The organism is Pseudoduganella sp. jia 12, assembly GCF_055502675.1.
In genome coordinates this window covers 171,264-228,219 of record NZ_JBUXKP010000002.1, presented here as the reverse complement: position 1 = coordinate 228,219, position 56,956 = coordinate 171,264, and the positions used below count along the sequence as shown (strand labels likewise).

General features: G+C 65.4%; 52 protein-coding genes and 1 tRNA gene (2 of these 53 only partly in view). 32 read left to right on the top strand and 21 right to left on the bottom strand.

The genetic code is table 11. From position 1 onward, the window contains the following. The 7 genes from ACY65G_RS04190 to ACY65G_RS04160 all read left to right on the top strand — a co-directional run. Positions 1-731, top strand: the 3' portion of a protein-coding gene (locus ACY65G_RS04190) for a type II secretion system F family protein (RefSeq protein WP_464996098.1). Its footprint begins 124 nt before the window's first position; only the last 731 of its 855 coding nucleotides appear in the window; its start codon lies off the left edge, out of view; its stop codon occupies positions 729-731. Positions 732-734: 3 nt separating this feature from the next. Continuing rightward, entirely contained in the window at positions 735-1,625 is an 891-nt protein-coding gene (locus ACY65G_RS04185; RefSeq protein WP_464996097.1) for a type II secretion system F family protein, read from the top strand. A 2-nt stretch (positions 1,626-1,627) separates the two neighbouring features. Further along, complete coding sequence (locus ACY65G_RS04180; protein ID WP_464996096.1) at positions 1,628-1,975, top strand: DUF192 domain-containing protein; 348 nt, start codon at positions 1,628-1,630, stop codon at positions 1,973-1,975. A 1-nt stretch (position 1,976) separates the two neighbouring features. Continuing rightward, complete coding sequence (locus tag ACY65G_RS04175) at positions 1,977-2,816, top strand: TadE/TadG family type IV pilus assembly protein (protein ID WP_464996095.1); 840 nt, start codon at positions 1,977-1,979, stop codon at positions 2,814-2,816. Positions 2,817-3,174: 358 nt separating this feature from the next. Next, positions 3,175-4,815, top strand: coding sequence for a polymorphic toxin-type HINT domain-containing protein (locus ACY65G_RS04170; RefSeq protein WP_464996094.1), 1,641 nt, complete (start codon positions 3,175-3,177; stop codon positions 4,813-4,815). Positions 4,816-4,825: 10 nt separating this feature from the next. Further along, entirely contained in the window at positions 4,826-6,001 is a 1,176-nt protein-coding gene (locus ACY65G_RS04165; protein WP_464996093.1) for a hypothetical protein, read from the top strand. Between the two features lie 214 nt (positions 6,002-6,215). Then, positions 6,216-6,815: a hypothetical protein gene (locus ACY65G_RS04160; protein ID WP_464996092.1), complete on the top strand. Its 600-nt coding sequence runs from the start codon at positions 6,216-6,218 to the stop codon at positions 6,813-6,815. Positions 6,816-7,171: 356 nt separating this feature from the next. Here the strand turns inward: ACY65G_RS04160 and ACY65G_RS04155 are convergent, their stop codons facing one another. The 5 genes from ACY65G_RS04155 to ACY65G_RS04135 form a co-directional block, all read right to left on the bottom strand. Continuing rightward, entirely contained in the window at positions 7,172-7,390 is a 219-nt protein-coding gene (locus ACY65G_RS04155; protein ID WP_464996091.1) for a hypothetical protein, read from the bottom strand. 320 nt (positions 7,391-7,710) lie between these two features. After that, positions 7,711-7,785 (bottom strand) — tRNA-Val (locus ACY65G_RS04150). Between the two features lie 52 nt (positions 7,786-7,837). Next, positions 7,838-8,536, bottom strand: a complete 699-nt coding sequence (dnaQ, locus tag ACY65G_RS04145; protein ID WP_464996090.1) for a DNA polymerase III subunit epsilon — start codon at positions 8,534-8,536, stop codon at positions 7,838-7,840. Between the two features lie 67 nt (positions 8,537-8,603). Continuing rightward, the gene (gene rnhA / locus ACY65G_RS04140; protein ID WP_130189650.1) at positions 8,604-9,044 is read right to left on the bottom strand and encodes a ribonuclease HI; all 441 of its coding nucleotides are present in this window, start codon (positions 9,042-9,044) and stop codon (positions 8,604-8,606) included. Further along, positions 9,037-9,807 (bottom strand): class I SAM-dependent methyltransferase, encoded by a 771-nt coding sequence (locus ACY65G_RS04135; RefSeq protein ID WP_464996089.1) that lies wholly within the window; start codon positions 9,805-9,807, stop codon positions 9,037-9,039. The genes rnhA and ACY65G_RS04135 overlap by 8 nt, the downstream gene beginning before the upstream one ends. A gap of 126 nt (positions 9,808-9,933) precedes the next feature. Between ACY65G_RS04135 and gloB the strand changes: the two genes are divergently transcribed. Both gloB and ACY65G_RS04125 read left to right on the top strand, forming a co-directional pair. Then, positions 9,934-10,761, top strand: coding sequence for a hydroxyacylglutathione hydrolase (gene gloB, locus ACY65G_RS04130; protein ID WP_464996088.1), 828 nt, complete (start codon positions 9,934-9,936; stop codon positions 10,759-10,761). Positions 10,762-10,788: 27 nt separating this feature from the next. Then, complete coding sequence (locus tag ACY65G_RS04125; RefSeq protein ID WP_464996087.1) at positions 10,789-11,436, top strand: DsbA family protein; 648 nt, start codon at positions 10,789-10,791, stop codon at positions 11,434-11,436. Positions 11,437-11,628: 192 nt separating this feature from the next. On the opposite strand, the gene aceB is transcribed toward ACY65G_RS04125, so the two are convergent. Then, positions 11,629-13,218, bottom strand: coding sequence for a malate synthase A (aceB, locus tag ACY65G_RS04120; protein WP_464996086.1), 1,590 nt, complete (start codon positions 13,216-13,218; stop codon positions 11,629-11,631). Between the two features lie 115 nt (positions 13,219-13,333). Between aceB and ACY65G_RS04115 the strand changes: the two genes are divergently transcribed. Further along, on the top strand, positions 13,334-14,242 hold the full coding sequence (locus tag ACY65G_RS04115) for a LysR family transcriptional regulator (protein ID WP_464996085.1): 909 nt from the start codon (positions 13,334-13,336) through the stop codon (positions 14,240-14,242). Positions 14,243-14,466: 224 nt separating this feature from the next. Here ACY65G_RS04115 and ACY65G_RS04110 read toward each other — a convergent pair whose 3' ends face one another. The 3 genes from ACY65G_RS04110 to upp form a co-directional block, all read right to left on the bottom strand. Further along, positions 14,467-14,670: a cold-shock protein gene (locus ACY65G_RS04110; protein WP_130189655.1), complete on the bottom strand. Its 204-nt coding sequence runs from the start codon at positions 14,668-14,670 to the stop codon at positions 14,467-14,469. A 451-nt stretch (positions 14,671-15,121) separates the two neighbouring features. Continuing rightward, positions 15,122-15,475, bottom strand: a complete 354-nt coding sequence (locus ACY65G_RS04105) for an Hpt domain-containing protein (protein WP_464996084.1) — start codon at positions 15,473-15,475, stop codon at positions 15,122-15,124. A 2-nt stretch (positions 15,476-15,477) separates the two neighbouring features. After that, a complete protein-coding gene (upp, locus tag ACY65G_RS04100) occupies positions 15,478-16,128 on the bottom strand; it encodes a uracil phosphoribosyltransferase (RefSeq protein WP_464996083.1) in 651 nt (216 codons plus the stop codon). Positions 16,129-16,518: 390 nt separating this feature from the next. Here upp and ACY65G_RS04095 point away from each other — a divergent pair, with 390 nt between their 5' ends. Next, positions 16,519-18,234, top strand: a complete 1,716-nt coding sequence (locus ACY65G_RS04095) for a putative bifunctional diguanylate cyclase/phosphodiesterase (RefSeq protein WP_464996082.1) — start codon at positions 16,519-16,521, stop codon at positions 18,232-18,234. Then, the gene (locus tag ACY65G_RS04090; RefSeq protein WP_464996081.1) at positions 18,231-19,754 is read left to right on the top strand and encodes an HDOD domain-containing protein; all 1,524 of its coding nucleotides are present in this window, start codon (positions 18,231-18,233) and stop codon (positions 19,752-19,754) included. The genes ACY65G_RS04095 and ACY65G_RS04090 overlap by 4 nt, the downstream gene beginning before the upstream one ends. 42 nt (positions 19,755-19,796) lie before the next feature. Here the strand turns inward: ACY65G_RS04090 and aroC are convergent, their stop codons facing one another. After that, positions 19,797-20,900 carry a chorismate synthase gene (gene aroC / locus ACY65G_RS04085; RefSeq protein ID WP_464996080.1) on the bottom strand — a complete coding sequence of 368 codons (1,104 nt, stop codon included), beginning with the start codon at positions 20,898-20,900 and terminating at the stop codon, positions 19,797-19,799. A gap of 205 nt (positions 20,901-21,105) precedes the next feature. Between aroC and ACY65G_RS04080 the strand changes: the two genes are divergently transcribed. Next, a complete protein-coding gene (locus ACY65G_RS04080; protein WP_464996079.1) occupies positions 21,106-23,340 on the top strand; it encodes a putative bifunctional diguanylate cyclase/phosphodiesterase in 2,235 nt (744 codons plus the stop codon). A 122-nt stretch (positions 23,341-23,462) separates the two neighbouring features. Here ACY65G_RS04080 and ACY65G_RS04075 read toward each other — a convergent pair whose 3' ends face one another. Both ACY65G_RS04075 and ACY65G_RS04070 read right to left on the bottom strand, forming a co-directional pair. Continuing rightward, a complete protein-coding gene (locus ACY65G_RS04075; RefSeq protein ID WP_464996078.1) occupies positions 23,463-23,918 on the bottom strand; it encodes a CBS domain-containing protein in 456 nt (151 codons plus the stop codon). A 124-nt stretch (positions 23,919-24,042) separates the two neighbouring features. Continuing rightward, complete coding sequence (locus ACY65G_RS04070; protein WP_464996467.1) at positions 24,043-25,368, bottom strand: YihY family inner membrane protein; 1,326 nt, start codon at positions 25,366-25,368, stop codon at positions 24,043-24,045. Between the two features lie 126 nt (positions 25,369-25,494). On the opposite strand from ACY65G_RS04070, the gene wrbA reads away from it, so the two are divergent. The 10 genes from wrbA to ACY65G_RS04020 all read left to right on the top strand — a co-directional run bounded on the left by wrbA (position 25,495) and on the right by ACY65G_RS04020 (position 37,529). Next, positions 25,495-26,103, top strand: a complete 609-nt coding sequence (gene wrbA, locus ACY65G_RS04065; RefSeq protein WP_464996077.1) for an NAD(P)H:quinone oxidoreductase — start codon at positions 25,495-25,497, stop codon at positions 26,101-26,103. Then, the gene (locus ACY65G_RS04060; RefSeq protein WP_464996076.1) at positions 26,103-26,510 is read left to right on the top strand and encodes a DUF2069 domain-containing protein; all 408 of its coding nucleotides are present in this window, start codon (positions 26,103-26,105) and stop codon (positions 26,508-26,510) included. The genes wrbA and ACY65G_RS04060 overlap by 1 nt, the downstream gene beginning before the upstream one ends. Positions 26,511-26,586: 76 nt before the next feature. Next, complete coding sequence (locus ACY65G_RS04055) at positions 26,587-28,005, top strand: FAD-binding oxidoreductase (RefSeq protein ID WP_464996075.1); 1,419 nt, start codon at positions 26,587-26,589, stop codon at positions 28,003-28,005. After that, positions 28,002-28,433, top strand: coding sequence for a DUF4124 domain-containing protein (locus ACY65G_RS04050; RefSeq protein WP_464996074.1), 432 nt, complete (start codon positions 28,002-28,004; stop codon positions 28,431-28,433). Before ACY65G_RS04055 ends, ACY65G_RS04050 begins: the two co-directional genes overlap by 4 nt. Beyond that, complete coding sequence (locus ACY65G_RS04045; RefSeq protein ID WP_464996073.1) at positions 28,430-31,009, top strand: FtsX-like permease family protein; 2,580 nt, start codon at positions 28,430-28,432, stop codon at positions 31,007-31,009. Before ACY65G_RS04050 ends, ACY65G_RS04045 begins: the two co-directional genes overlap by 4 nt. Beyond that, positions 31,009-32,097 (top strand): lipocalin-like domain-containing protein, encoded by a 1,089-nt coding sequence (locus ACY65G_RS04040; RefSeq protein ID WP_464996072.1) that lies wholly within the window; start codon positions 31,009-31,011, stop codon positions 32,095-32,097. The genes ACY65G_RS04045 and ACY65G_RS04040 overlap by 1 nt, the downstream gene beginning before the upstream one ends. Positions 32,098-32,115: 18 nt before the next feature. Next, positions 32,116-33,963, top strand: coding sequence for an ABC transporter transmembrane domain-containing protein (locus tag ACY65G_RS04035; RefSeq protein ID WP_464996071.1), 1,848 nt, complete (start codon positions 32,116-32,118; stop codon positions 33,961-33,963). Beyond that, a complete protein-coding gene (locus tag ACY65G_RS04030) occupies positions 33,956-35,119 on the top strand; it encodes a threonine aldolase family protein (RefSeq protein ID WP_464996070.1) in 1,164 nt (387 codons plus the stop codon). Before ACY65G_RS04035 ends, ACY65G_RS04030 begins: the two co-directional genes overlap by 8 nt. After that, positions 35,116-36,525, top strand: a complete 1,410-nt coding sequence (locus tag ACY65G_RS04025) for a DEAD/DEAH box helicase (protein WP_464996069.1) — start codon at positions 35,116-35,118, stop codon at positions 36,523-36,525. The genes ACY65G_RS04030 and ACY65G_RS04025 overlap by 4 nt, the downstream gene beginning before the upstream one ends. Before the next feature lie 32 nt (positions 36,526-36,557). Further along, on the top strand, positions 36,558-37,529 hold the full coding sequence (locus ACY65G_RS04020) for a thymidylate synthase (RefSeq protein WP_464996068.1): 972 nt from the start codon (positions 36,558-36,560) through the stop codon (positions 37,527-37,529). 194 nt (positions 37,530-37,723) lie between these two features. Here the strand turns inward: ACY65G_RS04020 and ACY65G_RS04015 are convergent, their stop codons facing one another. Further along, complete coding sequence (locus ACY65G_RS04015) at positions 37,724-38,644, bottom strand: LysR family transcriptional regulator (protein ID WP_464996067.1); 921 nt, start codon at positions 38,642-38,644, stop codon at positions 37,724-37,726. 183 nt (positions 38,645-38,827) lie between these two features. Between ACY65G_RS04015 and mdcA the strand changes: the two genes are divergently transcribed. From mdcA to mdcH, 9 genes are all read left to right on the top strand, one after another. After that, complete coding sequence (mdcA, locus tag ACY65G_RS04010; RefSeq protein WP_464996066.1) at positions 38,828-40,489, top strand: malonate decarboxylase subunit alpha; 1,662 nt, start codon at positions 38,828-38,830, stop codon at positions 40,487-40,489. Next, on the top strand, positions 40,489-41,376 hold the full coding sequence (locus ACY65G_RS04005; protein WP_464996065.1) for a triphosphoribosyl-dephospho-CoA synthase: 888 nt from the start codon (positions 40,489-40,491) through the stop codon (positions 41,374-41,376). Before mdcA ends, ACY65G_RS04005 begins: the two co-directional genes overlap by 1 nt. Before the next feature lie 17 nt (positions 41,377-41,393). Further along, positions 41,394-41,693, top strand: a complete 300-nt coding sequence (locus ACY65G_RS04000; RefSeq protein ID WP_464996064.1) for a malonate decarboxylase subunit delta — start codon at positions 41,394-41,396, stop codon at positions 41,691-41,693. A gap of 56 nt (positions 41,694-41,749) precedes the next feature. Continuing rightward, complete coding sequence (locus ACY65G_RS03995; protein ID WP_464996466.1) at positions 41,750-42,601, top strand: biotin-independent malonate decarboxylase subunit beta; 852 nt, start codon at positions 41,750-41,752, stop codon at positions 42,599-42,601. Then, complete coding sequence (gene mdcE / locus ACY65G_RS03990; protein ID WP_464996063.1) at positions 42,598-43,431, top strand: biotin-independent malonate decarboxylase subunit gamma; 834 nt, start codon at positions 42,598-42,600, stop codon at positions 43,429-43,431. Before ACY65G_RS03995 ends, mdcE begins: the two co-directional genes overlap by 4 nt. A gap of 102 nt (positions 43,432-43,533) precedes the next feature. Then, the gene (madL, locus tag ACY65G_RS03985) at positions 43,534-43,950 is read left to right on the top strand and encodes a malonate transporter subunit MadL (RefSeq protein WP_464996062.1); all 417 of its coding nucleotides are present in this window, start codon (positions 43,534-43,536) and stop codon (positions 43,948-43,950) included. A gap of 14 nt (positions 43,951-43,964) precedes the next feature. Further along, positions 43,965-44,738, top strand: a complete 774-nt coding sequence (gene madM, locus ACY65G_RS03980; RefSeq protein WP_464996061.1) for a malonate transporter subunit MadM — start codon at positions 43,965-43,967, stop codon at positions 44,736-44,738. Positions 44,739-44,745: 7 nt separating this feature from the next. Next, entirely contained in the window at positions 44,746-45,444 is a 699-nt protein-coding gene (locus ACY65G_RS03975; RefSeq protein WP_464996060.1) for a malonate decarboxylase holo-ACP synthase, read from the top strand. Continuing rightward, complete coding sequence (gene mdcH, locus ACY65G_RS03970) at positions 45,441-46,370, top strand: malonate decarboxylase subunit epsilon (RefSeq protein ID WP_464996059.1); 930 nt, start codon at positions 45,441-45,443, stop codon at positions 46,368-46,370. Before ACY65G_RS03975 ends, mdcH begins: the two co-directional genes overlap by 4 nt. Before the next feature lie 110 nt (positions 46,371-46,480). On the opposite strand, the gene ACY65G_RS03965 is transcribed toward mdcH, so the two are convergent. From ACY65G_RS03965 to ACY65G_RS03930, 8 genes are all read right to left on the bottom strand, one after another. Further along, positions 46,481-47,059, bottom strand: coding sequence for a PEP-CTERM sorting domain-containing protein (locus tag ACY65G_RS03965; protein ID WP_464996058.1), 579 nt, complete (start codon positions 47,057-47,059; stop codon positions 46,481-46,483). Between the two features lie 228 nt (positions 47,060-47,287). Next, on the bottom strand, positions 47,288-50,083 hold the full coding sequence (locus tag ACY65G_RS03960; protein WP_464996057.1) for a carbohydrate-binding protein: 2,796 nt from the start codon (positions 50,081-50,083) through the stop codon (positions 47,288-47,290). Between the two features lie 298 nt (positions 50,084-50,381). Continuing rightward, complete coding sequence (locus tag ACY65G_RS03955) at positions 50,382-51,014, bottom strand: DJ-1/PfpI family protein (RefSeq protein ID WP_464996056.1); 633 nt, start codon at positions 51,012-51,014, stop codon at positions 50,382-50,384. Between the two features lie 51 nt (positions 51,015-51,065). Further along, positions 51,066-52,286 (bottom strand): ABC transporter substrate-binding protein, encoded by a 1,221-nt coding sequence (locus tag ACY65G_RS03950; RefSeq protein ID WP_464996055.1) that lies wholly within the window; start codon positions 52,284-52,286, stop codon positions 51,066-51,068. Positions 52,287-52,309: 23 nt separating this feature from the next. Then, positions 52,310-54,163 carry a feruloyl-CoA synthase gene (locus ACY65G_RS03945; protein WP_464996054.1) on the bottom strand — a complete coding sequence of 618 codons (1,854 nt, stop codon included), beginning with the start codon at positions 54,161-54,163 and terminating at the stop codon, positions 52,310-52,312. A 9-nt stretch (positions 54,164-54,172) separates the two neighbouring features. Further along, positions 54,173-55,618, bottom strand: a complete 1,446-nt coding sequence (locus tag ACY65G_RS03940) for an aldehyde dehydrogenase (protein ID WP_464996053.1) — start codon at positions 55,616-55,618, stop codon at positions 54,173-54,175. A 90-nt stretch (positions 55,619-55,708) separates the two neighbouring features. Then, positions 55,709-56,542, bottom strand: coding sequence for a p-hydroxycinnamoyl CoA hydratase/lyase (locus ACY65G_RS03935; RefSeq protein WP_464996052.1), 834 nt, complete (start codon positions 56,540-56,542; stop codon positions 55,709-55,711). A 95-nt stretch (positions 56,543-56,637) separates the two neighbouring features. Then, positions 56,638-56,956, bottom strand: the final stretch of a protein-coding gene (locus ACY65G_RS03930; protein WP_464996051.1) for a tannase/feruloyl esterase family alpha/beta hydrolase. It continues 1,448 nt past the right edge of the window; the window shows 319 of its 1,767 coding nt (coding positions 1,449-1,767); its start codon lies beyond the right edge, outside the window; the stop codon is at positions 56,638-56,640.

The following is a 56,956-nucleotide window of genomic DNA, read 5'->3' as shown; positions in this document are numbered from 1 at the left end:
CGAAGGCCAACCTGGAGGGCATGTTCATCTTCACGGACGAGAACAGAATTTTGGCGATCAACGTTGCGATCGTCATCATTCTCCCGATCGTTGCCTGGGTCGTTTCCGGCAGTGTCGCAATCGTCGGAGCATGCGTGATCCTTGCTTTTCTGGCGCCTCGTATCGTATTGAAGTGGATCGCCAAGCGGCGTCTTCGTCAGTTCGAAAACCAGTTACCAGACGCACTGATGATGATGTCCGGCGCTTTGCGTGCCGGTGCTAGTTTGGCGATGGCGCTGGACAGCGTTGCGACGGAAGGCCGCCCGCCTATCTCGCAGGAATTCGAGCTGGTCCAGCGCGAAATGCGATTGGGCGTCGACTTGAGTGTGGCGCTCGAAGGCATGGAGCGTCGGGTGCCGTTACAGGACCTGGCCCTCGTGTCTTCCGGATTATTGCTTGCACGCGAGGTCGGCGCGAACCTGGCTGAGACGCTTGAGTCGCTCGCAAAGACTGTCCGCGCGAGGTTGCAGATGGAAGGCAAGATTCGCAGTTTGACGGCTCAGGGCAAGATGCAAGGCCTTGTCATGACCTGCCTCCCCGTGCTGCTCATTTTCGTCCTGAAGGCAATGGAGCCCGAAGCGATGGCTCCCCTATTCCACGAATGGTACGGCTGGGTCACGCTGGGCGCGATCATGATCACCATTTCAATCGGATACCACTTCATTCGTCGAATTACCAACATCGATGTCTAAGCCATGGATCTGCTAATCCTTGCCGTTTTGGTCGGAGCGTCATTCGTTCTGTTTGCAGCTGCGGTGATCTACAACGCGGTGCGACTGAAGAACGATGTGCCTGACGAGGATCGGGAGTTTCTCGATCCACTGCCCCGCGTATTGCGGTTGATCTGGCCGATTGTGCGGCTCACCGACTACTACCTGTGCCGCCATATCCCGAAGCCGATGTTGGCGTGGCCCGCTGAGTCGCTACGCCTGTCCGGCTTGCTTTACCTGATGACGGCGACACAATTCATCGCGCTCTGCCTGGTGAGCCTGACCTTTTGCGCGGGATTCACTGCTTTTCTACTTTCATCGGCAAAGATCTTCAGCTGGGTTTGGCTTCTGCCTACAGCCGCCCTCGGATATGTTCTTCCAAGGATGTGGCTTACCGAAGAGCTCAAGAAGCGCCGTAAAGCGATCATCCGCGCCCTGCCGACATACCTGGACTTCCTTACGATGGCAGTGGAAGCCGGCTTGAACATGGCTGGGGCGATCTCCCAGGCAGTCGCAAAGGGTCCCGCAGGCCCGCTTAAAAACGAGTTCGCCTTTGTTCTCCGGGATCTTCGTGCCGGACTGACGCGCGCTGACGCGCTGCGCAGGATGGAGGAGCGCGTACGGATTCAGCAAGTATCAAGTTTCGTCAGTGCCGTGGTACAGGCGGAGCGTATGGGGGCGCCTCTCGGGCCGACCTTCCGTGCCCAGGCCGAACAGCGCCGATCCGAGCGTTTCCAGCTCGCTGAAAAGCTGGCCATGGAAGCACCGGTCAAACTCGTCTTCCCGTTAGTGCTGTTCATTTTCCCGACAACTTTTGTCGTGTTGATGTTCCCTATCGCCATCAAATTTATGCAGTCGGGAATCACCCTCGGATAATTATGGTGAACATACGTTTTCATTCGGCGTCGGGCCATGACCACTCGATCGACGTGACCGTCGCCGACAACCCATTGACCAGAATGCGTGGCCTGCTGGCTCGCCCTCCCCTGCAATCCGGCCAAGGTATGCTGATTCACCCGTGTAACATGGTGCACACGGTCGGCATGCGGTACCCGATCGACGTGGTATTCGTCGGGCGCGATGGCATCGTTTTGAAAGTCGCGCCGTCGGTCCCGCCTCTTCGCATGCGAATGCACCTGAAGGCACGGAGCGTCCTGGAGCTGGTGGCCGGCGAGGCTGCCCGGTGTGGCATTGTGCCAGGCTCGATCTTGCCACTGGAGAGGTAAGATGACACGCACCTTCCAGCGTGGCCAGTCGTCCGTGGAATTCATCGTTGTCTTTCCCGCGTTGGTACTTCTCGTGTTCGGAATAATCCAGACCGCGTTCCTGTATCAGGGCAGGTCTACCTTGAATTACGCGACGTTGCTGGCAGCGCGGGCAGGTGCACTACATAACGGCGACGTCGGCGAAATGCGCAAGGCGCTGGCGAGGGGTCTTGCGCCGCTATTTGCCTCCGATCCGAGCCTCGACGGCTACGCCGTTGCGCTGGCGAAAGCGAATGCCGAGGTCGCTGGACCGGCCAACATGGTCGCCGTCGAGATATTGAATCCGACTTCTGCAAGCTTTCAGGATTTCGCACGAAACCGCCTTGATGGTGAAGGCGGCCGGGAGCTCCCCAATGACACCCTCGCCTACCGCAATCCAGCGCCAGGCACAAACTCGCATCATTCCGTGCAGGACGCGAACCTCCTGCACGTACGGGTGACGTATTGCTTCCGGTTGATCGTGCCAATCATAGATCGGATTCTGGAGAATACGTTCAACACCCCTGCAGGCACCGAATTCGGTACTTTCCGGATGAGTAATCCCTTTGGCCTCGGAGATCCACCTGAGTCCCTCGTCTGTGACAACCCGGCAATGGGCGGACGTCGAATCTACGTTCAAAGTGAGGCGATCATCCGGATGCAGACTCCGTTCCACGAGGCTAACCTCGCCGGCTCAAATCCGCCTGGTACACCGGGAGAGTACACGCCACCCGACACGGATACGCCGGCCGAGCCGACGCCACCTCCTGATCCCGATCCCGAACCTGATCCCGACGTCCCGGAACCGCCAACATGCTATTGAGTTTCCACCCTGCCCGCTGGGAAACACGGTTTTTGGCGACCAGCGACGACTCACTGCACTATGTGCTGCTCTTCGCACGAACAGCCCGATCGCCCCCGCGCGCCTTTGTGGATCACCATCCAAAGGTTCGGCGGGGTCATGCACGAATCGAAGGTTCATGGTCCGTCGCCCGCGCAAGGCTGCAGATCGCCGCTGTGCGATTCGCCGCGTCTTCGACCAAGAGGGCGTTACAGACACTGATCAAAGAATGGGCGGGAGATGCCAGGGACCAGCTGCAGGTCATCTACACAGCAGCGCTACCTCCAGTCCCTGAACGCCAGCTTGGCCGAGCACGCCAAGGTCTCTAGGAAGGAAGACGATGTCCCCACTCAGTAAAACCGATTGCCTTTCTGCGCGATTGCTGGTCGCAATCCTCATCTTTTTGATGGCCTGGATACCCATCAGGCTGTCATTCGCCTCGACAAACGCACAGGTAGGGGCATCTTCTTCGCCAGCGGTCACTCAAGCAAACGTAGCCGCGCCAGGTGGTGTCGAGCCCCAGGCAACCGCTACTGGACCCAATGGCATCACTTACCAGATTTGCCAAACCAACCAGTGTTTCCAATCGCCTGAAGAGAAGGCGCAATGGGCAGCGACCCATAGCTGCCGCTTCCTGGAGGATATCTGCACCCAGGGGAACGCCTCGACAAATTCGCCAACCCAAGATCCAGGCCTTTGGGGAAGCTTCCTCGGCACGGTGCAGAGCGCCTTCGATACCGTCGTGGGCACGGTCTACGATTTTTCCAAGGGTGTCTTCGATGGCGTCAAGCAGCAGATAACCGACTTGTGGGACCTGGTCAGCAACCCTTGGGAGGTTGCAGAAGGTATCGTCCTTCTTGGCAAGGCCTTCATTCAGGATCCGCAAGGAACACTCGAGATGCTGGCAGAGCTTGCAGGCCAGGGCGCGGTCGATACGATCACTCGTGCGACGCAGTGCGGCGCCTATGACCTCGGCAATGTAATTGGCCAGTATGTGAGCCCGGCTGTCGCGCTCAAGCTGATGGGCAAGCTCACCAAGTTCAGCGGAAAGCTCAGGCGAGCAGTCGACGACCTCAAGGCGGACACGGGATGCGCGAGCTTTGTGGCCGGCACGCCTGTACTGACGCCAGGTGGCCTGGTGCCCATCGAGAAGATTTCGATTGGCGATATCGTGCATGCGCGAAACGAGGTTTCGTTCGCCGATGCGCCCCGGCGGGTCGAGAACGTGTTCAGCCGTGTCTCGCCTGGCTACCACGTGCTGAAGACCGATGTCGGCACATTGTCAGTGACAGACGAGCATCCTCTCTGGGTCCAGGGCAAGGGCTGGACTGAAGTAAAGGAAATCGCAAAAGGCGACGTAGTTGCTTCCCGCGGAGGTGATGCGCTCGTCAGGTCGAATGTGGTAGTTGCAAGTCCTATAACTGTCTATAATTTCTCCGTTTCGACGACGCACAACTATTTCGCCGGGGAACACGGGATTTGGGCGCACAACTCGGGATGCGACCTCCCGCCCCCCTATCGCGCACCAGCGAGTCCAAGTGGAAATACGCATGGCGAGTCTGATGGCGGTCCAGGGATTTGGACGCAACCGAAGTCCGGCCGGGATAAATCCGCCGACTGGTACAAATATGAAAAGCAGCTCACCAGGGCTCCCGAGAAAACCGAATATAGAGTCGGAGAAAAAGACTTCGATGGGTACGATCACGAACGGAATGTACTTCTGGATGCGAAGTTCTATGGCAAAAACAACGGCCTCTACAAACCACCGGAAGACTTCATGTTCGGAATCATGAAGGAAGCCGAACTCAAGGACATGCGGAACCAAGTCATCCAAGCGAACGGCACAAAGATCGAATGGCACATGTCCGATCCTGTCTTGCGCGACAAGCTGGAGGGAATTTTCAGGGAGGACGAAGCGATTGAGGCTGCACTCGACCAGGGACTTGTGAAGCTCATCTTCACGCCGGACATTGTCAACTAGAGACGAACTTATGACCAACACCTTGCACAAAATCACAGTGAGCTGGGGCGCCAGAAGCCAATCGCTGGGCGCAGTAATCGCTCAGATTGGTGACTATCTGGATGTGCTGCGCGCCTCTCATCCGGAATTCAATGGATTCAAGCTACTGACCCCCACGGGGTACGAGGTCGGCACTGCCCCGGGCGCCGCCCTCGCGCAGCTGATGCTGAGGAGCTTCAACGAAGGAAATGGCGCATCTGTGGACGCATCAGGGGCCTACGATCTCCGTAGCGCCCAAGGCTTTACCTTCTACCTCTACACCGCGGCGCAGGGTGATGACGAACGCGGATACGTGCCACCTGGAACGGTCGAAGTTGCCTTCAACGTCGGGGGTGGGCATTCGAATTCGGTTTCAATAACCGTGCGGCGCACCCGTCCCGATCTTGCTGAGTACGGCCTGCTTCGCCGGTTACTGCTCGTGACGGTTGACCACTGGCATGCGACTCTCGGGCATATCGCCGATCCCGAATTTCGAAGTGCGGTGTCGAAACGGCTAACGAAGCCTGGTGGCCGGCTCCGGGCTGGATGGATGACTTACTTCCGCAACGAGATATTGGCTGCCTGCATTCGCCCACCCGTTAATTGGATGATGGAGAAGTCGCCAGATGGTGACGCTATCCTGTTCACGTTCTCCGAGCGTGCGCCCAGCGCGGCCAATCCCGATGACGTTGGTCGCACGGTCGCAATGCAGGAGTGGCTCGATCGTTTCGGGTACGCGCATGAATGGTCCGTTTTCGGCTGGCCTTACGACGAAGCCGACGAGAGGTATGCCCACCAGATAACGGGTGCTCCGCCTGGCGCCGCGTATGTGGTTGGCTTTGTTCCTTTCGATGGCTACGACCATGTTCGCAAGGTATTGCTCTTCGCACGCGTGTTCCGCCTCCCGGACAGCTGGGGTACCGACCTGCACATCAGCAGAAAGAACGATCCTGCGCATCTTGAGGCGTCCCCGTATGTCGTGCAGGCACGGCAACACATTGCAGCGGTCCGATATGTCGACGGGTCCACTCCGATCGAATGGCATGTCGGCGACAAAGCCAAGGCGCGCAATCTGCAGGTCCTCCTCAATGACTGGGCCTCGATCCCCGAATCTTTGCTGAAGGTCATCTACACGCCTTACGAAGGCGTCCTTCCACCGAAACAATAAGGATCACCATCATGCTCTTCGGATACCTCGTCGGTAATTTTCTCGGCCGGCTTCTCATCAGCTTCGCTCTGGTCTGGCTCGTGTGGTTCCTGTCCAGCAGGTTCGATGCAAAGGCAGCTTTAATGCGATGCAAGAAATGGTATAGCGTCTTGGCGATCACGGTACTTACACTGCTGGGTGTTTTGTCGGCGGTAGCAAAGGCGGGAGCTGGTCAATGAAGAAATCCCGGGCGTACTTCTTTGCAGTGGCCGCATCGCTGGCGGGCTTCCTGTTCCCAGGGCTGGCAGCACCCCAGGCAAGCGTGGAAGGGGAACAGAGTGTGAAGCGGGCACTGCGCGAGATGCAGGTCTACAAGGTGAAGGATTTGGGCCTGGAAATCTGGGTGGAGAATCAGCCTCCCTGGGAGGTTCAACTGGACAAGTCTTCCGGGAAGCCCGTCTTCCTGGCGCAAAGCCCGGAGAACTACCACCCGCCGGCAGCGATGACGTTTACCAGCTTTCCTAAAGAAAAAGTGGCCGGAATGCAGTTCCAGCAGGTGGCTTTCACGGCTATTCGTCGAGCTAGCCAGAACTTTGGCATGAGCGCAGGCGTGGCTCGATCACTTCACCCTCTGGAAGCGACTTACGGCGTACTGAAAGGATACGAATCCACGTTCTACGGCAAGGTTGATGGCGTCGCGGTCGACGTTACCGTGTTTGTGGGACAAGCTGACGGCAAGTTCCCGGTCGCCCTGTCCATGTACACGATCAAGGACAAGATGGAGAGCCTGTCCGAGCAGCGCCGTCGCAGCTGGACGAAGTTGAGGTACCTGTGATGTGTTTTCACCGCATCGCAGTCCTGGTCGCCTCATTCACATTTCCTGCCCTGGTGGTCGCGCAGAGCACGGATGCGTCGAGGTATACCAACAAGCAGGGGATCGAGGTAATACAGAATCGGCCTGCCCCCCCCGCAGCAGCGTCGACGACGACTCCATCGACTCCCGACCAGGCCCCGGCGCAGCACACATCCTCGGCGTCAAAAGCCTCGGTGGTCCCGGCTGAAAAGTCGGAGTCTCCAGTAAAGGATGCACGCTTCCAGATCCCGCCCGAGGCCCAAAAAGCGGCTGACGACGGGCGTTTGGAAATACTGCAGCAGGAGTTGGAGCAGGAACTGAAGGATGCGCAGTCCAAGTCAAAAATCTTGAGCGACAAGCACATGCGCGCAGGTCTCGATGAGCCGCAGCTCACGCGACTGAAGGATACCCTTCGCGTTCACGAGCGCAACATTTTGGATCTTAACAGCGAGATAAACCGCCTGCTTGGCAAGAATCGCCGCCGCCAGTAGTTTTTCGCCGGGCAGCGCGAGCGCCTTGGCAGTCTGGCGGCCGGTGGGAGCACCGGCCTGCATCATCTCGATGCGGCTGTCGTCGGCAGGCGAGTCAGCGCCGGCGACAGCTGGAGGGCCTGAGGATCGTTGCTGCCGTATCGGATTTGCGCGACAGCGCGGCGAGCATGGCATGCCGCTTCGACCACGCGGCCGGTTTCGTGGACGGCGTTGAAGCCGGGTCGAAACACGGCCCTTTACCGTCGGGCGTCCCGCCCGCCCTGGAGCATAGCTGGTAACTTTGGGGGCGCTCAATGCCGAGGTGGCGACGAGGTGGCGAAAGCGCCAGGCATAACAAAAAAGGCCTGCAACCTGATGTTGCAAGCCTTTGATATCCAAACGAATCCTGGTGGGAAGTGCAAGTTTCGAACTTGCGACCCCTGCAGTGTGAATGCAGTGCTCTACCCCTGAGCTAACCTCCCGAAGAAGCGCTATTATAGGTTCCGCCTTGCGTCAGGTCAAGGCCGAGTTCCGCTACGCCGGTGTACGCCAGACGCACGTTCCTTTCACGGCCTTGTCCAGGCCGTTGAGCAGGTCCTCGTGCGCGGCCGCTTCATCCGCCGATGCGCGCACGACGAGGATTTCCGCCAGTGCCACCTGCGCAAGGTCGAGGCCGGACGTCACTTCTTCCACCTCGATGTCCATGCCCAGACTGTTCTGGCCACGTGTCATGGCCAAGTACACGTCCGCGAGCAATTCGGCGTCCAGCAAGGCGCCGTGCAGCTTGCGGTGCGCGTTCGAGATGCCGTAGAAGTCGCACAGCGCGTCCAGCGAGTTGCGTTTGCCGGGGCGCAGCTCCTTTGCCTGCACGAGCGTGTCGATGACGCCGCCGATGTGCTCGTCGAACGACGGCAGGTTAATCATCCTGAATTCATGGTTCAGGAAGCCCAGGTCGAAGGGCGCGTTATGGATGATGACTTCGGCACCGCGGATATACTCGCGCAGCTCGTCGGCGATTTCACGGAAGCGCGGCTTGTCGGACAAAAATTCCGTCGTCAGGCCGTGCACGGCAAGCGCGCCCTCTTCCGAGTCGCGATCCGGGTTGATGTAGCGGTGGAAGTTGTTGCCGGTCAGCTTGCGGTCAACGAGCTCGACGCAACCGATCTCGATGACACGGTTGCCCAGCTTGGGGTTGATACCGGTGGTTTCGGTATCGAGGACGATCTGGCGCATGGTTCGGGAAGCTTTAGAAGACAGCCGCGCAGTATACAATAAGTTTCTTCTCGCGCGGCCGGCTGGATTACTTGCGGCGCACGGCGTCGACGCCGCGGTTGGCCAGCATGTCGGCCCGTTCGTTGCCGGGGTGGCCGTTATGGCCGCGCACCCAGCGCCAGTCGACCTTGTGCACCGACTGGGCCAGGTCGAGCGCCTGCCACAAATCGGCGTTTTTCACGGGCTCCTTCGTGGATGTTTTCCAGCCGCGCATTTTCCATCCGTGGATCCATTCGCTGATGCCCTTCTGCACATACTGGCTGTCCGTGTGCAGCACCACCTCGCAGGGCCGCTTCAATGCGTTCAGCGACTCGATGACGGCCTGCAGCTCCATCCGGTTGTTTGTGGTGTTCAGCTCGCCACCGAACAGTTCCTTTTGCGCTTCGCCCGCCACCATCAGCGCGCCCCACCCGCCGGTGCCGGGATTTCCCTTGCATGCACCGTCCGTAAAAATTTCGACTTTATCCATGTTCCTTGTGTTTGTTCGTTGCAGGCACCGCCACGGGCGACTTTGCCTTTTTCCTGCTCCATGCCGGCCCGATCAGCCGCATGCCCTTGACCCGCTTGATCGCCTGGACGAGATACACAGCGCCGAAATACGGCCACCAGCGCTCACCCGCACGATCCATGAAGGCATACCGCGCCAGCCAGTGCTCGGTGCGGCAGGCCGGAGCATAACAGCCGAAGTGGCTGTGGCTGACACTCATGTTCAGCAATTTTAACCAGTCCTTCATGCGCGGCATGGAAATCTGCTCGCCGCGCGGCAGGTAGCGCGTGCCGGTGACCCTGCCGCGCAGTTGCCGCAAGCCCCACAGGCTCGCCGGGTTGAAGCCGCAAATGATCAGCTGGCCCTCGGGAATCAGCACCCGCTCCACTTCGCGCAGCACCTGGTGCGGTTCGGTGGCGTATTCCAGCACGTGCGGCAGCACGACCAGGTCGAGGCTTTGCGAAGGAAATGGCAACTCGATCGGATCGAGCGTCAGCGCAACGGGCCAGGCGGGCGTTTCGATGGTGCGGCTGGACAGCGTGTCCGCCAGCCACTTGTGCGGCATGCGGCTGGCCGCCAGCGCATCGAGTTGCGGCATGCCGATCTGCAGCGCGTTGTAGCCGAAGATGTCGGCCGTCAGTGCATCGAGCCGGCTGCGCTCCCATGCGAGCACGTAGCGGCCGGCCGGCGTTTGAAGCCAGCTGTCCAGCGCTATAATGGATTTTTCAGATGCGGCGCTATCCATGCGGTTCCTTGGCTGTGCGTTGGCTGTGCGTTGGCTTCGTTCGACGTCCGCTTTGCATGATTTTCGTTTGCTGCGCGTCGCTGGCTGCGTGTTCTTCTTAAACTGTACTACATCGAATTCGACCCAATGATTCCAGCTACTTCGCGACCCGGATCAACCGCCGCATCACTGCAGGTGCTAGCCGTGCCGGCCTTTCAGGACAATTACCTGTGGCTGGTGCATGATGACCGCTACGCTGCCGTTGTCGATCCCGGCGATGCCGGGCCGATCCTGGCGGCACTGCGTGACCGCGGCCTGGTGCTTACCGCCATTTTACTCACCCACCACCATCGTGACCACATTGGCGGCGTGCCGGAATTATTGCGGGAGTTCGACGTGCCGGTATTCGGCCCGCGTGCCGACGGTATCGCCGCCGTCACGCAGCCGCTCGGCGAGGGCGACGGGATCACGGTGCCGGGTATCGGCCTGGCACTGAAGGTGCTCGACGTGCCGGGTCACACCCATGGCCATATCGCGTATGTCAGCGACGATGCGCAGGATGGCGGAAAACGCTGGCTGTTCTGCGGCGACACATTGTTTGCGGGCGGCTGCGGCCGCCTTTTCGAGGGAACGCCGGCGCAAATGGCGGCCTCGCTGGACAAGCTGGCGGCATTGCCGCCCGACACCGAGGTTTTTTGCGCGCACGAGTACACGCTGTCGAACCTGCGGTTTGCCCTGGCGGTCGAACCCGGCAACGAAGCGTTACAGGCGCGCATGGAAGTGGAAAGCGGCAAGCGGCAGCGCGACGTGCCCACCGTGCCCAGCACGATCGGCATCGAGCGCGCGACGAATCCCTTCCTGCGCTACCGGGAAGACGCCATTGCCCGGCGTCTCGCGGCGCAAGGCAAGGCGCCGGACGGTGCGGCGCCCCTCGCCGTGTTCGCCGCGCTGCGCGAATGGAAGAATTCTTTTTGACGGAAACGACTTTTCACGGGAAAGCTTATGGAGAAAGTCCGCTTTTATTACGACCCGATCAGCCCTTATGCGTGGCTGGCAACGAAACAGATTGCCCGTATCGAAGCCGCGGGTGTACATCTGGAAATGGAACCCGTGCTGCTGGCCGGGCTGCTGAAGGCCCATGGCACGAAAGGGCCGGCCGAAGTGCCGGCCAAGCGGGAATTCCTGTTCCGCGACGTGATGCGCATCGCCGATGCGCATGGCTTGCCGTTTCGCGGGCCGCCGGGCCACCCGTTCAACCCGCTGCTATCGTTGCGGATGTGCCTGGCGATCGGGTCGCTGACGAGCCGGCGCCGCTTCACGTTCATGCTGTCACAGGCGTGCTGGGAACGCGGACTGGATATTTCCAGTCCCGCCGTGTTGAAGGCACTGGCGGCCGAATGCGACCTGAATGGTGAAGCCCTGGTGGCAAGCGCGGCAGAACCCGCCATCAAGCAGGCCCTGATCGATGCAACGGAAAACGCCGCGGCGGCGGGTGTGTTCGGCGTGCCCACGTTCAGCTATATGGGCGAGCTGTTCTGGGGTGGCGACCGCATCGACCTGCTGTTGCGGCGGATTGCCGGACACCGGATCGACGAGGCGCAGCTGAAGAACTTCCTGGCCCGCCCCGCGCTGGCCGTGCGCGAGGTCTAGCGGGTCACTGGCAATGGCGTGGTGGTTCGTTGACGAATCACTCCCGCGAAATCGTCTTGAAGCCATGCGAAAATGCCCGATAAGGCCAAGCCTTACCGGGCATTTCAACGCAGCATCGTGGCCGCCGCATTCATGGACTTCGCCGTATCATTCGACGAATCCGCGATGCAGGGCACCAGGCGGGAGCGGATCTCAGATCTCTTCGTACAGCGGCAGCGTGAGGAACTCGGCGAACGATTCGGAGGTCGACATTTCTTCGAAGATCTGCGCTGCCCGTTCGTAGTTCGGGCTGGCGCCGTCCGGTGCCGACTCCTTGATCTTCGGCAGTTCCTCGGTGATCATCGTGCGCACGATGTCGGCCGTGACCTTGCGGCCATCGTCGAGCACGCCCTTCGGCGAGCGGATCCATTGCCACACCTGCGAGCGGCTGATCTCGGCCGTGGCCGCATCTTCCATCAGGTTGTGGATCGGCACGCAGCCATTGCCGCCCAGCCAGCTGCCCAGGTAATGGATGCCGACGTTGATGTTGTAGCGCAGGCCCGCCTCGGTGATCGGCGCTTCCGGCTGGAAGTTCAGCAGATCGGCCGCCGTCACTTCCACGTCCGGGCGCTGCTTGCCGATCTGGTTCGGCGCGTCGCCGAGCACTTTGACGAATTCGGCCATCGCCGGAGCCACCAGGCCCGGGTGGGCAACCCAGCCGCCGTCGTAGCCGTCGGTGGCGTCACGGGACTTGTCGCCGATCACGCCGGCCATTGCCACGGCGTTTTTCTCGGCATCGTTCTTGATCGGAATCAGGGCCGACATGCCACCGATCGCCGGGGCGTTGCGCTTGTGGCACGTCTTGAGCAGCAGCAGCGCGTAGGAACGCATGAACGGTGCCGTCATCGTCACCTTCGGGCGGTCGGCCAGGCAGAAATCCTGGTCCATCTTGAACTTCTTGATGCAGCTGAAGATGTAGTCCCAGCGGCCGGCGTTCAGGCCGGCGCTGTGTTCGCGCAGCTCGTACAGGATCTCGTCCATTTCGAACGCGGCAACGATCGTTTCGATCAGCACGGTTGCCTTGATCGTGCCCTGCGGCAGGCCCAGCTCGTCCTGCGTCATCACGAAGATGTCGTTCCACAGGCGCGCTTCGAGGTGCGATTCCATCTTCGGCAGGTAGAAGTATGGACCGGCGCCGCGGGCCAGCTGCTCGCGGGCATTGTGGAACATGAACAGTGCAAAGTCGAAGACGCCGCCGGAAATGCGCTTGCCGTCGACCAGCACGTGCTTTTCATCCAGGTGCCAGCCGCGCGGACGAACGACCAGCGTGGCCGTCTTGTCGTTCAGCTTGTACGACTTGCCGTTCTGCTCCAGGGCGATCGTCTTGCGCACGGCATCGATCATGTTGAGCTGGCCGGTGATCTGGTTGTTCCAGTTCGGTGTGTTCGAGTCTTCGAAGTCGGTCATGTAGCTGTCGGCGCCCGAGTTCAGGGCGTTGATGACCATCTTGCGATCGACCGGACCCGTGATTTCCACGCGGCGGCACTGCAGCGCCTGCGGGATCGGTGCGATGGTCCAGTCGCCGGCGCGGATGTGCGCGGTCTCCGCCAGGAAGTCAGGACGCTCGCCTGCATCGAGGCGCTTGGCGCGTTCCACGCGGGCGGCCAGCAGTTCCTGGCGCCGCGGCTCGAAGGCGCGCGACAGTTTTGCCACCAGGGCCAGCGCTTCCGGCGTCAGAACGTTTTCAAAACCGGGTTTGATGTCGCCCGTGATTTCCATACCTGCCGGTAACGTGATGCTCATGTCGATCTCCTTGTGCTCTGGTGAAGTTGGATGCCTTGCAGTATATTGACTGCAAACTTACCTAAACAAGACAAATAATCACTTCATCTGTGCGAATTTGTCATAAATCGAAAGCATGGCTCAGTTCAAGCAGATCTCCACGTTCGTGGAAGTGGTGGCACGTGGCAGCCTGTCCGCCGCGGCCCGCGCCGAAGGTATCGCACCGGCCGTGATCGGCCGCCGCCTCGATGCGCTGGAACAGCGCCTGGGCGTCAAGCTGCTACAGCGTACCACGCGCAAGCTCGCGCTCACGGACGAAGGCGCGGCCTTCCTCGAGGATTGCCAGCGCATCCTGGCGGACCTGGAAAGCGCCGAGGCAGCGGCGGCGGAACGCAGCGCGCGGGCCACGGGCCACCTGCTCATTTCGGCCCCGGCCGGCTTCGGGCGGCGCCACGTGGCACCGCTGATTCCATCGTTCGTGGCCGAACATCGCGACGTGACCGTGACACTGAACCTGAACGACCGCGTGGTCGACCTGATCGGCGAAGGCGTGGACGTGGCGATCCGGATCGCCACGCTGGAAGACTCCAATCTCGTCAGCCTGAAACTGGCGGACAACCGGCGTGTCGTCGTCGGCGCGCCGGCCTACTTCCAGCGCCATGGCGTGCCGCGCAAGCTCGATGACCTGACGCGCCACAATTGCATGGCGATCAGCAGCGCCGGCAGCCAGCGTGGCTGGACCTTCCGGGATGGCAGCAAGAATGTCACGTTGCGGGTGACAGGCAAGATGAGCTGCAACGATGGCGCCGTGCTGCACGACTGGGTCCTGGCCGGCAAAGGGCTGGGATGGCGCTCGCTGTGGGAAGTCGGGGCCGACATCGAAGCCGGCAGGCTCGTCACGGTGCTGGACGACTACACGGCACCCGGTAACGACGACATCTATGCGGTGTTCGCCCAGCGGCGCCACTTGCCGCTCCGCATCCGCGCGTTCGTCGATTTCCTGCGACGTACTTATTCCCAGCCGGGGTACTGGCCAAAGGGTTGAGGCCATGACGGGCAGGCCGATGCGTCCGCGCACGGCCTGTGGCACGCCCAGGCGTCGCGCGGGGCGCTCTCATCGCGCTTCCACCCTGCGCCACCCGCCATCCGCATGGGGCGAAAAAATTCCCAAAACTGCTATTGCTTCGCACACGCACCCACCGAACGGCACACGACGGGCAAAAAAAAATCCTCGGAAACCGAGGATTTTTTGTCGTTAGATTCAGCGTATTACAGAGGCTGAATGTTCGATGCTTGCTTGCCCTTTGGGCCGGCGGTCACATCGAAGGATACGCGCTGGTTCTCTTGCAGCGATTTGAAGCCAGCGGATTGGATCGCCGAGAAGTGAGCGAACAGATCTTCGCCGCCTTCGTCAGGGGTGATGAAGCCAAAACCCTTCGAATCATTGAACCATTTTACGATACCAGTTGCCATTACAATTCCTATTACAGTTAAATGAGCTTGCGCCCGTGATATCGTTTGAAGCAAGTATGCAATGGCAGACAAACTGCACTACCCTTGAATCTAAACGATCCCGCATTATACCGAATACAGCGCCAAAAGCACGTCGTGAGGCACGATTTCGCGAAAATAATCGCTACTGTCGAGTAAAAAGTGACGAGAAGCACAGGAATCGCAGCGCTGGAGCCCTCAAAACGGGCTAAAAATGCTGTTGACCAATGAATCTTGCCTCTTTCCAGACTCGGGAGACGACAATTCGAAGGGCGGCAATTTGAGAATGATCCTGAAGAACGATCCTGAAGAACGATCTTATGAATCATCCCAAGAACGGCCCCCTCAAAATGGCTGCCTCGCAAGAGTGCCCTCGCGTCGTTCGGCATATGTGTAACTATAGACAATATCTGCCGTGGCCGTTTGACTAAAATCAATCGTGCGCGGGATAAACCACATTACGGGCATCATTTTGCGCCCATTCGAGATAGATCTGGATTTCCCGCACCAGTTTTTCCCACCCGGGTTCGCCCGCCAGCGTGTTGCGGACGGCATGCTCGAGCCGCCGGGCCTGTTCGCCCAGTATGGTAAACCCGAAAGAGCCGGCCGAGCCGGCCACGGTATGCAGCGCATGGTGCAGTGCTTCGAGCCGCTCCCGATCCGGCGACGTGCCCGCGGCGGCCAGCGCATCGGCAATGGCCGCCATCCGCGCGGGAATGCTCGCGGCAAACATGTCGCCCAGCGCCTGGAGATGGGCGCGATAGTTCGGATCGAGCGGCGCGGCCATCGTTACTTGGTGCCGAAGATGCGATCGCCCGCATCGCCCAGGCCGGGAACGATATAGGCGTGGTCGTTCAGGTGGGAATCGAGCGAGGCGCAATAGATCTTCACGCCCGGGTGCGCCTTCTGCACGACCTCGATCCCCTCCGGTGCCGCTACCAGCGCGAGGAAAATGATCTGGTCGTCGCCCACGCCGCGGTTCTTCAGCACATCGATGGCGTGCACGGCCGAATTGCCGGTGGCCACCATCGGGTCGCACAGGATGAACGTGCGGTCGACCAGGTCCGGCAGGCGCACCAGGTATTCGACCGGCTGGTGTGTTGCCGGATCCCGGAAGACGCCGATATGGCCGACACGTGCCGACGGCACGAGGTTCAGCAGGCCATCGCTCATGCCGATGCCGGCGCGCAGGATCGGCACCACGGCGAGTTTCTTGCCGGCGATGACGGGCGCATCGACCGTCATCAACGGCGTTTCGATCTCGCGCGTGGTGAGCGGCAGGTCGCGGGTGATTTCATAGCCCATCAGCAGCGTGATTTCCTTCAGCAGTTCGCGGAACGTGCGGGTCGACGTTGCCTTGTCGCGCATGTGGCTCAGCTTGTGCTGGATCAGCGGGTGATCGGTAATGAAAAGGTTCGGGAAGCGCGGATCTTGTTTCATGTTTGCAGAAATACAGGCGGTTTGTGTCCCGCATTATCCCAGTCCCCGATGCGCGCTGTCCATGCCGCAGCGGAAAAAACCCGGCCAGCAGGCCGTGCGAGCTTCAGGATCGCCGTGCTGCGGGTGCTCGCCGCCAGGCGGCGTGGATCCCTTCCTGCGCGCCACGTCGCATTGGCGTAAAACCATGTCAGCGTCCTGATACATGTCGGCAGCGTTGCGGATTTCGGTCGCCAAAGCAACATTTCTCCGCAATCCAAGGAAAAATGTTGCTCATCTACATGAAAAATCAGGCATAAAATGATACATTCACGGAAACATGCCCGGCCACGGCGCGGGACATGCCCCAGCTGACAAGCCCTCCTACGACACACCAGTAAAGACGACGGCATCATGCTTTCCAGTTTTTCCACGCCCTTGCCGGACAATGCCCGGCACGCTGCCGACGGCATGCTCGAAGAAGCCGGCGACATCGTGTTCCGGCTCGACCCGCGCGGCCACGTGCTGTTCGCCAGCCGCCGCGCCGAGGCGCTGCTGGGTGCCGCGCGACCGCTGGCGGGGCGCTTGCTGGAAAGCTTCGTGTCCGACCTGGACCGTGCCGCCCTCATAACGACCCTTGCCGCATTGCCCGGCAGCGGCGTCGCGCGGCTGGAACTGCGCATGCAGGCGGCGGGCGACGAGCTCTGGTACGACCTGCGTTGTTCCACGTTCGGCAACGCCGACGGCTCGACCGAAGTGCTGGTGGTCGGGCGCGACCTGTCCGCGCAGCAAGCTACCGAGGAGCGCCTGCGGCACATGGCCACGCACGACACGCTGACCGGCCTGCCCAACCGCCTGCTCCTGGCGGACCGGATCCGCATGACGATCGCGCAGGCACGGCGCTCCGGCCAGGGATTCGCCGTCGCAGCCATCGGGCTGGACAGTTTCAAGAAGGTCAACGACGCCCTCGGCTACCCGGTCGGCGACACCGTGCTGCGCATGGCCGCCGCCCGGCTGCGCAAGACACTGCGTGACAGCGACACGCTGGCGCGCGTGGGTGGCGACGAATTCGTGGCCGTATTGCCCGGCACGGTCAACGAGCAGCAGGTGCGCCTCGTCACCGGTCGCCTGCTGGCCACGCTGCAGGCGCCATTCGAGATCGACGCCCACACGATCTACGTGGGCGCTTCGCTCGGCGTGGCCGTCTACCCGCAGCACGCGGAGGACGACGTGCGCCTGGTTGCGCTGGCCGACGCGGCGCTGTCGCGCGCCAAGCAGACGGGCAAGGCCCGCTGCGTGGTCTACAGCCCGCGCCACGACAGCCTCTCCGAGCACGACATCTCCCTGGAAGCGGCCATGTTCCAGGCGGTGCGCGAGGGAGAATTCATGCTGCACTACCAGCCGATCGTCGATGCCCGCACGCGCGCGATCGAGGGCTTTGAAACGCTGATGCGCTGGAAGCACCCCACCCTGGGCATGGTCTCGCCGGCCAGGTTCATCCCGATCGCCGAGACCAACGGCCTGATCAACCTGCTGGGGGCGTGGGCGCTGAAGGCGGCATGCGTGCAGCTGAAGCAGTTCCAGGAGGTGGCGAAACGACCGCTCTATATGTCTGTTAATATCAGCCCCCGCCAATTTCGTAACGACAAGTTTCTCGACGTGCTCGACGACGCCCTCTCCTACGCCGGTGTATCCGGCGAACAGCTCGTGCTGGAAATCACCGAAGGCACGCTGATGATCGATCCGGCCCATGCCGAAGCGGTCCTCGGCAAGATGGCCGAACGCCGGGCGCGCATCGCGATCGACGACTTCGGCACCGGCTATTCGTCGCTTGCCTACCTGAAGCGCTTTCCGATCTCGGTGCTCAAGATCGACCGCGCGTTCATCCGCGACCTGCCGGCATCGCAGAAGGATGGCGCCATCTGCAATGCGGTACTGGACCTGGCGCGCCACTTGTCGCTGTCCGTCGTTGCCGAAGGCGTGGAAACGGAGGAACAGATGGCCTACATGAACGAACGGGGCTGCCGCTACGTGCAGGGCTACCTCACCGGCAAGCCGATGGCCGCGCACGTTGCGATCGCCGCGCTCACCGAAAGCCTTTACGCCGACGTGGCGCGGGTGGCGCCATGACGGCCGGCAGCCAGGTCGATGGCCAGGTCGATGGTCAGGTCGGCGCGCTGGGCGAGCAGACGCTGGCCCTGCTGTGGGAACGCACCCGCCGCCAGGGCGACATGCCCGGTTTCGCGAAGGCCATCGGTGCCGTGCTCGGCGCGATGCGCGGCGAGGACGACGGCGATTTCAGCATGACCGAAACGGTGCTGTCGGACCCGGTGCTCACCAACAAGGTGCTGCGCCTCGCGAACAGCAGCATGTATTCGGCATTCGGCCAGCAGGTCAATACCGTCAGCAAGGCCGTGCTCGTGCTGGGCACCGAGGCCATCGGGCACCTGGCGCTGGGGCTCAAGCTCGTCGAGGAGCTGTCCGCGAGCGCCACCGATTCCACGCACGCGCACATCGAAATGGAAAAGGCGGTGCTGGCCGGCCTGGTCGCGCGCGAAGTTGCCGCCACCACGCACAGCCCGCAGACGGAACAGGCGGTCGTGTGCTCGATGCTGCAGACGCTGGGCCGCATGATGGTCACGTTCTACCTGCCGGAACATTGGATAAAGCTGCAGCAGCGCGGCGGCCCCGGCAACGAGGATGCCGTGGCGACGGAACTGCTGGGCCTGCCACTGGAGGACATCGGCATGGCCGCCGCCAGTCGCTGGAACCTGCCCCGCAACCTCGTGGCCGGCATGCGCACCATCGGGGCGACCGCTGCGGACGAGGCTGCGGAACCGCTGGCAGCCGCCGACTGGGTGGCGGGCATCGCCACGCTGGCGCGCCACTGCGCCGGCTTGCTGTGGCAGGACGACGAAGCGGGCGCTGCAGAAATCGAGCAGGCCTGCGCCGTGTTCGCGCCGCTGCTGGGACTGGACCTGGAACGGGTACGCGGCGCCGTCGCCCAGGCACGCGAAACCGCGGCCGAGGAACTGGCCATTGCGCCGCTGTCGAAACCGCTGGAACGCCGCGCGAAAGCGCTGGCCCGCACGCGCCAGCGTGCCGCGGGCAACCGCATCCTGCAAAGCGGCCTGGCCGACATGCGCGGCATGGTCGCCAACGCGAGCCCGGGCCAAATGGTTTCCGCCGCGCTGGAGACGGTCTACCAGGGACTCGATTTCTCGCGCGCCGTCGCGTTCGTGCGCAACCGGCGCGAAAACCGCTATGCGGCGCGCATGTGCTTTGGCGCGCTGCCGAAGGAACAGCTGGCGGCGATGTCGTTCGACGACGCCTACGAGCCGAACGTGTTCCATGCGGCGCTCAACAGCGACCGGGTGATCTTCATCGAAAATGCGCGCGACCAGAAATTCGCCGCCAAGCTGCCGCAATGGTGGCGTGCCGGCCTCGCCGAAGCGCGCAGCTTCGTGATCCTGCCGCTGTCGGCCAACGGCCAGCCGGCCGGCTTCCTGTATGGCGACTGGGATGAAACGTTCCCGCCGATCGAGCTGTCGCAAACGGAATTCGCGTTGCTGAACGATTTGCGCGCGCTGGTGGTATCGGCCATCGAACGGCGGCACCAGCTTGAAATGATGAACAGCCGCGCGGCCTGACCGCGACCGCCGCCGGCGCGGTGCCGGCGGCGTTTCCCGGCTTTATGCCTGGCCGGCAATCTCCGGCGTGGCCACCCGCACGTCGCCGCATTGGGCGCGGTGCATCAACGCATGGTCCATCAGCACCAGCGCCAGCATGGCTTCGGCGATCGGCGTGGCGCGAATGCCCACGCACGGATCGTGGCGGCCGAAGGTTTCCACCATCACCGGGTTGCCCGCCTTGTCGATGGAGCGGCGCGGCGTGCGGATCGACGACGTGGGCTTGATCGCGATCGATACCGTGATGTCCTGCCCCGTCGAAATACCGCCCAGCACGCCGCCGGCATGGTTGCCCACGAAGCCTTGCGGGGTCAGCTCGTCGCCATGCTCGGAGCCGCGCTGCGCGACCGATGCGAAGCCGGCGCCGATTTCCACGCCCTTCACCGCGTTGATGCCCATCATCGCGTAGGCGATATCGGCATCGAGCTTGTCGTAGATCGGCTGGCCCAGGCCCACCGGCACGTTCCTCGCCACCACGTCGATGCGCGCGCCGATCGAATCGCCGGCCTTGCGCAGTTCGTCCATGTACGTTTCCATCTGCGCGATCAGGGCCGCATCGGCCGTCGCGGCGAAGAACGGATTCGCGGACACATGGGCGAAATCCTGGAACGGCACCTCGATGTCGCCCAGCTGGCGCATGCAGCCGGCGAACTCGGTGCCGTATTGCTCCTTGAGCCATTTCTTGGCGATCGCCGCGGCGCCCACCACGGGTGCCGTAAGGCGCGCCGACGAGCGGCCGCCGCCGCGCGGATCGCGCACGCCATACTTGTGCCAATACGTATAGTCGGCGTGGCCGGGGCGGAAGCTGTCGACGATATTGCCGTAGTCCTTGCTGCGCTGGTCTTCGTTGCGGATCAGCAGCGCGATCGGCGTGCCGGTCGTAACGCCTTCGTAGACACCGGACAGGATCTGCACCGCGTCCGGTTCCTGGCGCTGGGTCACGTGGCGCGATGTGCCGGGCTTGCGCCGGTCCAGCTCGGGCTGGATATCGGCTTCGGTCAGGGCCAGGCCGGGCGGGCAGCCATCGATGACGCAGCCGATCGCCGGCCCGTGAGATTCGCCAAAAGTGGTTACCGTGAACAGCTTGCCAAAGGAATTGCCGGACATGAGATCAATCTGAGTGAGCGAAGGAACTGGCAATTTTACCGCTTTAGCATCGCCTGATCCAGCCAAACGGTATTGCAGCCATCGCGCCACAAATGCAACAATTTCTACCTGGCAATTCCGATGCGCCTTATAATGCGGAAGTTGCGCCGGCATCTTGCCCAATCCGCTATAAAGGGACCGGACGACACGATCTGGAGAAGGACGCATGCCCCCTACGAGCACTCCCATCGGCGCCGCACAGGACGAACTGGTCTTCCTGGACGAGCCTCCCCGGCAGCCAGCCGCGGCACCGCGCCGCGCCTGGCGGGTGATGATCGTCGACGACGACGCGGACGTGCATTCCACCACCACGTTTGCCCTCGGCAACCTGGACATCCAGGGTCGCCCGCTCGAGTTCGTTCATGCCTACTCGGCCGCCGAAGCGCGCGACGTGCTGGCGCGCGAACCGGGCATCGCCGTGATCCTGCTCGACGTGGTGATGGAGCAGGACGACGCCGGCCTGCACCTCGTGCGCCACATCCGCGAGACGCTGAAGCTGGCCGACGTGCGCATCATCCTGCGCACAGGGCAGCCCGGGTATGCGCCGGAGATCGACGCGATCCGCGATTTCGACATCAACGACTACAAGACCAAGTCCGAACTCACCCGCATCAAGCTGTACACGACGGTCACGGCGGCGTTGCGTTCCTACGAACAGATCCGTCGCATCGACGACAGCCGGCGCGGCATGAACCGTATCGTCGATGCCGGCACGGCGTTGATGGCCCTGCAAGGCATGCGCAATTTCGCCGCCGGCGCCCTCGTGCAGGCCGCTGCCTTGCTGGACCAGCCGGCCAGCGGCCTGCTGTGCGTGCAGGGCGAAGGCGGCATGGTGCAGGTGGTGGCGGGGTGCGGGGCCTGGCACGCGTGGGAAGGCTGCCAGCTCGGTCCGGCGTCCGATCCGCCGCTGCCGCCGGCAATCGCCAGTGCGCTGGCCGGCCGGCGCAACGTGGTTGGCGACGGCGCCGTTGCCCTGCACCTGGCCGGCAAGACTGGCCGCGTGTTTGTCGCGCTGCTCGACGTGGCGCGGCAGCCCGACGAGCTGGAGCGCCGGCTGCTCGATGTGTTCGCGGCCAATGTCGCCGTCGGCCTCGACAATGTCGAACTGATGTCGCACCTGCACGAGGCCGCGTTCTACGACACCCTGTCGAAACTGCCGAACCGCACCCGCCTGATCGAGATTCTCGACAGCACGCTGGCCAGTCCGGCGCGCAACGACGCCACGCTCTGCCTCGTGGACCTGGACCATTTCGCCGAAACCAACGATGCGCTGGGCCATGCCTTCGGCGATGGCCTGCTGGCGGCGGTGGCGTCCCGGCTGCAGGACAGCCTGGGCCGGCACCTGACGGTGGCGCGGATCGGCGGCGACATCTTTTGCGTGCTGGGCGATGCCGCGCAGGTGAATCCGGCAGGCATCCTGCCCCTGTTCCAGCAACCGTTCGAGATCGACGGGCAGACCGTGCAGGTCTCGGCCACGCTGGGCCTGGTGCGTCTGGCCGAGCACGATGGCAGCGGCACCGACGCACTAAAGGATGCGGACATCGCGCTCAAGCGCGCCAAGTCGCAGCAGCGGGCAGGCCATTTCTATTTCACCCGCAACATGGGCGTGGAGATCCGCGAACGGGTGCGCATGATGCACGCGCTGCGCACCGCGTTCAGCACGCACGAACTGTTCCTGGCCTACCAGCCGCAGATGGACCTGGCCACGCGCCGGCCGGTCGGCGCCGAGGCGCTGCTGCGCTGGCGCACGGCGGACGGCAAGTTCGTGCCACCCGACCGCTTCATCCCCATTGCCGAGTACTCGGGCCTGATCATCGACATCGGCGAATGGGTACTGCGTACCGCCTGCGCCGAGCTGGTGCACCTGCGCGAAGCGGGCCACACCGACTTCACCATGTCCGTCAACGTGTCGCAGGTGCAGTTCCGCCACCCGCAATTCCTGCAGGTGCTGCGCCAGGCCCTGGCGGACACGGGCGCCCCGCCCCGCCACGTCGAACTGGAAATCACGGAATCGATGGCGATGGAAGAACCGGAAACCTTCATCGAGATGCTGGCGCAGGTCAAGGAAACAGGCGTGCAGATCGCCATCGACGATTTCGGCACGGGCTTTTCATCGCTGTCCCACCTGCAACGCCTGCAAGTCGACCGCCTGAAGATCGACCGCGCGTTCGTGACCGAGATCACCGGCGCCACGCGCGGCAGCAGCATCGCCGAAATGGTGATCCAGCTGGGGCGCAACCTCGGCCTGTCCGTCGTCGCCGAAGGCGTCGAGGATGAGCTGCAGGCCCGCGTGCTGGAACAGCTGGGCTGCCCGCTCGCCCAGGGCTTCCTGTTCGCCCGCCCGATGGGCAGCGACGACCTGTCGGGATGGCTTACCGGCCAGGCGCTGCTGCGGGCTTGAACAACAGGGACGGACCGGGTCGCCGGACCGCCTGTTTTGGGGAAATATCAGGCACGTCTTCCTGACCAGCCAACAAAAAAACGCTGCCATGGCAGCGTTTTTTGTCGTGGTCTTGAAACCCTTCAGTTCGTCGTCTCGTCCTGCTCGGCCGGCCAGTCGCGGATATACGCCTTCAGCATGCGGTTCTCGAAGCTCTGCGCCTCGAGTACCGCGCGCGCCACGTCGTAGAACGAAATCACGCCCAGCAGTGTCTTGGCGTTCATCACGGGCAGGTAGCGCGCATGCTTTTCCAGCATGATGCGGCGCACTTCGTTGACCTCGGTATCGGGCGTGACCGTGATCGGGTGATCGTCCATGTGCTTGCGCACCGTGCCGCCGCCCACGGAGCCTTCGTTCGCATGCAGCGCCTTGAGCACCTCGCGGAAGGTCAGCATGCCCACCAGGTCGCCATACTCCATCACGACGAGCGAACCGATGTCCTTCTCGGCCATCGTCGTCGCCGCGTCCACCAGCGGCTGGTCCGGGGTGATCGTGTAGAGGATGTTGCCCTTGACTTGAAGGATTTCTGAGACTTTCATGGTGGCCGTCCTGTCCGTGATTGGTGATTTTTATCCTGTGCCTTCTGGCGCAATGTAGCGTATGCCCGGAAAAAAATCCAGCGCGAGAGGGAACCGTCCTGGTATTTACTCCCGGAACACCGGCTTACGACACGGCCGCAGGCACGCCGGCACGGTCCACGGCGGGGCCGAAATGGTCCGCCAGCGACAGCCCGAGGCCCGCTTCGACGGCCTCCTCGACATGGCGCGCCAGCCGGGCCGCATCGTGCCGGGCGGCCACATCGCGCGGGTCGTCCGACTCCTGGGCCACGCCGGCATTGACGGGCATGCCGCCGAACACGAACAGCCGGTACACCTCGGCCAGGGTCAGCACGTCGGGGTTGGCCAGCAGGACCCAGTTGTCGCCCGTGTCGTTGACGTGCTTGCCGAATTGCACGCGCGGCGGCGGGTCCGTGCGCACCCTTCCCACCCATCCCTTGCCCTGCATCTGTTCCAGCAGCGTATCGAGCTCGTCTATGCCGAGGCGCGTGCCGGCGCGGATCGCGCTCGACGTCACGAGCGCCGTGTCGCCATAGCGGCTGGCCGCGTGCAGCACCTTCAGCACGGCCAGCGCGTCGACGAACGCGCCGCCCGGCACCGGCTCGTACCACCAGCGCTCGTACTTGATGACCGGCAGCGCCGCCGCCAGCAGCGCGCCGAACAGCGTGATCAGCCACGACAGGTACACCCACAGCAGGAACAGCGGCAGCGCCGCCAGTGCGCCATAGATGCGCGAATACGTGGGGAATTCCGTGATGAACACGGCAAAGCCGCGCTTGGCCAGCTCGAACGCGAGCCCGGCCAGCACGCCGCCGGCCACCGCGTCGCGCCAGTCCACCAGCCTGGCCGGCACCACCATGTACAGGAACGTGAAACCGGCCGACGTGAGCACCAGCGACAGGACCGAATAGGCCAGCGCGCCGAACACGTTGCCGACGAGGCTGGACGTGGCCGAGAAGAAATCCGTGGACAGCGAGATCGACACGCCGATCAGCAGCGGCCCCAGCGTGATCAGCGCCCAGTAGACGAGGATGCGGCGCGTCCAGCGCCGCTCGGCCTTCACGCGCCAGATGCGGTTGAACACGCGCTCGATCATGCCCATCATCGCCACCGACGTGCCGACCAGCGTGACCGCGCCCACCGCCGAGAGCCCCGTGGCCTGTGCCGCGAACGTGGTGAGATACGACAGGATGGTGTTCGAGATCGCCTTCGGCATCACGCTCTGGATGAAATACGCCTCCAGCGCGGTGCGGAACGACATGAACATCGGAAAGGTGGTGAAGATCGCCAGCGCGATCGTCAGCATCGGCACCAGCGCGAATACCGTGGTGAACGTGAGGCCGCCCGCGACCTGGGGCAGGCTTTCCTCGCGCAGGCGGCGCCGCGCGAACAGGAACAGGTCGCGTACCTCAACCCACGACAGGGCGCGCAATTCGGCCACCCCGTCGCCGCAGCGGTCGGCGGCATACCGGTATATGGAGAATATACGAGAAGATATACGTTGCTTCAAACGATTCCGGCCCGTGGCCACTCTGTAAAGCGTTCTATAATACCAACGATGAACGCGCCCAACCTGATAATCCTTGTTTTGTTCTATTCCCGGCATGGCGCCACGCGCCGCCTGGCCGAGCTGATCGCTCAGGGCATCGAAAGCGTACCGGGCTGCGATGCCCGGTTGCGCACCGTGCCCGCCGTCTCCACCGTAACCGAAGCCACCGAGCCGGAAGTGCCCGTCGACGGCGCGCCCTATGTCGAATTGTCCGACCTGGAGGAATGCGCAGGCATCGCCGTCGGCTCGCCCACCCGCTTCGGCAACATGGCTTCCGCCATGAAGTATTTCTGGGACGGCACGTCGAGCCAGTGGCTGTCCGGCAGCCTGGCGGGCAAGCCGGCCTGCGTGTTCACGTCCACCGGCAGCCTGCACGGCGGCCAGGAATCCACGCTGCTGTCGATGATGATCCCGCTGCTGCACCACGGCCTGGTGGTCATGGGCCTGCCGTACACGCACCCCGACCTGATGACCACGTCCTCCGGCGGCACGCCGTATGGCGCCAGCCACTGGGCCGGCGTCGACGGCCGCAAGCCGGTCACCGATGAAGAAAAGCGCATTGCCGTCGCCCTCGGCAAGCGCCTGGCCGAAACGGCCGTCAAGCTGCGGGGCCGGTAATGTACGGCGCGCGCCAGCAGGTGCTGTGGTGGGGTGCGCTGGCCAGCGTGGCCGCGCTGATCGTCTTGTGCCTGCTGTGGGAAACGGTGCTGGCGCCGCTCAAGCCGGGCGGCTCCTGGCTCGCGCTGAAAGCCGTGCCGCTGCTGTTTCCGCTGATTGGCGTACTCAAGCGCGACCTGTACACGCTGCAATGGTCGTCGATGATGATCCTGGCCTACCTGGCCGAAGGCGTGGTGCGCGGCTACAGCGACACGGTCATGCCGTGGCTCGGCTGGGGCGAGGCGGCACTGGTGTTCGTGTTCTTCTGCTGCGCGCTGCTCTATGTGCACCCGTACAAGCGTGCCGCGAAGAAGGCCGCGCAGGAATTGCTGGACAAGGTTGCCCGCAGCCGCAATGGCCACAAGTAATGGCCACACGTAATCGCCACACGTAATCGCCACACGTAGTCGCAAAAATAATGGCCACAAACAAGCTTCATCGACCATGACGGCTTTCCTCGACCGCTGCCGTGCCATCACCGGCGCCGCCTATGTTCTCGATAGTGAAAACGGCGACCCGGCCGCCATGGCGCCTTACCTGCGCGACTGGCGCGGCCGCTTCACCGGCAGCGCGCGTGCCGTGCTGCGCCCCGGCTCCGTCGACGAAGTGGCGCAACTGGTGCGCCTGTGCGCCGCTGAACGGGTGCCGGTCGTGCCCCAAGGGGGCAACACGGGCCTCGTGCTGGGCAGCGTGCCAGATGGGAGTGGCAGCGCCGTCGTGCTGTCCGTGGCGCGGCTGAACCGCATCCGCGCCCTCGACCCCGTCAATCGCACCGTCACCGTCGATGCCGGCGTCATCCTCCAGCAGGTGCAGGAGGCCGCCGCCGCGGCGGACTGCCTGTTTCCGCTGTCGCTGGCCGCCGAAGGCAGCTGCACGATCGGCGGCAACCTCTCCACCAACGCCGGCGGCACGGGCGTGCTGCGCTACGGAAACGCGCGCGAACTGTGCCTGGGGCTCGAAGTCGTCACGCCCCAGGGCGACATCTGGTCGGGCCTGCGCGGCCTGCGCAAGGACAATACCGGCTACGACCTGCGCGACCTGTACATCGGCGCCGAAGGCACGCTCGGCATCGTCACCGGCGCCGTCATGAAACTGTACCCGGCGCCGAAGGCCTCGATCACCGCGCTGGCCGCCCTGGCATCGCCGGAACACGCGCTGCGCCTGCTGTCGCTGGCGCAGGACCGGGCCGGCGCCAGCCTGACCGGCTTCGAACTGATGTCGGCATTCTGCCTGGGCCTCGTGGCGAAGCACTTCCCGCAACTGCCGCGCCCTTTCGCGGCCGACTATGCGCAGTATGCCTTGCTGGAAATCTCGAGCAGCGAATCGGAAGCCCATGCCGTCGCGCTGCTGGAAGGCGCCATGTCGGCCGCCCTCGACGCCGGCATCGTGCTCGATGCGGTCGTCGCCACGTCCGTGGCGCAATCGCGCGGCCTGTGGCACCTGCGCGAGCACATCCCGCTGGCCCAGGCGGCGGACGGCAAGAACATCAAGCACGATATCTCGCTGCCGGTATCGTCGATCGCCGGATTCATCGCGCACACGGCGCCGCTGCTGCAACAGGCTTTCCCCGGCTGCCAGCTGGTCTGTTTCGGCCACCTGGGCGACGGCAACCTGCACTTCAACGTGGCGCCGCCGCCCGGCATCGACAACGAAGCATTCCTCGCCAACCAGGAAGCGGTCAACCGCGTGGTGCACGATACCGTGGTGGCGTTCGGCGGGTCCATCTCCGCCGAACACGGCATCGGCGCGCTCAAGCGCGACGAGCTGGCACGCTACAAGTCGCCCGTCGAACTGAACCTGATGCGGGCCATCAAGGCCGCGCTCGACCCGCTGGGCATCATGAACCCGGGGAAGATCCTGTGATCCGCGCCGCGCTTGCCACCGTCGCCGCCCTGCCCATCCTGGCCGCCCTGCCCGCGCAGGCGCAGACGTACAAATGCACGCATGGCAATACCACCTCGTACAGCGAAGCACCGTGCGAGCGTGGCGAACAAACCGTATTGCCGGCCCCGGATGCCCCCGCCGGCCAACGCGAGCCTGCCGACTTGAAACGGCTGCAGGAAGCGTCGGCGAAGCTGCAACGCGAACGCCAGCATCGTGAAGCGCAGCAGGACCGCGCCGACGCGCTCCACGACCGCCAGGCCGCGCGCCGCCGCGACCAGTGCGCAAAGCTGGAGCTGGCCCGCAAGTGGGCCGAGGACGACGTTCGCCGTGCCAGCCATGGCGGCGCCGAAACGGCCCGGCTGAAAGCCCGGCGCGCCGCCGAGCGCCATGCGGTCCAGTGCAAGTGACGACGTCCCGGTCCCCTTCCCTGCGCACGCTTTCCCGCTGGCTGCTGCTCGGTGAATGGCGCGCCCACCCGGTGCGCGCGGTGACGGCCGTCGTCGCGATCGCCGTCGGCGTCGCCCTCGGTTTCGCGATCCACCTGATCAACGCGGCCGCCTTCAACGAATTCTCGGCAGCGGTGCAAAGCCTCTCCGGCCAGGCCGACGTGCAGGTCGCCGGCGCCGAACCGCTGTTCGACGAAGACATCTATCCCCGGCTCGCGCAGCGGCCCGAGGTGGCAGTGGCCTCGCCCGTCCTGGAAATCAACGCTTCGCTGCCGGGCGGGCGCGAGCCGCTGAAGATCGTCGGCCTGGACGTGTTCCAGGCCGGCTACATCGCGCCCGACCTCGTGGGCGCGCCAGCCAGCGGCGTGGCCGGCGACACGCTGGGCACCGATGCGCTGTTCCTCTCTCCCGCCGCGCAGCAGTGGCTGGAAAAGAAGGCCGGCAACCCCATCGAATTCATGGCCGGTACGGAAACGGTCACGCTGCGCGTGGCCGGCTCGCTGCAACGCGCCCGCGTGGGCCAGCGCCTGGCCGTGATGGACATCGGCGCCGCCCAGTGGCGCTTCGGCCGCCTGGGCAAATTGTCGCGCGTGGACATCAAGCTGCGCGACGGCGTGGACCGCAACGCATTCCAGGCCACGCTGGCCCGCGAACTGGCGCGCGATTTCCCCGGCCGTTTCCGGGTCGGCCAGCCGAACGACGCCGACCAGGAAAGCCGCACCAGCAACATGAGCCGCGCGTATCGCGTGAACCTCAGCGTGCTCGCGCTGGTTGCCCTGTTCACCGGCGCGTTCCTCGTGTTCTCCACGCAGGCCTTGTCCGTGATGCGCCGGCGCAGCCAGTTCGCGCTGCTGCGCGTGCTGGGCTTCGAGCGCCGCCACCTGCTGCGCCAGGTATTGATCGAAGGCGCAAGCCTCGGCGTGACCGGCGCCCTGCTCGGCATCGCCGGCGGCTATGGCATCGCGGCCGCCGCCCTGCGCTTCTTCGGTGGCGACCTGGGCGCCGGCTATTTCGCCGGCGTGCAGCCGCAGGTGCAGTTCACACCGCTGGCCGCCATCGTGTATTTCGGCCTTGGTGTCGGCGTCGCGCTGCTGGGCTGCGCGGCGCCGGCATGGGAAGCGGCGCGCGCGGCGCCCGCCGTCGCGCTGAAGTCGGGCGCCGATGAAGTGGCGCTGGCACGCCTGTCCCGCCCATGGCCCGCCATCGCCTGCCTCGGCGTCGCCGCCGTGCTGTCGCAACTGCCGCCGGTCACCGAACTGCCCATCTTCGGCTACCTGTCGATCGCCCTGCTGCTGGTCGGCGGCATCGCCATGATGCCGCGCATCGCCGCGCTGGCGTTCCGTTTCGCCCATGCACGCTGGACCGCCGCCACGGCATCCCGCACCGCGATCCCGGTCGTCCCCACGCTGACGCTGGCCCGCCTGGCCAACGCTTCAGGCCAGGCCGGCATCGCGCTGGGCGGCGTGCTGTCGAGCTTTTCGCTGATGGTGGCCATGGCGATCATGGTGGCCAGCTTCCGCGTGTCGGTCGACAACTGGATCCTGCAGGTGCTGCCGGCCGACCTGTATGCGCGCATCGCCAGCGCCGGCGGCACGGCCGGCCTCACCCCACGCGAGCAGGAAGCGATCCGCCACGCGCCCGGCATCGCCCGCGCCGAGTTCCTGCGCCTGCGCTCCGTGTCGCTGGCGCCCGACCGCCCCAACGTGGCGCTGCTGGCGCGCGACATCGACCCGGCGCACCCGGACAAATCGATGGTCCTCGTCGGCCAGCAGGCCGTTCAATCGCAGGGTTCGTTGCCGCGCGCATGGGTATCCGAAGCGATGGCCGACCTGTACCGCATCGCCCCCGGCGAAACGCTGCGATTGCCGCTCGCCGGTACCGCCATGCCGTTCTTCGTCGCCGGCGTGTGGCGCGACTATGCGCGCGTCTCCGGCGCGGTGATGATCGAACGGACCGACTACCTTCGCCTCACGGGCGACGCCGACGTCAGCGACGCGGCCCTGTGGCTGTCGAAAGGTGTCACCACGGCCGATGCGTCCGACGCTCTGAAACGCCTGCCGTTCGGCGCCACGCTGGGCATCGAGGCGCCGTCGGCGATCCGCGCGCTGTCGCTGCGCATCTTCGACCGCAGTTTCGCCGTCACCTACCTGCTCGAAGCGATCGCCATCGTCATCGGCCTGTTCGGCGTGGCCGCCACGTTCTCCGCGCAGACACTGGCGCGGGCCCGCGAATTCGGCATGCTGCGCCACATCGGCGTCACGCGCGGCCAGATCCTCGGCATCCTGGCGCTCGAAGGCGGTGCGCTCACGGCACTCGGCATCGCCACCGGATTCGTGCTGGGCTGGGCGATCAGCCTGATCCTCGTGCACGTCGTCAATCCGCAATCGTTCCACTGGACGATGCAGATGCACTATCCGTGGCCCCTGCTGGGCGCCGTGGCCGGCGCGCTGCTGGTGGCCAGCATGCTGACGGCGCTGGCGTCCGGCCGGCAGGCGCTGTCCGGCGGCCCGATCCGCGCTGTGCGGGAGGACTGGTGATGCGCTTCCTGTTTCTGCTCCTGCTGGCGGTGGGCACATCGCTGTTCGCCGCGCCGCCTGTCTTCGCGCCGGTGGTGCCGCTGGCGGACGGCAAGCAACTGGTCTTCCCGCGCGACTTCGGTGCGCACCCGTCATTTCGCACCGAGTGGTGGTATGCGACGGGCTGGCTCACCACGGCCGATGGCAGGTCCGTCGGCTACCAGGTCACGTTCTTCCGCAGCCGCACCGAAACGGACGACGCCAACCCCAGCAAGTTCGCGCCGAAGCAGCTGATCATCGGCCACGCCGCGCTGTCCGATGCGACGCAAGGCAAACTGCTGCACGACGAGCGCAGTGCCCGGGCCGGCTTCGGCCTGGCCTACGCCAGCGAAACCGATACCGACGTCAAGCTGGACGACTGGCGCATGAAACGGGGCAGTGACGGCCGCTACACGATGAACATTCCTGCTTCCGGCTTCACGCTCGACCTGGCACTCGAGCCCACGCAGCCGATGCTGCTCCAGGGCCAGGGCGGCTATTCCCAAAAGGGTCCAAAGGCCAGGCAGGCCAGCTATTACTACAGCAAGCCGCACCTGAAGACGTCCGGCACCATTGTCGGCGCCGACGGCAAGCGCACGGCCGTCACCGGCGTGACCTGGCTCGACCACGAATGGTCCAGCCAGGTGCTCGATCCCGAAGCCGCCGGCTGGGACTGGGTCGGCGCCAACCTGGACGATGGCGGCTCGCTGATGGCCTTCCGCATCCGCAGGAAAACAGATAAAGGTGGCGATGCTACACTGTGGGCCCACGCGACGTGGCGCGACGCATCCGGTAAGATCACGCATTACGGTCCGAACGAGGTGACGTTCACCCCGCGCACGCGCTGGCGTTCGCCCCGCACGGGCGCCGAGTACCCGGTGGCGGTCACGATCGATACCGGCGGTACCCGCTGGCAGCTCGACCCGCTGCAGCCCGACCAGGAACTCGATTCGCGCCGCTCGACCGGCGCCGTGTACTGGGAAGGCGCCGTAACCGTGAAGCGCGACGGCCGGCAAGTCGGCCGCGCCTACCTCGAACTGACCGGTTATGTCCGGCCGATGAAACTATAAAAACCAACCGTCATCAGTATGAGCAACAGCACTACCAGCAGCGCCCGCGACACCGTCTCCGGCAATCAGTCCCGCGAACTGAAAAAAGGCAGCCTCGCCGCATTGCGCGGCCTGCTGCCTTTCCTGAAACCCTACCGCTCGCGTTTCGCGATGGCGGGCGTGGCGCTCGTGGTGGCGGCCGCCGCCACGCTGGCGATCCCGTACGCGTTCAAGCAGATGATCGACCTGGGCTTCGGGGCGAAAGCCGGCGTGCACAGCGCCGAGCACGTGAATGCCGTCTTCCTTGCGCTGTTCGCCGTGGCGGCGGTGCTGGCGCTGGCCACGGCGGCACGGTTCTATACCGTGTCGTGGCTGGGCGAGCGCGTGGTGGCCGACATCCGCAGCGCCGTGTATGGCCACGTGGTGCGCCAGAGCCCGGCGTTTTTCGAGACCACCCAGACCGGTGAAGTCCTGTCGCGCATCACGACGGACACCACGCTGATCCAGGCAGTCGTCGGCACCAGCATCTCGATGGCGCTGCGCAACGCGCTGCTTTTCCTCGGCGGTCTCGTGATGCTGTTCGTGACGAGCCCGAAACTCACGGCCATCATCGTCGGCCTGCTGGTATTGACCGTGCTGCCGATCGTGATGTTCGGCCGCCGCGTGCGCAAGCTGTCGCGCGATTCGCAGGACCGCATCGCCGACGCCTCGGCCGTGGCCGGCGAGATCCTGAACGCCATGCCCACCGTGCAGGCGTTTACGCATGAAGACATCGAAACGCGCCGCTTCGGTTCCACGGTCGAGGGCGCGTTCGGCACGGCGATGCGGCGCATCCGCGCCCGCGCGCTGCTGACGATGCTGGCCATCGTGCTGGTGTTCGGCACCATCGTGTTCGTGCTGTGGCTGGGCGCGCACGCCGTGCTGGCCGGCACGATGACGGGCGGCGACCTGGGGCAGTTCATCCTGTATGCATCGATCGTCGCCGGCGCCGTCGGCGCGCTGTCCGAGGTGATGGGCGAGGCGCAGCGCGCTGCCGGCGCCACCGAACGCCTGCTCGAACTGCTGTCCACGCAATCGGACATCCGCGAGCCGGGCCAGCCGCTGGTCCTGCCGCCGCGCGCCGCCAACGGCGCCGCGCTGTCGCTGGCCGGCGTCACGTTCTCCTACCCGTCGCGGCCCGACACCGCCGCGCTGGCGCACCTGGACCTCGACATCCGCCCCGGCGAAACGGTGGCCGTCGTCGGGCCGTCCGGCGCCGGCAAGACCACGCTGTTCCAGCTGTTCCTGCGCTTCTACGATCCGCAGCAGGGCACGATCCGCCTCGATGGCGTCGATATCCGCCACCTCGCGCTGCACGACCTGCGCGGTGCGATCGGCATCGTGCCGCAGGATACGGTGATCTTCTCGGCCGACGCGATGGAAAACATCCGTTACGGCCGTGCCGATGCGACGGACGAGGAAGTGATCCGCGCCGCGAAACTGGCCGCGGCGCACGAATTCATCGAGCGCCTGCCGAACGGCTACCAGTCGTTCCTGGGCGAGCGCGGCGTGCGCCTGTCCGGCGGCCAGCGCCAGCGCATCGCGATCGCCCGCGCGCTGCTGAAGAACCCGCCGCTGCTGCTGCTCGACGAAGCCACCAGCGCGCTGGACGCCGAATCCGAGCGGCTCGTGCAATCGGCGCTCGAAGCGGCCATGGTGGGCCGCACCACCGTCATCATCGCCCACCGCCTGGCCACCGTGCAGCGTGCGGACCGCATCATCGTGATGGAAGACGGCCGCATCGTCGAAACGGGCACGCACCGTTCGCTGGTCGCGCAGGGCGGCATCTATGCCAACCTTGCCGCGCTGCAGTTCCATAACGTTCACGTAGAGCACAGCCATGACTAATCCCGCGACCGCCTCCCTGACCCAGGCAGCGAACGACGATGCGGCACTGCGCCAGCAATGCACGGTCGTGTTGCCGGGCCACCGCCAGCAGACACCGGCGCAAGCCTTCGCTGCGATGGCCGCCTGGTGCGAGGAACAGGGCATCGCCCACGACGTGTATGGCGAAGGAGAGCTGATCGGGGCGCTGGAACGCAAGGTCGCGGCCCTGTTGGGCAAGGAAGCGGCCACCTTCTGCATCACCGGCACGATGGCGCAAGCCACCGCGTTGCGCCTGGCCTGCGCCGACCGCGGCAGCCGCCTGGTCGCGCTGCACACCACCGCGCACATCCTGAAGCATGAACGCGGCAACCACCAGTTACTGGACCATTTCCACGCGCTGCAGGCCGGCAGCCCGTACCGGCCCTTCACGGCCGGCGACCTGGCCGCCATTCCCGACCACCTCGGCGCAGTGTCCGTGGAACTGCCGGCCCGCGAGATCGGCGGCCAGTCGCCCACGTGGGAAGAGCTCGAGGCCATCAAGGCATGGTGCCGCGACAACGGTACGCACCTGCACATGGATGGCGCGCGGCTGTGGGAAGCGGCTGCCGGCATGAACCGGCCGCTGGCCGACGTGGCGGCCGGCTTCGATACCGTCTACGTGTCGCTGTACAAGGGCATCGGCGGCATCGGCGGCGCGCTCCTCGCCGGCAGTGCGGCATTCGTCGCGCGCGCGCAGGAATGGTACCGCCGCCAGGGGGGCAGCGTCATCCACCGCACCCCGTACGTGGTGGCTGCCGCCATGCAGATCGATGGCCGGCTGGCCGCGATGCCGGCATGCTTCCGCCGCACGCAGTGGCTGTACGACGTGCTGCGCGCCTGGCCGCTGCTGCGCGCGAATCCGTCGCGGCCGCATGCCAGCATCTTCCACTTGCACCTGCCGGTGGACCGCGACACGGCGCTCGAGATTCGCAACGCAATCGCCCGCGAATACCGCATCTGGCTGCACAACGCCGCGCACGATGCGCAACTCGACGGCACGAGCTACGTGGAATGGTATGTCGGCGACAACCTGCTGGCCCTGTCCGACGAGCAGGTCCACGCGGCGCTCGCGGCCTGGCACGCGGCGTTGGAAAAAGCCGCACTGGACAAAGCGGCGCTGGACAAGGCGGTGGCATGACGTTCCGCTCCCTGAAACTGATCGACCCGCTGCTGCGCGCGCTCGATGAACTGGGCTACGACGACCCGACGCCCGTGCAACGCCAGGCGATTCCCGCCGTGCTGGCCGGCCGCGACCTGATGGCCGCCGCGCAGACCGGCACCGGCAAGACGGCCGGCTTCGCGCTGCCGCTGCTGAACCGGCTCACGCTGGAAGGCGCCGTGGCGCCGCTCGGCGTGCGCTGCCTCGTGCTGGCACCCACGCGCGAACTGGCCGAGCAGGTCTATGGCAGCTTTCGCAAGTATGGCGCGCACGTGCCGCTGCGCTACGGTGTCGCCTATGGCGGCGTGCCCATCGACCCGCAGATCAACAAGCTGAAGAAGGGACTGGACGTGCTGGTGGCGACACCGGGTCGTCTGCTCGACCTGCAGCGCCAGGGTGCCCTCGACTTCGCGCAGCTGCAGACGCTGGTGCTGGACGAGGCGGACCGCATGCTCGACCTGGGCTTCGCGGCCGACCTGGACGCCGTGTTCGCCGCATTGCCCGCCGAACGCCAGACCCTGCTGTTCTCGGCCACGTTCCCCGAAGCGATCCGCACGCTGGCCGGGCGCCTGCTGCGCGACCCGCTGTCCGTGCAGGCCAGTCCCGCCAACGCGGCGGCGAAGACGGTGCGCCAGCTCGTCATCACCACCGACAAGAAATCCAAGCCGGACCTGTTCGTGCACCTGCTGCGCGAGCGCGGCTGGAGCCAGGTGCTGGTCTTCGCCAAGACCCGCAAGGGTGTCGACCAGCTGGTCGGCGTGCTGCAGCAGCAAGGCATCCGCGCCGACGCGATCCACGGCGACAAGCCGCAGCCGGCCCGCCTGCGCGCGCTGGCCCGCTTCAAGGCGCGCGACGTGGATGTGCTGGTCGCCACGGACGTGGCCGCCCGCGGCCTGGACATCGCCGGCCTGCCGCTGGTCGTCAACCACGACCTGCCGACCGTGGCGGAAGACTATGTGCACCGCATCGGCCGCACCGGTCGTGCGGGCGCCGCCGGCGAGGCGATCTCGCTGGTGGCCGCCGATGAAGTGGACCTGCTGCGCGCGATCGAAACGCTGATCAGGCAGGTGCTGCCGCGCGAGGAAGTGCCGGGCTTCGAGGCCGACCACCGCGTGCCGTCGACCGGCACGCCGGACAGGGCGGCGCAGCCGGCGGCACGCAAGCCTGCCGCGAAGCCAAAGGCGCCGAAAGCGCCAGTGCCGCCGTCCGCGCCGCGCCCGGCCGGCGGCTTCGGTACCGCCGCGCCCGGACGTGCCAAGCCGCCAAAGCGCATCCCCCAGGGCGGCGTGGTCGTAGCCGCCGGGCGTGGCGCGAAGTCGGCCGCGAAGGCGGCGGCGAATGCGGGAGTAAAAGGCGCGCCCCGCCCGGCCAAAAAACGTTCCTGATAAAATTGCGAGTTTTTCAGCCGGAGAATCGCATGCAGCAGTACCAGCAACTGATCGAAACCGTCCTTGCCCAGGGCACCTGGCAGGACAACCGCACGGGCATCCGCACGCTGTCCGTGCCGGGCGCGATGATGCGCTTCGATCTGGCGCAGGGATTCCCGGCGGTGACGACCAAACGGCTCGCCTTCAAGTCGGTGGTCGGCGAACTGTGCGCCTTCCTGCGCGCATCGCGCAGCGCGGCCGACTTCCGCGCGCTGGGCTGCAAGGTCTGGGACCAGAACGCCAACGAAAACGCGCAGTGGCTCGCGAACCCGTACCGCGAAGGCACCGACGACCTGGGCCCCGTCTACGGCGTGCAATGGCGCCAGTGGCCCGGCTATAAACTGGTCGATGCGGCGAACACGGCGCAGCGCGAGGACGCGTTTCGCAACGGCTTCACCGAAGTCGCGCCGCTCGTCGAAAACGGTGTCGAGAAAGTGCTGCTCTACAAGGCGATCGACCAGCTGCGCGAATGCCTGGACACGATCGTCGACAATCCGGGAAGCCGCCGCATCCTGTTCCATGGCTGGAACCCGGCCGTGCTGGACCAGGTCGCCCTGCCGGCCTGCCACCTGCTGTACCAGTTCATCCCCAACGCGACAACAAAAGAGATTTCGCTGTGCCTGTATGTGCGCAGCAACGATATCGGCCTGGGCACCCCCTTCAACATCGCCGAAGGCGCCGCGCTGCTGCACCTGGTCGGCCGTTTGACGGGTTACGCGCCGCGCTGGTTCACATATTTCATCGGCGATGCGCACATCTACGAGAACCACATGGAGATGGTGCAGGAGCAGCTCAGGCGCGAGCCGTACGAATCGCCGCGGCTCGTCATCGCCGACCGCGTGCCCGACTTCGCACAGACGGGCAAGTACGAGCCCGAGTGGCTGGAAAAGATCGAACCTGCCGACTTCAGCCTGGAGGGCTACCGCCATCATCCGCCCCTGACCGCGCCGATGGCGGTGTAAGCCATCGCCGCCGTCAGGTGTTTTCACCAAACCTCGGCGCCGATGGCGGTGTAAGCCATCGCCATCGGCGCAGTCAGGTGTTTACTAAACCTCGGCGCCGATGGCGGTGCAAGCCATCCCCGTCGGGGTGTTTTTCCCGCCTGCTCCTCACTTTTTGAAACGCAGCCGTCGGCGTGATTCGCCCAACAGGCCGTCTACGCGACCTCGCCTTTGCGTCGCGCATACATCCTGCACTCGGCCGCCAGCGCCAGCAGGTTCGGATCGCGCTCGCGCCGCTGGGAATACAGCAGCGTGATGGCCTGCTTCGACGCGAACTTGCGCGCCAGCGGCACCAGCTTGATGCGGGCCGTGAAGGAAGCGATCCTGCCGGGCAGCAGCGCGAGACCCATCCCCTCGCTCACCAGGTTAATCAGCGAGAAAATATCGCTGACCTCCATGGCGATCCTGGGCTGGATGCCGCTGCCGTCGAACGCATGGAGAAAGCTGTGCGCCGTAACGAACCCCTGCTTGAGCGTCAGGAACTTCTGGTCCACCGTGTCGGCAAGGTCGACCTCGGCAAGACCGGCAAACGGCGAATCGGCCGGTACGGCCAGGTAGATTGCATCGTCGAAGATCGGAACGGACACCAGGTCGCCGCCAGCGGGGGGCTCGATCAGGCCGATGATCACGGCGTCCAGGTTTCCCTCGGCCAGCTCGCGCAGCAGCACCTGGTTCGACCCCATCGTCAGGATCACCTCGACGTTCGGCTTGCGCAGTTTCAACTCCACGATGATGCGCGGGATGCAATGCAGGGTCAGCGAATGCAGCGTGCCGATACGCAATGTCGACGCATCGACACCGGCCAGTTCGCGCACGCGCTTGATACCTTCCTGGCAAGATTCGACGGTGCGGCGTGCATGCTCGGCAAAGACATGCGCGGTTTCAAGCGCGATCAGGTTTCTTCCGGAGCGCTTGAAAAGCGGGCAGCCAAGGCCTTCCTCCAGCGTATGCAGCGCCCGGTGCACGCTCACGGCACTCTGGCCGAGCAGTTCCGACGCGCGCGCCAGGTTCCCTGCCTCCAGGAAGGTCAGGAAAATTTCCAGCTTCTTCAGCGTGACTTCTTCGTCGATGATCATCGTGTCCCTGCGGATCGGGCCCCAATGCGGGCCCGCCTAGCCGCAGCATACCGCATGCGAAGCGCACCGGCACCCTGCACTCACCATTAACCTGAAGTTAATGATTTCGCCAAACGCTTGATTGATGCATGGGCCAACTCGCCCTATCGTGATTCTCACGTTGAAGGTCCTGGAGGAGACAACATGAAAATCGAAGCACCGGTTTCACCCAAGTGGAGCCGCCGCCGGCAGGAAAAACAGCGCCGCATCGCGCTGGCCCAGCCCTACGCATCCGGCCGGGTGATCTCGACCGAACAGATCGTTCCCGCGCTGGAAGCCCTGATATGCCCCGGCGACCGGGTGGTTTTGGAAGGGAACAACCAGAAGCAGGCCGACTTCCTGGCCCGCTCGCTGGTCCAGGTGGACCCTGCCAAGGTCAACCATCTGCACCTGATCATGCCCAGCGTGAGCCTGCCCGAGCATCTCGACCTGTTCGAACTCGGCATTGCCCGCAAGCTCGATTTCTCCTTTGCCGGCGGGCAGAGCCTGCGCATATCCCAGTACCTGAAGGATGGCCAGCTCGAAGTCGGGGCGATCCATACCTATGTCGAGCTGTATGCGCGCCTGTATGTGGACCTGACGCCGCAGGTGGTCATGGTGGCCGGCTACAAGGCCGACCGGCAGGGCAACCTCTACACCGGCCCCAGTACCGAGGACACGCCTGCCCTGACGGAAGCCGCAGCATTCCGCGACGGCATCGTGATCGCCCAGGTCAACGAGATCGTCGACGATCCTGCCGACCTGCCGCGTGTCGATATCCCGGGCAGCTGGGTGGACTTCGTCGTGCAGTCGGACAAGCCCTTCTTCATCGAACCGCTGTTTACGCGCGACCCCCGGCTCATCAAGCCGGTCCATGTGCTGATGGCCATGATGGCGATCCGCGGTGTCTACGAACGCCATGAGGTGCAGTCGCTGAACCATGGCATCGGCTTCAATACCGCCGCCATCGAGCTGCTGCTGCCGACCTATGGCGAGCGGCTTGGGCTGAAGGGCAAAATCTGCCGCAACTGGACCCTGAACCCCCACCCCACGCTGATCCCCGCCATCGAATCGGGCTGGGTCGACAGCGTCCACTGTTTCGGTGCCGAGCTCGGCATGGAGAACTATGTGGCTGCCCGCCCGGATGTCTTCTTCACCGGCCGCGACGGTTCGCTGCGCTCGAACCGGCTGCTGTGCCAGCTCGCCGGCCAGTATGCGGTCGACCTGTTCATCGGCTCGACCTTGCAGATGGATGGGCTGGGCAACTCGTCGACCGTGACGCGCGGGCGGCTGACGGGGTTCGGCGGCGCACCGAACATGGGCCACGACCCGCACGGCAGGCGCCACGCCACGCCGGCATGGCTGGCGATGGTCGATGCGACCGATCCTTTGACACGCGGGAAAAAGCTGGTAGTGCAGATGGTGGAGACCTTCCAGGACAACGGCCAGCCGAGCATCGTCGAGAGTCTCGACGCGGTGCAGGTCGGCCGCGATACCGGCATGCCGCTTGCCCCGGTGATGATCTACGGCGACGACGTGACCCATGTGCTGACCGAGGAAGGTATCGCCTACCTGTACAAGGCGAGGTCGCTCGACGAACGCAAGGCCATGCTGGCGGCCGTCTCGGGCGTCACCCCGGTCGGCTTGCGCCATGACCCCAAGGAGACCAAGCGCATGCGCAGCGCCGGGCTCATCGCGCTCCCCGAGGATATCGGCGTGCAGCGGGGCGAAGCCACCCGATCCCTGCTCGCGGCGAAAAGCATCGGCGACCTGGTCGATTGGTCCGAGGGGCTGTACGAACCGCCCGCCAAGTTCAGGAGCTGGTAATGAGCGCAATGGACACCCTGGTATCGTTCGAGGCCGGCGCATCTACCGCGCCGCTGGCGCCCCCGGCCACCCTGCTGGCCGATTGCGCGGTGGCCGCGCTGGTCGACGAAGCCATGCTCACCCCGAAACCCGGCCTGGTCGACCTGCGCGGCCGCGGGGCGCACAGCGACATGGACTGGAGCCTGATGTGCCATTCGGCGCGCGCACTGCACCCGACCTTTGCCGCGCTTGCCCAGGCGGGCAGCCAGATCCCGGACATGCCGGCGCTGCGCGAACGGATCGGGCAGATCGGCCGGCTGGGCGAGGCAACCATGCTGGCGGCGACCGGCGGCATCAATACCCATCGCGGCGCGATCTGGGCGCTGGGCCTGCTGGTCACGGCGGCCGCCCAGGACGCGGGCGTGGCCTGTCCGGCGGCGATCGCGCGCCGCGCCGGCGCCCTGGCGCGCTGCCCCGACCGCTTCGCCCCCGCCCACACCGACAACAAGGGCGCAGCCGCGTGCCGGCGCTATGGCGTGGGCGGCGCACGCACCCAGGCGCAGACGGACTTCCCGTCCGTGATCGAGATCGCCCTGCCACGGCTGCGCGCGTCGCGTCGCCAGGGAAACCCTGAGATCACGGCCCGGCTGGACTGCCTGCTGTCGCTCATCGCGCAGCTCGACGATACCTGCGTGCTGTCGCGCGGCGGGAGCGGCGCGCTGGCGGCGGTACAGCAAGGGGCCGCGCGGGTCCTTGCCGCGGGCGGCGCGGGAACGGCCCGCGGCAAGCGGGCACTGCGCAAGCTCGACCAGCGCATGGTCGGGCTGAACGTATCGCCCGGCGGCGCCGCCGACCTGCTTGCCGCGGCGCTCTTCCTGGATCGCCTCCAGCATGAACGATCGAACTGACAGCGAAGGATCAGACAATGGAAAAATTCACGAGACAATTCGTTGCCGGCGCGCCGGCGCCGCGCCGCGCCATGGCCGGCGTGGTAGGTTCCGGCGACCTGGAAGTACTGGTCGAGCCCGCGAACGGCGGCGCCACCGCCATCACGGTCAACACCTCGGTCAACGGCAAGGAACCCGTCTGGAACGCGGTACTGGAGCGGATGTTCGCCGACGCCGGCCTGCCGGCGGTCAACATCGAGATCAACGACTGCGGCGCGACCCCGGGCGTGGTCCGCATGCGGCTGGAACAGGCAATGGAGGAGGCAAACAAACCATGAGTACGACAGGCATGAATACGACAGCCACGGACCCGACAGCCATGGACCCGACAACCATGGGCACGGCGGATTTCCGGCAACGCGACAGTTTCATCGAACTGGGCGCACGCCAGCGTGCCACCGCGCTGCTCGACGCCGGTACGGCCCGTGAACTGCTGGGACCATTCGACCGCATCAAGTCGCCCTGGCTCGAACGGCAGGGCATCACGGCGCAAGCCGACGACGGTGTCGTGGTGATGAAAGGCAGCCTCGCACGGCAGCCGGCCGTGGTGCTGGCAATCGAAGGCGCTTACCAGGGCGGCAGCATGGGCGAAGTGGGCGGTGCGAAGATCGCCGCGGCGCTGGAACTGGCGGCCGAGGACAACCGGCAAGGCATACCGACCTGCGCCGTCATCCTGTTCGAGACCGGTGGCGTGCGGCTGCAGGAGGCCAACCTTGGCCTGGCCGCCATTGCCGACATTCATGCCGGCATTGCCGACCTGCGGCGCTACCAGCCGGTCATCGGCGTCAGCGCGGGCACCGTCGGCTGCTATGGCGGCATGTCGATTGCCGCCGGCCTGTGCAGCTACCTGGTGTGCACGCGGGATGCCCGCCTGGGCCTGAACGGGCCCCAGGTGATCGAGCAGGAAGCGGGCATTGCCGAGTTCGACTCGCGCGACAAACCGTTTATCTGGAGCCTGACCGGCGGCGAGCAACGCTACCTGACGGGTCTCGTCGATGCCTACGTGCAGGACGACCTCGGGCAAATCCATGCGGCGGTCCTCGATTGCCTGCGCCAGGGCTTGCCGGAACGCCACCGCAGCGACCGCTACCAGGAATACCTTGCCCGGCTTGCGGAGATCGACACCACCGTCCAGGCCACCGCGGACGGTGTCCGCCACCTCTACAGGAAAGGAAGCGCATCGTGACGACCGAGCCACATTCCAGCCGCGGCAGGACCTGGGTTGCCGGATTGACCGGCGGCGCCTCCCCCATTTCCGGCTACCCACCTTCGCTGCTGGTCGCCGACGCCGACCTTGGCGGCCATCCGGCACGCTTCATCGCCGTCGTGCCCGACCCGGACAACCGCTTTCCGCGCGTACGCAACGGCGAAGTCGGACTGGCCGAGGGATGGCAGATCGCCAGGGCCGTGCGGGAACTGGCCGAGGCCGAGCACGGCCGGGAGGTCAAGAGCGCGATCGTCGCGGTCATCGATGTTACCAGCCAGGCTTACGGCCGCCTGGAGGAAGCCTTCGGGATCCACCAGGCGCTCGCCGCCGCTGCGGCAGCCTACGCCGATGCGCGGCTGGCCGGGCATCCGGTGATCGCCCTCATTGTCGGCAAGGCGATCTCCGGCGGCTTCCTGGCGCATGGCTACCAGGCAAACCGCATCATCGCCTTCGATGACGACGCGGTCAGCGTGCATGCCATGGGCAAGGCCTCGGCGGCCCGCATCACGCTGCGGTCGGTCGAAGCGCTCGAGCAGCTTGCCGCCCAGGTACCGCCGATGGCCTACGATATCCGGAACTATGCCTCGCTCGGCCTGTTGTGGCGCCTGCTGTCGGTCAGCGACGCCGACGCGCCGTCCGATGCCGATCTCGGCCAGGTGCGCGAGGTCCTGCTGGCGGCGCTGGCGGACATCCGCGCCACGCCCGGGCGCGGCCTCGCGGGGCGGCTCGGCGCCGACAACCGCAGCGCCTCGCGCAAGGTCCGCGAGTCGATGCGGGCCCAATGGCAAATCGCCCCATCGCACGGCTGACAGGAGACGCGGACACAGACTGACTCACTCATGCTGCACCCAGGGGCAGCGGCGGCAACCAAAACCATAAAAGCAAGACAACCAATCAATTGGAGACTGATCATGATCGTTTTTGGTGTAGCACTTCTCGCGTTCTGCACATTGGCCGGACTGTTCGTCGGCGATGTCCTTGGCGCCTTGCTCGGAGTGAAGGCGAACGTCGGCGGTGTCGGCTTCGCCATGCTGCTGCTGCTTTTCCTGACGGACCTGCTCAAGCGGCGCGGCATGCTGGCGCCGGTGTCCGAGCAGGGCATCGGGTTCTGGACCGCCATGTACATTCCCATCGTGATCGCGATGGCGGCGCAGCAGAACGTGGTGGGCGCCGTCAAGGGCGGCCCGGCCGCACTGCTGGCCGGCGTGCTGGCCGTCGTGGTCTGCTTTGCGCTGATCCCGCTCGTTGCAAGGATCGGCAAGGACCGCTATATCCCCGCGCCGGTCGGCGCCCCCGACCCGGCCGGCGCTGCCCGGCCGGTGCGTTGAACCAGGAGAACGGCATGAATACGATTCCAGACATCCTGGTCGGCGTGATGACCAAGAATGGCCTCCTGGCCGCCTTCGCGGTGGTCGGGTTGACGATGTGGGTCTCTTACTTCCTGTCCGCGCGCCTGACGCGCGGACACCTGCACGGCTCGGCGCTGGCCATCATGGTCGGGCTGCTGCTGGCCTACGTGGCCGGTATCGCGACCGGCGGCACCAAGGGTGTGGTGGACCTGCCCCTCCTGTCGGGCATGGGACTGCTGGGCGGCGCCATGCTGCGCGATTTCGCCATCGTCTCCACCGCCTACGGCGCCAGTCTCTCCGACATGCGCCGCTGCGGGCTGTCGGGCATCGTCGCGCTGCTGCTCGGCGTGGTGCTGTCCTTTGTCGTGGGGGCCGGCGTCGCTTATGCATTCGGCTACACCGACGTCGTCAGCATGACCACCATCGGCGCCGGCGCGGTCACCTATATCGTTGGCCCGGTCACGGGCGCCGCCATCGGCGCCAGTTCCGATGTCATGGCGCTGAGCATCGCAGCCGGCCTGGTCAAGTCGGTCCTGGTGATGGTGGGAGCGCCGTTCTTCGCCAAATCGATCGGCCTGGACAACCCGCGAACCGCCATGGTCTTCGGCGGCATGATGGGCACGACCAGCGGGGTTTGCGGCAGCCTGGCGGCAATCGATCCGAAACTGGTGCCCTACGGCGCCATGACGTCCACCTTCTACACCGGCCTCGGTTGCCTGATGGGGCCGTCCGTACTGTTCTTCGCCACCCGCGCGCTGTTTTCCTGAGGCCGTCATGCATGCGCATTTTCCACCGCAGCCAGCCGCTTGCGGACAGCGCCCGCCCCTGCTACTCCCGCACGACTTGGTGTGGGTGTCGGACTGGCGGGGGTTCGAACCGGACGGCAGCCTGCCGGCGTGGGCCGAGGCCGCGCTGCGCCGCGGCAGTCCGCTTGTCGTGCGGCGCGCCCGCACCGGCGACACCGCCCTGCTCCCGGTCGGACTGCGCGGCGAGGCGCGCAGCGAGCGCCTCGCCGGCGTGCTGCGGCTCGACGCGGTGCGGCAGCACGCCAGCCCCGAAATGCTGGTGCGGCGCCCGCTGCCGGATCGCGCCGCCGCACCGCTCCTGGCCGCACTGCAACGTATCGTCCCGCGGCTCGATGCCTGCGGCCTGCGCTGGGGGCCGACGGGCAGCCTCGGCTTCGCCCTGGCGACCGGCTGGCCGGCACTGCATCCGGCCAGCGATATCGACCTGGTGGTGCGCGCACCGCTGCCGCTGACGACAGGCCAGGCGCATGTGCTGCAATGGGTGTCCGAGGCTGCCGGCTGGCGTGTCGACCTGCAGGTCGACACCGGCCATGGCGGCTTCGCCTTTGCCGAATGGGCCAGGAGCGGCGGCCGGGTGCTGCTCAAGACCGATGCCGGCCCGTTCATGACCGGCGATCCGTGGAATCTCGGCGGCTGGTTCGACGGGCACGGGCAGGTGGCGGCATGAGCGTGCTGTTCACCTTCCCCGGCCAGGGTGCGCAGCGTCCCGGCATGCTGCACCGCTTGCCGGCGCACCACGAAGTGGCGCGAACGCTGGCCGAAACGACCGAGGCGCTGGAGACCTCCCCGCTGGCGCTGGACACGCCCGAGTCGCTGGCGTCCAGCCGGTCGGTCCAGCTTTGCCTGCTCATTGCCGGCGTGGCGATGGCGCGCACCCTGATCGCCATGGGCGCGCGGCCGACCATGGTGGCCGGCCTGTCGATCGGCGCCTACCCGGCGGCGGTCGTTGCCGGCGCCCTGGACTACCGCGATGCGGTCGCGCTGGTGGCGCGGCGCGGCCGGTTGATGGACGAAGCGTTCCCGCAGGGCTACGGCATGGCGGCCATCGTCGGCCTGGCCCAGTCCCCGCTCGAAGCCCTGGTCGCACAAGTGCACACGGCATCGAGACCGGTCTACCTGGCCAACCTCAATGCCGAGCGGCAGTTCGTGATTTCCGGCGCCGATGCCGCGCTCGATGCCGTGATGGCGCTGGCGCGCGCCCAGGGCGCCAGCAAGACGGAACGGCTGGCCGTCAGCGTGCCCTCGCACTGCCCGCTGTTCGATGCCGCTGCCGAGGAGATGCGCGCGGCCGTCGGCCAGGTCGAACTGCGCCGTCCGGGCATTACCTTCCTCAGCAGCAGCGCCGCACGCATGCTGGCCGATCCGCTGCGCATTGCCGAGGACCTGGCGACCAATATGGCGCGCCAGGTGCGCTGGGGCGAGACTGCGCGCCTGGCATGGGAGCGAGGCGCGCGGCTGGCCGTGGAAATGCCGCCAGGATTGGTGCTGACCAACCTGACCGCCCCGGAACTGAACGAGGGACTGGCGATTGGCTGCGACAACACGGCCGCGGAGACGGTCCTGGCGCTGTGTGCCCGCTTTGCCCGATCTTGACGCCCCTGCACTCAGGGATGAACGCCTGCCAGTCGCTGGCAGGCAGGCGCGCAACCCGGAAGGGTCATGGGCCGTCTGGAAAATGGTGGTCGCGCAGCGAAGTGAAGCGTTCAGCTGAATTTCTGGGATTTCTGGCGGCGCGCATAGGAGCCCAGCACTGCCAGCCCTGCCACCAGCAGCACGGCGCTGCCCGGCTCCGGCACGGCCAGCGCGACATCGAGCACGAGCCGTGAATCCGGGTTGAACAGCACGCCCGCGCTGTTGATCATCACCGCGTCGTGCACGAACGTCACCCCGACCGGCGCATAATTGCTCAGCGAATTGATCGACACGCCCACGATGACCGGCGCGCCCGCGAACCGGATGATGTGGCCATTGAAGGCGGCGTTGCCGGCGATCTGGTTCGTAAAATAATTCAGTTCGATCGTCGTGGCACCGATATCGACATCGACCGGGATCAGGTTGTAGAACGAGCTGAGTGGCAGCAGGCTGCCGCTGGGGAACTCCACCTCGGCACCGACGACCGCCGTGCCGACGGTGGAAATCCTGCTCAGCTCATCGGGCGACGTGCAGCAGTAGACGGCGGCGGAAACGTCGGCCCCGGTCAGCACGAGGGGTTCGGCCAATGCCGGTGCGCATGTCGCCACGCATTGCGCCGCGAACGCGGCGGCGAGCAGCAATCTCTTCATCACACGTCTCCCATCGGGTCAGTCGATTCGGAATTTCGCCGCCCCATCGCCTGCATTCGCGCGGATTGCCCGATGCAAGCCAAACGGCGTCCTGCAAGCTTACGCCTGCCCGCCGTGAAATCACATTATTTTTTTGACATCCGGCCGCTGGCGGCCGCCGTGTGGCCCGCCGTGTGGCCATTAAGCGTCACATGCTCGAGCGTCACCCTGCGCGTTGGCCGCACATGCTCAGTTCCCGGCCGCCCCGAACGTCACCCTGTCCAGGCTCATCAGGCTGTCCTGCGAACTGCCGTGAAAACGCAGGATCACGTTGTGCACGCCGGTGACTTTTCTCACCGGCGTGGTGACGGTGGTCCAGGCCTTGCCGTCCACAGCCCCGGACGCAGGCATCACCAGCGATCCGATCACGTCGCCGGCAACATCGTCCAGCACGATCTCGATGCCCGAGCCGGGAACCGCGCCCATCACGGTCGCCGAGAAATTCGCGGCACCGTCCTTGCCGAAGTCGACCCGGGAGAACTGCAGCCAGTCGAAGTTGTTGATCGATGAAACGTACGAGCGGCCGGTCGTGTCCACTTCCACGGACGTACCCGCGGACTTGCTGGCCTTCGACGCCTGGACCGATTTGAAGGGATCGATCTTGACGAGGCTTTTCGAATCGACCGGTTCCGGCCGCGTGGATTTTGCCGGCAAGGGCGGCGGCGGCTCGCCCGGCGAACCGGACACCGTGATCTTCAACCCTTCCTTATCGACGGTGCCGTTCCAGTCCACCAGCAATTCCCGCGCATAGCCGCTGCCGGTGCGCCGGACCGGCAGCTTGCGGCCGTTCACGGTCACGGCGACGTCGCCGCCGAAGTCGTCCGCAAGGTGCAAGGTCGTCACTTGCAGCGGCGTGTCGGGCTTGAACACGAGTTCCTTGTTCTGTCCATATTGCCCGCTCGTGGCGACGCTGACGGTGCCGTCGCCCTCGGGCGACGCGTACAGCGCATCCTGCATGCGCCCGTCCATCCCGGGCAGCACGATCGGCTTCAGCCACAGTGCCTTGCTGCGCGCATCGCGGTGGAAGCCGACGATGTCGTAGTAGTTGCGCCACAGCGCCGGCATGCTGATGTACTGCTTCTTGCTGCGGATCTCGGTGGCGACCGCTACCGGCGCCTTCACTTTCGGCAGGATATTGAGCGGGTGGTTGAACACCTGGTTGCGGTCGAGGTACTGGCGCTCGTAGGCATCCTTTTGCAACGCGGCCCATTCGCCGGCGCGGCGCGTGTTGAGCAGCAGGCCGCCATAGTGCGTCACGATGTACGGCGTCCATTCGTCATAGGTGCCGTCCGCATAGCCGAGGCCACGGTAATACGGCTGGTAATAGTCATTGAGCTTGCCCAGCACGAAATCCGTGTCGGCGGCTGGCCAGATCTCGCCCAGCTTCATGTTCAGCGCCAGCCACTGGCCGCCGAAGTACCCCTCGCTGTGCTTGCCCAGCCTGAAGCCGGCCTCGTTCAGGTAGCGGGCGCGGAACGATGCCACTACCGTATCGTAGGCGAGCTGGTAGCGGGCCGCCAGCGCCTTGTCGCCCTGCTCGGTGGCCAGCCGCACCATCAGTTTGTATGCCACGGCCGACAGGCCGGCATTGAACGGGTTCGGGTCGCCGCCGGCGTCGTACGAGTTCTCCGAATGATCGAACGTGTACGGGTACTGCTTGTTGCCGTACAAATCCACCTGGTCGAGGATGCGCTGCGCCGCGCGCCGCACGTTCGGCCAGATCGCATCGAAGCGGGCCCGGTCGTTCGTCGCGGCATACGTTTCGTAGACCGAAACGATGAAGCCGGCGTTCAGGTCGACCCACTTGACGATGTTGCGGTAGTCGGCATGCTCGGTATCGTCCCAGCCCACCATCGCGGAGCGCAACGCGCGGTCGGCACCCACGTCCATCTTGTTCGTATCGTGATGGATCTGGCCGCTCTTCATCTGCGTGCGCGCCCAGTAACGCAATTCTTCCCATGCGAAGAACGGCAGCAGCTGGCCCACGATCTGGCGCGCGTGCCACATCTGGTCCATCGTGCCGAAGCACGTCCATTGTCCCTCCGCGAACGCGACCCGGCCATCCTTCTTGTACATCGAATTGGTCGACAGGTTCACCAGCGTGTTCAGGGTCTGGTTCTTCAGCCAGTCCGGCAGGTTCGACGCGCGCATGCGGTCCACCAGTTCCACGGCATTCGTTTTCAGGCTGTCGAAGTTCGCCAGGCCCGCCTCCGCGACGGTGGACGAATCGCGGTGCTGCCCGAGGTACCACGAACGCTCGGGATCGGAATCCTCGTACCACGCCAGCACGAAGCGCATGCGCCGGGTCTCGCCGGGCGCCAGCGTGACCTTGACAGTCGTGCTGGCAGGGCCGCCGGTGTCGGCCACGCCGTTCACCGACGCGGCCTTGCCGTCCGCCGCGGCATACACCGACCAGGCCCGCGTGCTGAAGCCCTTGCCGTCGATGGTCGTCACGTGCGCATTGCCCACGTCGATCCGCAGCGCCAGCGAAGCCTGCGCTTCGCCGGCTCCCTCGTTGGTCAGCGTGAATTCATAGAAGGCGTAGGGAAGGCTCATGCGGCCCGGATCGCGGCGGTCGAACGGCGCAAACGCCGTCATGGCAACGGCGATACCGTCGGCGGACCCGAGATTCACGCGGTGCAGCGGCCAGATGGCGTCGTCATCCGGCTTGCCGTCGACCACGCGGGCCTTCAGCGTGGCCACCGTGGATGTCTTCCCGCCCCGCTGCGTGGACAGGCCGAACCCGGCATTCTTCAGGCGTTCGAAATCGTACGCGTCGGCTGGCGGTCGCAGCATGGCCGCGAACGTGCCCGTATTGGCGTCGAACTTGACGGCGCCGGTGCCGAAGCCGCCCAGCGGCGCGCCGGTGGTGCCGTTGACGGCGTAGACGGGAATCGCCGCCGTGGCGGTGTCCCTCGCTAACGACGGGAATGAAAGAACGACGACAACGAGTGCGCAACACGATTTCACGACGAGTGGCTTCATGGCGATCCTGGAGAAATGGGGGCGCACCGGCATGGCCGCGCCGCAACGATTCTGCAGTGTTCGCCGGCGCGCCGGCAATTGTGAAATTCGCCAATCGCCCGACAAAATTCGTGAGCCATGGGGAATGCCGTCAAGCCAGCCTGCCTGCGGCTCCCGATGCCGATCAGGCGAGCCAAACCCCAAGCCGGGCCTGCCCGGGACCTTGGCCATCGGGGGGCATGCACACGGGCCGGCATCCCGGCCGGGCACTACTCCTGGCCTAGCACTACTCCTGGCCAGCACTAATCCTGGCCTAACACTACTCCGCCGCCGGCCCCATCGACGCCACCAGCGCGTGGTACCACCGCTCCTTGCGCGTCTTGTGCAGCTGGTACCATGCGCGGATCGTCTCCGGCCGCCACACTTTCAGCATCTTGAATACCTCGGCGGTGAATTCCAGCGGCGCCAGGCCGGTGGCGGTCAGCAGGTTGTCGCCGCGCACCGCGGGTTCGTTGCGGTACAGCTTTTCGCCGCGGTACGACGGGCAGGATTGCTTCAGGAAACCCAGGTCGTTGCTGGTGTGCCGGCGTGCATCCAGCGCGCCAACGCTGGCCAGGCCGTCGGTGGCGCCGCAGATGGCCGCCACGTTGTGGCCCGCGTCCAGCGCGTCGCGCGCGAACTCGAGGATCGGGCGCAGCCCGGGCTGGTCCCAACGCTCGCTGCCCGGCAGGATCAGCACGTCGCCTGGTTCCAGCACCAGCTCGGCCAGCGCCAGGTCGGGCACGTGCGTCACGCCGCCCATGCTCGTCACCTCGGCCGTGGTCAGCCCCACCTTGCGAAAGCCGAAGTCCGCCAGCGGGTTCGCGAAGAAGCGGCGGCTGTGCAGCTCCGCCGCCAGGTAGCCGATTTCCCAATCGGCCAGCGTGTCGACCACCACCAGGTAAGCGTTCATGGCTCCTCCATCAAGTTGGGCTTGCCAGTATAGCCGTTGCGCCGCGCCCGGTCACCGGGGCGGCACGTTCTCCAGCACGCCGATCGGCGCGTTCACCAGCTTGCCATCGACCTTTTTCACTTCGCGGATGTACATGTTCTGCACGATGTCGCGGGTGGCGGGGTCGATGCTGATCGGCCCGCGCGGGCTGTTCCACTTCATGCCCGCCAGCGTCTTGATCGCCGCGTCACCGGTCACCTTGCCATCGAGCCGTCGCACCGTCTCGGCAATCATGCCCATCGTGTCGTAGGCCGCGACGGTGACGAAGGTCGCCGCCGGCCGCTGCGGGTTCGCCGCTGCGTAAGCCTTCAGGAAGGCCCGGTTGGCATCGTTGTCCAGCGCCGTCGAGTAATTCAGCACCGTCACGGCGCCCAGCGCCCGGTCGCCGAGCGCCGCCAGGGTCGGCGTATCGCTGGTCATGTCGCCCACGCCCAGGAACTTGATGCCGGCCTTGTCCAGGCCCTTGTCCGTAAAGGCCTTCAGCAGCGCGGTGCCGTCTTCGGCACCGGGTGCAAAGAAGAACAGCGCATCGGGCTTCTGGTCCTTGGCGCGCTGCACGAACGGGGAATAGTCGGGATTGGCCAGCGGCACGCGCGCCGAGCCCACCACCTTGCCGCCCGCCTCGTTGAACCCCTTGATGAACTTCGCTTCGGCATCGGCGCCGGTGCTGTAGTCGCTGACCAGCGTATACACCTTGCCGATCCTGCTCTTGCCGGTCCATGTGCCGAACGGTTCCGTCATCTGGTGCATCGTCATCGACGTGCGCACCATGTAAGGCGATTTTTCCGTGATGCCGGTGGTGACGGCGTTCATCACGATCATCGGCGTCTTCGCGCGGGTGGCCAGCGGTGCCACGGCCAGTGCGCTCGGCGTCAGCGAAAAGCCGATCAGGAAATCGACCTTCTCGCGGGCGATCAGTTCCTGCGCGGCGCGCTTCGAATGGTCGGCGTTCGAACCGCCGTCGTCGCGGTAGATCACTTCGATCTTCTTGCCGGCCACCTTGTCGCCATGCTGGTGCAGGTAGGTGCGGATGCCGTCCTCGAACGGCTTGCCGATGTTGGCGAACGGGCCCGTCAGCGCCGCGATCACGCCGACCTTGATCGTTTCCTGGGCCTGCGCCGCCAGCGGCAGGCAGGCGATGGCGACGGCGCAGGCGATGGTGCGGGCGCTCGTGCAAGCGCCCTTGTAAGCGCCCTTGTAAGCGCCCTTGTAAGCTTCGGTGCGAACGTTCATGGTGTCTCCTCCATTTGTTGTAGTCACTGCGCCCTGATGGTGGCGCCGTCGTCGCTGCCGCCCTCGTACATCGCCTGGACCTGCGCCGCCCTTCGGGCCAGCACGGCCGCCTGGTTCACGGAACCCTTGTCCGTCAGCTCCCGGTGGTCGATCGAGGGCGGCGCCTCCTGCAGCCGCAGCATCGCCACCGCGTTCGACGAGCCGGTCGCATCGGCGTTCAGGCGCCGCAGCAGTCCCGAGAAGAAGTCGCGCACCGGCGCACTGGCCAGTACCTGCGCGGGCGTGGCACCGGCGCCCAGCCCGGACAGCGTCTGGCAATGCTCCAGCCGCGGAAACACGAGCAGGCCGACGGCGTGCCGGTCGATGCCGGTGACGACCACGTCGAGCACATACGGTGCACCCATACTGATCACTTTCGCCCGCAGCGGCCCCACGCTGACGAACGTGCCGGTGGCCAGCTTGAAGTCCTCGGCGATACGGCCGTCGAACATGAAGCCCAGTTCCGGCTGCGCGTCATCGGCAAAGCGCAGCGCGTCGCCCGTGCGGTAATACCCTTCCTCGTCGAAAGCGTCGGCGGTGAGTTCGGGCATGCGCCAGTAGCCGGGCATCACATGCGGCCCCTTGAAGCGCGCCTCGAGCTTGCCCCCCACGGGCGCCAGCTTGACCTGGCAGCCCGGTGCGGGCACGCCCACGTAGCCGGCGCGCACGATCGGCCCGGTGCCGAACGTGCACGAGGGCGACGTTTCCGTCATCCCCAGCCCTGTCATGATGCGGATCGATTCGCCGCAATGGCGCACCGCGATCGCATCGAGCCGGTCCCATGCCGCCTGCGACAGCCCGGCCCCCGCGCAGAAGAACAGTTTTACGCGCGAGAAGAAGGTGTCGCGCAGCTGCGCATCCGTCTCCAGCGCATCGGTCAGCATTTCCCAGCCCTTCGGGATGTTGAAATAGACGGTGGGCGCGATCTCGCGCAGGTTGTCCAGCGTGCGCCGGAAGTCCTGCGGCGTGGGCCGGCCATCGTCCAGGTACAGCGTGCCGCCGTTGTACAGGGCGATGCCCACGTTGTGGCTGCCGCCGAACGTGTGGTTCCACGGCAGCCAGTCCACCAGCACCGGCGGTGCCTCGCCGAAGAACGGGAACGTCTGCAGCAGCATCTGCTGGTTGCTGCTCCACATGCCGTGCGTGGTGACCACCGCTTTCGGCTTTTTGGTCGAACCGGACGTGAACAGGAATTTCGCGATCGTGTCCGGCCCGACGGCGGCATTGGCCGCGTCGACGGTGCTCGGCACCGTTTCCAGCAACGCGGCGAAGCGGGTCGCCTCGATGCCGGCAACCTCGCCCCCGTCGAGGATCAGTTCCGCGTCATCGGGCAGCACGGCGGCGATGGCGCGGCCGAACGCGGTGCCGTCGGACGCATAGACGGCACCCGGCGTCAGGTGCGCCACGAGTTCGTCCAGCCGGCCGTAATCCGTGGCGACCAGAGAATAGGCCGGCGACACCGGCACGTAGGGCACGCCCGCGTACATGGCGCCCAGCGCCAGCTGGTAGTGCTGCAGGTCGTTGCCGGACAGGATCACGAGCGGCCGCTCGGCGCACAGCCCGCGGTCCAGCAGCGCCTGGCCGATGCGGCGGGCGCGCTCCAGCATGTCGGCGTAGCCCACGCGTAGCCATTCGCCGTCCGGGCCGCGCCGGGCGACGAGGGTGCGTTCCGGCCAGTCGCGGGCACCGCGCACCAGGCAATCCGTGAAGCGGCGCGGCACGTCGCCCAGCGGCGTTTCCGCGTCCATGTACCACGCCTCTCCCGCGCGGCGAACGGCAACCTGCGGGCGGCCGATGGCCACGGGACGGCACCGTCCCGGCATCTGCGTTGGGATCATGGGCCCTCCTCAGATCGGATAATGACGTGGCGTGGTCTGCACGGTGATCCAGCGCAGGTCCGTGAACTCGGCGATTGCCGCCTTGCCGCCGAAACGGCCGTAACCGCTGGCCTTCACGCCGCCGAACGGCATCTGCGCCTCGTCGTGCACGGTGGGCCCGTTGATGTGGCAGATGCCCGATTCGATGCGCCGCGCCACGGCCATCGCCCGGCCGATGTCGCGGCTGAAGACCGCTGCCGACAGGCCGTATTCGCTGTCGTTCGCAAGCCGGATGCCCTCCTCGTCGCCGTCGAAGCGCAGGATCGACACGACCGGACCGAAGGCTTCCTCGCGGTACGCGGCCATGTCCGGCGTCACGCCGTCGATGATCGCCGGCTGCAGCAGGTTGCCGCTGGCGCTGGGCACCGCCGGCAGCACCGTCGCGCCGCGCTCCACCGCATCGCGGACCAGCGCTTCCACGCGCTGCGCGGCGGCCGGGTCGACCATGCCCGCCAGCGGCGCATCTGCATGCGCCGCCTTCAGGCTTGCCGTCTTGGCCGCGAACTTTTCCAGGAATGCCGGGGCGATCTTGCGGTCGACGAGAATGCGGTCGGCCGACATGCAGATCTGGCCCTGGTTGAAGAACGACGAGAATGCCGCCGCTTCGACCGCGGCGTCGATGTCCGCATCATCCAGCACCAGGACCGGGTTCTTGCCGCCCAGTTCCAGCAGCACCGGTTTCAGGTGCTTCGCGGCCTGCTGCGCGATGATGCGGCCCACGTGGGTGGACCCGGTGAAATTGATACGTCGCACCGCCGGGTGGGCCACCAGCGTTTCCACGACAGATGCCGCATCCTGCGGCGCGTTGGTGATCACGTTGACGACGCCGGCCGGGAAACCCGCTTCCTCGAACACGGTGCCGATCAGCCGGTGCAGCGCGGGGCACTGCTCGGAAGCCTTCAGGATGACGGTATTGCCGCAGGCGAGCGGCATGGCCACCGCCCGGGTGGCCAGGATCACCGGTGCGTTCCACGGCGCGATGCCCAGCACCACGCCGCAGGGCTGGCGCACGCCCATCGCCAGCGAGCCGGGCACGTCGGACGGAATCACTTCGCCGGCGATCTGGGTGGTCATGCCGGCCGCTTCGCGCAGCATGTTGGCGGCGAGCGTGACATTGAACCCATACCAGATCGGACTGCCGCCTGCCTCGGCCATGCCGCGCGCCACGAACTCGGTGCGGTATTTTTCCATCGTGTCCGCGGCCTTCAGCAGCAAGCCCCGCCGTTCGGTCGGCAGCATCGCCGCCCAGGCCGGGAAGGCGCGTTGGGCGGCATCGGCGGCACGCTGCGCATCCTCGACGCTGGCTGCGGCGGCGCGTGTGGCGGTATCGCCGGTGGCGGGATTGCGGCGCTCGAACGTGGCGCCGTTCGAGGCGGCGGCCGCTTGGCCGTCCACCAGCAAATCGGTGTCAAACATGGTGTCTCCTCTGTGTTCTCGGGGGCCGGCGCATGGCTTGCGCTCTGTGGCCCCGCACTATAAAGGGAAATGGGGCGTGGCGAAGAAAACTCAGCCGCGCTTGTAGGCTTGCAGTCCCGGCTTGATCGTCTTGTCGTCCAGGAATTGCTTCAGCCCTTCCTTGCGGCCCTTCTCGGGATCGCGGTAGTTCGACTGGTCGGTCTTCGCATACAGGTAATCCTCGCCCTGCTCCCACGTCAGCTCGCGGGCGCGCTTGAAGCCCTGCTTCGCGTAGCGCAGCACCACGGGGTTCTTCTCCAGCAGGTTGCGGGCCAGCGCCACCACGGCGTCGCGCAGTTCTTCCTTCGGCACGCTGCGGTTGACGAGTCCCATTTCCGCCGCCTGGCGGCCCGTAAACGTTTCGCCCGTCATGATGTAGTGCAGCGCCTGGCGATGGCCCATCGTATCCGCCACGGCCTTGCTTACCAGGTTCCCCGGCGGGATGCCCCAGTTCACTTCGGAGAGGCCGAACACCGCGTCGTCCGCGGCGATGGCCAGATCGCAGGCCACCAGCGGCGAGAACGCGCCGCCGAAGCACCAGCCGTTCACCATCGCGATGGTGGACTTGCTGTACATGCGCAGCAGCTTCCACTGCCACTGCGAGCAGTCGCGGCGGATGCGTTCCTGCATGATCTCCGGCTTGCCCTCCGTTTCGCGGAAGTATTCCTTCAGGTCCATGCCGGCGGACCAGGATTCGCCGGCGCCCGTCAGCACGATCACCTGGGCGTCGTCGTCCAGCTCCAGCGTTTCCAGCACGTCGATCATCTCGCGGTTCAGCGTGGGACTCATCGCGTTGCGCTTTTCCGGGCGGTTCAGCGTGATCCAGCCGATGCCGTCCGCCACGTCCACTTTCACGGTCTGCCAGCGCGCTTCGTATTTGGACATACATGTCTCCTCTAGTCGTTGTATCAGGCTTCCTGATATAAAGTCCATACTAGACCGAATCAGGCAGCCTGACAACCTGTTTTTCGATTTTTCGTTCAGCGGCAAGCGAAACTGGCCGCATCCTCGACGTTGCCGCCCGCATAGGTGGCCACTTTCGGCCAGCTGCACAGCGGCCGTGAACGGCCGGCGGGGATCGCGCCCAGGCCCGGATTGGCGCTCGCAGTGCGTGCCGTGGCACGGATCGCTTCCGGCTCGACACCCTTCTCCACCCAGTCGACCAGTGCGCCCAGCATGTCGAACTGGTCGGTCGCGGGGCCGCCGGAACAGTGGTTCATGCCCGGCACGGCGAACACGCGCGCGAACGACGGCGCATCCGCGTAACTCGCCTTCAACGCGTCCAGCCACTTTACCGTG

Coding starts and splice junctions, on each gene's coding strand:
- ACY65G_RS04110 (WP_130189655.1), bottom strand. CDS start 14,670: ATGGCAACTGGTATCGTAAAATGGTTCAATGATTCGAAGGGTTTTGGC.
- ACY65G_RS03995 (WP_464996466.1), top strand. CDS start 41,750: ATGGGCACGGCGGATTTCCGGCAACGCGACAGTTTCATCGAACTGGGC.
- ACY65G_RS04015 (WP_464996067.1), bottom strand. CDS start 38,644: ATGATCATCGACGAAGAAGTCACGCTGAAGAAGCTGGAAATTTTCCTG.
- ACY65G_RS04035 (WP_464996071.1), top strand. CDS start 32,116: ATGAGCAACAGCACTACCAGCAGCGCCCGCGACACCGTCTCCGGCAAT.
- ACY65G_RS04025 (WP_464996069.1), top strand. CDS start 35,116: ATGACGTTCCGCTCCCTGAAACTGATCGACCCGCTGCTGCGCGCGCTC.
- ACY65G_RS03935 (WP_464996052.1), bottom strand. CDS start 56,542: ATGTCCAAATACGAAGCGCGCTGGCAGACCGTGAAAGTGGACGTGGCG.
- ACY65G_RS04095 (WP_464996082.1), top strand. CDS start 16,519: ATGCTTTCCAGTTTTTCCACGCCCTTGCCGGACAATGCCCGGCACGCT.
- ACY65G_RS04030 (WP_464996070.1), top strand. CDS start 33,956: ATGACTAATCCCGCGACCGCCTCCCTGACCCAGGCAGCGAACGACGAT.
- ACY65G_RS04115 (WP_464996085.1), top strand. CDS start 13,334: ATGGCTCAGTTCAAGCAGATCTCCACGTTCGTGGAAGTGGTGGCACGT.
- ACY65G_RS04090 (WP_464996081.1), top strand. CDS start 18,231: ATGACGGCCGGCAGCCAGGTCGATGGCCAGGTCGATGGTCAGGTCGGC.
- ACY65G_RS04165 (WP_464996093.1), top strand. CDS start 4,826: ATGACCAACACCTTGCACAAAATCACAGTGAGCTGGGGCGCCAGAAGC.
- ACY65G_RS03955 (WP_464996056.1), bottom strand. CDS start 51,014: ATGAACGCTTACCTGGTGGTGGTCGACACGCTGGCCGATTGGGAAATC.
- ACY65G_RS03975 (WP_464996060.1), top strand. CDS start 44,746: ATGCATGCGCATTTTCCACCGCAGCCAGCCGCTTGCGGACAGCGCCCG.
- dnaQ (WP_464996090.1), bottom strand. CDS start 8,536: ATGCGCCAGATCGTCCTCGATACCGAAACCACCGGTATCAACCCCAAG.
- mdcA (WP_464996066.1), top strand. CDS start 38,828: ATGAAAATCGAAGCACCGGTTTCACCCAAGTGGAGCCGCCGCCGGCAG.
- ACY65G_RS04180 (WP_464996096.1), top strand. CDS start 1,628: ATGGTGAACATACGTTTTCATTCGGCGTCGGGCCATGACCACTCGATC.
- madM (WP_464996061.1), top strand. CDS start 43,965: ATGAATACGATTCCAGACATCCTGGTCGGCGTGATGACCAAGAATGGC.
- ACY65G_RS04135 (WP_464996089.1), bottom strand. CDS start 9,807: ATGGATAGCGCCGCATCTGAAAAATCCATTATAGCGCTGGACAGCTGG.
- ACY65G_RS03965 (WP_464996058.1), bottom strand. CDS start 47,059: ATGAAGAGATTGCTGCTCGCCGCCGCGTTCGCGGCGCAATGCGTGGCG.
- ACY65G_RS04040 (WP_464996072.1), top strand. CDS start 31,009: ATGCGCTTCCTGTTTCTGCTCCTGCTGGCGGTGGGCACATCGCTGTTC.
- mdcH (WP_464996059.1), top strand. CDS start 45,441: ATGAGCGTGCTGTTCACCTTCCCCGGCCAGGGTGCGCAGCGTCCCGGC.
- ACY65G_RS04105 (WP_464996084.1), bottom strand. CDS start 15,475: ATGGCCGCGCCGCTCGATCCGAACTATCGCGCCCATCTCCAGGCGCTG.
- ACY65G_RS04160 (WP_464996092.1), top strand. CDS start 6,216: ATGAAGAAATCCCGGGCGTACTTCTTTGCAGTGGCCGCATCGCTGGCG.
- ACY65G_RS04125 (WP_464996087.1), top strand. CDS start 10,789: ATGGAGAAAGTCCGCTTTTATTACGACCCGATCAGCCCTTATGCGTGG.
- ACY65G_RS04060 (WP_464996076.1), top strand. CDS start 26,103: ATGTACGGCGCGCGCCAGCAGGTGCTGTGGTGGGGTGCGCTGGCCAGC.
- ACY65G_RS03945 (WP_464996054.1), bottom strand. CDS start 54,163: ATGATCCCAACGCAGATGCCGGGACGGTGCCGTCCCGTGGCCATCGGC.
- ACY65G_RS04080 (WP_464996079.1), top strand. CDS start 21,106: ATGCCCCCTACGAGCACTCCCATCGGCGCCGCACAGGACGAACTGGTC.
- ACY65G_RS03950 (WP_464996055.1), bottom strand. CDS start 52,286: ATGAACGTTCGCACCGAAGCTTACAAGGGCGCTTACAAGGGCGCTTAC.
- rnhA (WP_130189650.1), bottom strand. CDS start 9,044: ATGGATAAAGTCGAAATTTTTACGGACGGTGCATGCAAGGGAAATCCC.
- madL (WP_464996062.1), top strand. CDS start 43,534: ATGATCGTTTTTGGTGTAGCACTTCTCGCGTTCTGCACATTGGCCGGA.
- aceB (WP_464996086.1), bottom strand. CDS start 13,218: ATGAGCATCACGTTACCGGCAGGTATGGAAATCACGGGCGACATCAAA.
- ACY65G_RS04185 (WP_464996097.1), top strand. CDS start 735: ATGGATCTGCTAATCCTTGCCGTTTTGGTCGGAGCGTCATTCGTTCTG.
- ACY65G_RS04175 (WP_464996095.1), top strand. CDS start 1,977: ATGACACGCACCTTCCAGCGTGGCCAGTCGTCCGTGGAATTCATCGTT.
- ACY65G_RS04170 (WP_464996094.1), top strand. CDS start 3,175: ATGTCCCCACTCAGTAAAACCGATTGCCTTTCTGCGCGATTGCTGGTC.
- aroC (WP_464996080.1), bottom strand. CDS start 20,900: ATGTCCGGCAATTCCTTTGGCAAGCTGTTCACGGTAACCACTTTTGGC.
- ACY65G_RS03960 (WP_464996057.1), bottom strand. CDS start 50,083: ATGAAGCCACTCGTCGTGAAATCGTGTTGCGCACTCGTTGTCGTCGTT.
- ACY65G_RS04055 (WP_464996075.1), top strand. CDS start 26,587: ATGACGGCTTTCCTCGACCGCTGCCGTGCCATCACCGGCGCCGCCTAT.
- ACY65G_RS04155 (WP_464996091.1), bottom strand. CDS start 7,390: ATGATGCAGGCCGGTGCTCCCACCGGCCGCCAGACTGCCAAGGCGCTC.
- ACY65G_RS04020 (WP_464996068.1), top strand. CDS start 36,558: ATGCAGCAGTACCAGCAACTGATCGAAACCGTCCTTGCCCAGGGCACC.
- gloB (WP_464996088.1), top strand. CDS start 9,934: ATGATTCCAGCTACTTCGCGACCCGGATCAACCGCCGCATCACTGCAG.
- ACY65G_RS04000 (WP_464996064.1), top strand. CDS start 41,394: ATGGAAAAATTCACGAGACAATTCGTTGCCGGCGCGCCGGCGCCGCGC.
- ACY65G_RS03940 (WP_464996053.1), bottom strand. CDS start 55,618: ATGTTTGACACCGATTTGCTGGTGGACGGCCAAGCGGCCGCCGCCTCG.
- upp (WP_464996083.1), bottom strand. CDS start 16,128: ATGAAACAAGATCCGCGCTTCCCGAACCTTTTCATTACCGATCACCCG.
- ACY65G_RS04005 (WP_464996065.1), top strand. CDS start 40,489: ATGAGCGCAATGGACACCCTGGTATCGTTCGAGGCCGGCGCATCTACC.
- wrbA (WP_464996077.1), top strand. CDS start 25,495: ATGAACGCGCCCAACCTGATAATCCTTGTTTTGTTCTATTCCCGGCAT.
- ACY65G_RS04075 (WP_464996078.1), bottom strand. CDS start 23,918: ATGAAAGTCTCAGAAATCCTTCAAGTCAAGGGCAACATCCTCTACACG.